General features: G+C 33.6%; 54 protein-coding genes and 2 tRNA genes (2 of these 56 cut by a window edge). 38 read left to right on the forward strand and 18 right to left on the reverse strand.

The window, feature by feature from the left end; all coding sequences use genetic code 11:
* From FN795_RS17485 to FN795_RS17500, 4 genes are all read left to right on the forward strand, one after another.
* Positions 1-486, forward strand: partial view of a RecQ family ATP-dependent DNA helicase gene (locus tag FN795_RS17485; RefSeq protein WP_142451830.1) — the end only. 1,410 nt of this gene lie to the left of the window's left edge; 486 of the gene's 1,896 nt are visible here — the last part of the coding sequence; its start codon lies off the left edge, out of view; the stop codon is at positions 484-486.
* The gene (gene fmt, locus FN795_RS17490; protein ID WP_142451831.1) at positions 486-1,433 is read left to right on the forward strand and encodes a methionyl-tRNA formyltransferase; all 948 of its coding nucleotides are present in this window, start codon (positions 486-488) and stop codon (positions 1,431-1,433) included. Before FN795_RS17485 ends, fmt begins: the two co-directional genes overlap by 1 nt.
* Before the next feature lie 180 nt (positions 1,434-1,613).
* Positions 1,614-1,886, forward strand: coding sequence for an HU family DNA-binding protein (locus tag FN795_RS17495; RefSeq protein ID WP_012022249.1), 273 nt, complete (start codon positions 1,614-1,616; stop codon positions 1,884-1,886).
* Positions 1,887-2,014: 128 nt separating this feature from the next.
* Positions 2,015-2,575, forward strand: a complete 561-nt coding sequence (locus tag FN795_RS17500; RefSeq protein WP_026727618.1) for a YqgE/AlgH family protein — start codon at positions 2,015-2,017, stop codon at positions 2,573-2,575.
* On the opposite strand, the gene FN795_RS17505 is transcribed toward FN795_RS17500, so the two are convergent.
* Together FN795_RS17505 and FN795_RS17510 are read right to left on the reverse strand one after the other, a co-directional pair.
* Complete coding sequence (locus FN795_RS17505; RefSeq protein ID WP_142451832.1) at positions 2,572-3,408, reverse strand: aminotransferase class IV; 837 nt, start codon at positions 3,406-3,408, stop codon at positions 2,572-2,574. The two genes, FN795_RS17500 and FN795_RS17505, sit on opposite strands and share 4 nt — an antisense overlap.
* 54 nt (positions 3,409-3,462) lie before the next feature.
* Positions 3,463-3,855: an START-like domain-containing protein gene (locus FN795_RS17510; RefSeq protein ID WP_026727620.1), complete on the reverse strand. Its 393-nt coding sequence runs from the start codon at positions 3,853-3,855 to the stop codon at positions 3,463-3,465.
* A 153-nt stretch (positions 3,856-4,008) separates the two neighbouring features.
* Here FN795_RS17510 and FN795_RS17515 point away from each other — a divergent pair.
* The 8 genes from FN795_RS17515 (at position 4,009) to FN795_RS17550 (ending at position 11,239) form a co-directional block, all read left to right on the forward strand.
* Positions 4,009-4,082, forward strand: a tRNA-Met gene (locus FN795_RS17515).
* A gap of 115 nt (positions 4,083-4,197) precedes the next feature.
* Entirely contained in the window at positions 4,198-4,455 is a 258-nt protein-coding gene (locus FN795_RS17520; protein ID WP_035649773.1) for a hypothetical protein, read from the forward strand.
* A gap of 229 nt (positions 4,456-4,684) precedes the next feature.
* A complete protein-coding gene (locus tag FN795_RS17525; RefSeq protein WP_244290000.1) occupies positions 4,685-5,782 on the forward strand; it encodes a DUF1214 domain-containing protein in 1,098 nt (365 codons plus the stop codon).
* 262 nt (positions 5,783-6,044) lie between these two features.
* A complete protein-coding gene (locus FN795_RS17530) occupies positions 6,045-6,563 on the forward strand; it encodes an RNA polymerase sigma factor (RefSeq protein WP_142451833.1) in 519 nt (172 codons plus the stop codon).
* 47 nt (positions 6,564-6,610) lie between these two features.
* Entirely contained in the window at positions 6,611-6,820 is a 210-nt protein-coding gene (locus FN795_RS17535; RefSeq protein ID WP_142451834.1) for a hypothetical protein, read from the forward strand.
* 12 nt (positions 6,821-6,832) lie between these two features.
* Complete coding sequence (locus FN795_RS17540; RefSeq protein WP_142451835.1) at positions 6,833-7,675, forward strand: FecR family protein; 843 nt, start codon at positions 6,833-6,835, stop codon at positions 7,673-7,675.
* 101 nt (positions 7,676-7,776) lie between these two features.
* Positions 7,777-10,395, forward strand: a complete 2,619-nt coding sequence (locus FN795_RS17545) for a TonB-dependent receptor (RefSeq protein WP_142451836.1) — start codon at positions 7,777-7,779, stop codon at positions 10,393-10,395.
* A gap of 4 nt (positions 10,396-10,399) precedes the next feature.
* On the forward strand, positions 10,400-11,239 hold the full coding sequence (locus FN795_RS17550; RefSeq protein ID WP_244290001.1) for a DUF4249 domain-containing protein: 840 nt from the start codon (positions 10,400-10,402) through the stop codon (positions 11,237-11,239).
* A 53-nt stretch (positions 11,240-11,292) separates the two neighbouring features.
* On the opposite strand, the gene FN795_RS17555 is transcribed toward FN795_RS17550, so the two are convergent.
* From FN795_RS17555 to FN795_RS17565, 3 genes are all read right to left on the reverse strand, one after another.
* Positions 11,293-11,877, reverse strand: a complete 585-nt coding sequence (locus FN795_RS17555; protein ID WP_142451838.1) for a 5'-methylthioadenosine/S-adenosylhomocysteine nucleosidase family protein — start codon at positions 11,875-11,877, stop codon at positions 11,293-11,295.
* A gap of 66 nt (positions 11,878-11,943) precedes the next feature.
* Positions 11,944-12,573 (reverse strand): MgtC/SapB family protein, encoded by a 630-nt coding sequence (locus tag FN795_RS17560; protein WP_142451839.1) that lies wholly within the window; start codon positions 12,571-12,573, stop codon positions 11,944-11,946.
* Between the two features lie 97 nt (positions 12,574-12,670).
* Positions 12,671-14,479, reverse strand: a complete 1,809-nt coding sequence (locus FN795_RS17565; protein ID WP_142451840.1) for a glycoside hydrolase family 2 protein — start codon at positions 14,477-14,479, stop codon at positions 12,671-12,673.
* 477 nt (positions 14,480-14,956) lie between these two features.
* Here FN795_RS17565 and FN795_RS17570 point away from each other — a divergent pair, with 477 nt between their 5' ends.
* From FN795_RS17570 to FN795_RS17585, 4 genes are all read left to right on the forward strand, one after another.
* Entirely contained in the window at positions 14,957-16,423 is a 1,467-nt protein-coding gene (locus tag FN795_RS17570) for a glycoside hydrolase family 130 protein (protein WP_142451841.1), read from the forward strand.
* A gap of 145 nt (positions 16,424-16,568) precedes the next feature.
* Positions 16,569-17,132 (forward strand): DUF6642 family protein, encoded by a 564-nt coding sequence (locus tag FN795_RS17575; protein WP_142451842.1) that lies wholly within the window; start codon positions 16,569-16,571, stop codon positions 17,130-17,132.
* 2 nt (positions 17,133-17,134) lie between these two features.
* Complete coding sequence (locus FN795_RS17580; protein WP_142451843.1) at positions 17,135-18,055, forward strand: helix-turn-helix domain-containing protein; 921 nt, start codon at positions 17,135-17,137, stop codon at positions 18,053-18,055.
* 71 nt (positions 18,056-18,126) lie between these two features.
* Positions 18,127-18,327, forward strand: a complete 201-nt coding sequence (locus tag FN795_RS17585) for a hypothetical protein (RefSeq protein ID WP_167498094.1) — start codon at positions 18,127-18,129, stop codon at positions 18,325-18,327.
* A gap of 90 nt (positions 18,328-18,417) precedes the next feature.
* On the opposite strand, the gene FN795_RS17590 is transcribed toward FN795_RS17585, so the two are convergent.
* From FN795_RS17590 to FN795_RS17605, 4 genes are all read right to left on the reverse strand, one after another.
* Positions 18,418-19,986, reverse strand: coding sequence for a DUF5123 domain-containing protein (locus FN795_RS17590; RefSeq protein ID WP_142451845.1), 1,569 nt, complete (start codon positions 19,984-19,986; stop codon positions 18,418-18,420).
* Positions 19,987-20,016: 30 nt separating this feature from the next.
* A complete protein-coding gene (locus FN795_RS17595; protein ID WP_142451846.1) occupies positions 20,017-21,807 on the reverse strand; it encodes a RagB/SusD family nutrient uptake outer membrane protein in 1,791 nt (596 codons plus the stop codon).
* 20 nt (positions 21,808-21,827) lie between these two features.
* On the reverse strand, positions 21,828-25,055 hold the full coding sequence (locus tag FN795_RS17600; RefSeq protein WP_142451847.1) for a SusC/RagA family TonB-linked outer membrane protein: 3,228 nt from the start codon (positions 25,053-25,055) through the stop codon (positions 21,828-21,830).
* A gap of 561 nt (positions 25,056-25,616) precedes the next feature.
* The gene (locus FN795_RS17605; protein WP_142451848.1) at positions 25,617-26,783 is read right to left on the reverse strand and encodes an MFS transporter; all 1,167 of its coding nucleotides are present in this window, start codon (positions 26,781-26,783) and stop codon (positions 25,617-25,619) included.
* Positions 26,784-26,886: 103 nt separating this feature from the next.
* Here FN795_RS17605 and FN795_RS17610 point away from each other — a divergent pair, with 103 nt between their 5' ends.
* The 9 genes from FN795_RS17610 to FN795_RS21460 all read left to right on the forward strand — a co-directional run bounded on the left by FN795_RS17610 (position 26,887) and on the right by FN795_RS21460 (position 35,719).
* Positions 26,887-27,720, forward strand: coding sequence for an AraC family transcriptional regulator (locus FN795_RS17610; RefSeq protein WP_142451849.1), 834 nt, complete (start codon positions 26,887-26,889; stop codon positions 27,718-27,720).
* 120 nt (positions 27,721-27,840) lie between these two features.
* Complete coding sequence (locus tag FN795_RS17615) at positions 27,841-28,167, forward strand: hypothetical protein (protein WP_142451850.1); 327 nt, start codon at positions 27,841-27,843, stop codon at positions 28,165-28,167.
* A gap of 109 nt (positions 28,168-28,276) precedes the next feature.
* Positions 28,277-28,807: a DUF3347 domain-containing protein gene (locus FN795_RS17620; RefSeq protein ID WP_142451851.1), complete on the forward strand. Its 531-nt coding sequence runs from the start codon at positions 28,277-28,279 to the stop codon at positions 28,805-28,807.
* Positions 28,808-28,809: 2 nt separating this feature from the next.
* On the forward strand, positions 28,810-29,370 hold the full coding sequence (locus FN795_RS17625; RefSeq protein ID WP_142451852.1) for a helix-turn-helix domain-containing protein: 561 nt from the start codon (positions 28,810-28,812) through the stop codon (positions 29,368-29,370).
* A 229-nt stretch (positions 29,371-29,599) separates the two neighbouring features.
* Positions 29,600-32,134: a heavy metal translocating P-type ATPase gene (locus tag FN795_RS17630; protein ID WP_142451853.1), complete on the forward strand. Its 2,535-nt coding sequence runs from the start codon at positions 29,600-29,602 to the stop codon at positions 32,132-32,134.
* Between the two features lie 2 nt (positions 32,135-32,136).
* The gene (locus tag FN795_RS17635) at positions 32,137-34,377 is read left to right on the forward strand and encodes a multicopper oxidase family protein (protein ID WP_142451854.1); all 2,241 of its coding nucleotides are present in this window, start codon (positions 32,137-32,139) and stop codon (positions 34,375-34,377) included.
* A gap of 35 nt (positions 34,378-34,412) precedes the next feature.
* Complete coding sequence (locus FN795_RS17640; protein WP_142451855.1) at positions 34,413-34,745, forward strand: hypothetical protein; 333 nt, start codon at positions 34,413-34,415, stop codon at positions 34,743-34,745.
* Positions 34,742-35,428: a hypothetical protein gene (locus FN795_RS17645; protein ID WP_142451856.1), complete on the forward strand. Its 687-nt coding sequence runs from the start codon at positions 34,742-34,744 to the stop codon at positions 35,426-35,428. The genes FN795_RS17640 and FN795_RS17645 overlap by 4 nt, the downstream gene beginning before the upstream one ends.
* A 129-nt stretch (positions 35,429-35,557) precedes the next feature.
* Positions 35,558-35,719: a hypothetical protein gene (locus tag FN795_RS21460; RefSeq protein WP_154275325.1), complete on the forward strand. Its 162-nt coding sequence runs from the start codon at positions 35,558-35,560 to the stop codon at positions 35,717-35,719.
* 86 nt (positions 35,720-35,805) lie between these two features.
* On the opposite strand, the gene FN795_RS17650 is transcribed toward FN795_RS21460, so the two are convergent.
* Positions 35,806-36,258, reverse strand: a complete 453-nt coding sequence (locus FN795_RS17650; protein ID WP_142451857.1) for a DUF4442 domain-containing protein — start codon at positions 36,256-36,258, stop codon at positions 35,806-35,808.
* Positions 36,259-36,512: 254 nt separating this feature from the next.
* Here FN795_RS17650 and FN795_RS17655 point away from each other — a divergent pair, with 254 nt between their 5' ends.
* The 5 genes from FN795_RS17655 (at position 36,513) to FN795_RS17675 (ending at position 40,822) form a co-directional block, all read left to right on the forward strand.
* Complete coding sequence (locus FN795_RS17655) at positions 36,513-36,968, forward strand: DUF4870 domain-containing protein (RefSeq protein WP_035650650.1); 456 nt, start codon at positions 36,513-36,515, stop codon at positions 36,966-36,968.
* A 121-nt stretch (positions 36,969-37,089) separates the two neighbouring features.
* On the forward strand, positions 37,090-37,422 hold the full coding sequence (locus FN795_RS17660; RefSeq protein WP_017498072.1) for a PadR family transcriptional regulator: 333 nt from the start codon (positions 37,090-37,092) through the stop codon (positions 37,420-37,422).
* A 3-nt stretch (positions 37,423-37,425) separates the two neighbouring features.
* Positions 37,426-39,156 (forward strand): PspC domain-containing protein, encoded by a 1,731-nt coding sequence (locus FN795_RS17665; protein ID WP_142451858.1) that lies wholly within the window; start codon positions 37,426-37,428, stop codon positions 39,154-39,156.
* Positions 39,157-39,167: 11 nt separating this feature from the next.
* On the forward strand, positions 39,168-39,902 hold the full coding sequence (locus tag FN795_RS17670; RefSeq protein WP_142451859.1) for a head GIN domain-containing protein: 735 nt from the start codon (positions 39,168-39,170) through the stop codon (positions 39,900-39,902).
* An 86-nt stretch (positions 39,903-39,988) separates the two neighbouring features.
* Positions 39,989-40,822, forward strand: coding sequence for a GIN domain-containing protein (locus FN795_RS17675; RefSeq protein WP_244290002.1), 834 nt, complete (start codon positions 39,989-39,991; stop codon positions 40,820-40,822).
* Between the two features lie 176 nt (positions 40,823-40,998).
* Here the strand turns inward: FN795_RS17675 and trxB are convergent, their stop codons facing one another.
* Positions 40,999-41,946 (reverse strand): thioredoxin-disulfide reductase, encoded by a 948-nt coding sequence (gene trxB, locus FN795_RS17680; protein WP_035649832.1) that lies wholly within the window; start codon positions 41,944-41,946, stop codon positions 40,999-41,001.
* Positions 41,947-42,123: 177 nt separating this feature from the next.
* On the opposite strand from trxB, the gene FN795_RS17685 reads away from it, so the two are divergent.
* Positions 42,124-42,198, forward strand: a tRNA-Pro gene (locus tag FN795_RS17685).
* A gap of 417 nt (positions 42,199-42,615) precedes the next feature.
* Here FN795_RS17685 and FN795_RS17690 read toward each other — a convergent pair.
* A complete protein-coding gene (locus FN795_RS17690; protein WP_142451861.1) occupies positions 42,616-44,793 on the reverse strand; it encodes a hypothetical protein in 2,178 nt (725 codons plus the stop codon).
* Between the two features lie 498 nt (positions 44,794-45,291).
* Here FN795_RS17690 and FN795_RS17695 point away from each other — a divergent pair, with 498 nt between their 5' ends.
* The 6 genes from FN795_RS17695 (at position 45,292) to FN795_RS17720 (ending at position 50,598) form a co-directional block, all read left to right on the forward strand.
* A complete protein-coding gene (locus tag FN795_RS17695; protein WP_142451862.1) occupies positions 45,292-46,059 on the forward strand; it encodes a ParA family protein in 768 nt (255 codons plus the stop codon).
* Between the two features lie 5 nt (positions 46,060-46,064).
* The gene (locus FN795_RS17700) at positions 46,065-46,967 is read left to right on the forward strand and encodes a ParB/RepB/Spo0J family partition protein (protein ID WP_035650087.1); all 903 of its coding nucleotides are present in this window, start codon (positions 46,065-46,067) and stop codon (positions 46,965-46,967) included.
* Positions 46,967-47,530: a DUF5683 domain-containing protein gene (locus FN795_RS17705; protein ID WP_142451863.1), complete on the forward strand. Its 564-nt coding sequence runs from the start codon at positions 46,967-46,969 to the stop codon at positions 47,528-47,530. The genes FN795_RS17700 and FN795_RS17705 overlap by 1 nt, the downstream gene beginning before the upstream one ends.
* 37 nt (positions 47,531-47,567) lie before the next feature.
* Complete coding sequence (dapB, locus tag FN795_RS17710; RefSeq protein WP_142451864.1) at positions 47,568-48,269, forward strand: 4-hydroxy-tetrahydrodipicolinate reductase; 702 nt, start codon at positions 47,568-47,570, stop codon at positions 48,267-48,269.
* 66 nt (positions 48,270-48,335) lie between these two features.
* Positions 48,336-49,892: a signal peptidase I gene (gene lepB, locus FN795_RS17715; RefSeq protein ID WP_142451865.1), complete on the forward strand. Its 1,557-nt coding sequence runs from the start codon at positions 48,336-48,338 to the stop codon at positions 49,890-49,892.
* A 91-nt stretch (positions 49,893-49,983) separates the two neighbouring features.
* Positions 49,984-50,598: a WbqC family protein gene (locus tag FN795_RS17720; RefSeq protein ID WP_142451866.1), complete on the forward strand. Its 615-nt coding sequence runs from the start codon at positions 49,984-49,986 to the stop codon at positions 50,596-50,598.
* Here the strand turns inward: FN795_RS17720 and FN795_RS17725 are convergent.
* From FN795_RS17725 to FN795_RS17750, 6 genes are all read right to left on the reverse strand, one after another.
* Positions 50,595-51,647 (reverse strand): endonuclease/exonuclease/phosphatase family protein, encoded by a 1,053-nt coding sequence (locus FN795_RS17725; RefSeq protein WP_167498095.1) that lies wholly within the window; start codon positions 51,645-51,647, stop codon positions 50,595-50,597. The genes FN795_RS17720 and FN795_RS17725 overlap by 4 nt on opposite strands.
* A 17-nt stretch (positions 51,648-51,664) precedes the next feature.
* Positions 51,665-52,528 carry a rhomboid family intramembrane serine protease gene (locus FN795_RS17730; protein ID WP_142451867.1) on the reverse strand — a complete coding sequence of 288 codons (864 nt, stop codon included), beginning with the start codon at positions 52,526-52,528 and terminating at the stop codon, positions 51,665-51,667.
* Between the two features lie 46 nt (positions 52,529-52,574).
* Positions 52,575-53,324, reverse strand: a complete 750-nt coding sequence (locus tag FN795_RS17735) for a rhomboid family intramembrane serine protease (RefSeq protein WP_081909365.1) — start codon at positions 53,322-53,324, stop codon at positions 52,575-52,577.
* Entirely contained in the window at positions 53,321-55,252 is a 1,932-nt protein-coding gene (gene mutL / locus FN795_RS17740; protein WP_142451868.1) for a DNA mismatch repair endonuclease MutL, read from the reverse strand. Before mutL ends, FN795_RS17735 begins: the two co-directional genes overlap by 4 nt.
* Before the next feature lie 210 nt (positions 55,253-55,462).
* A complete protein-coding gene (gene ribH, locus FN795_RS17745) occupies positions 55,463-56,035 on the reverse strand; it encodes a 6,7-dimethyl-8-ribityllumazine synthase (RefSeq protein ID WP_142451869.1) in 573 nt (190 codons plus the stop codon).
* Between the two features lie 96 nt (positions 56,036-56,131).
* On the reverse strand, positions 56,132-56,911 hold the full coding sequence (locus FN795_RS17750; RefSeq protein ID WP_142451870.1) for a tetratricopeptide repeat protein: 780 nt from the start codon (positions 56,909-56,911) through the stop codon (positions 56,132-56,134).
* Positions 56,912-57,153: 242 nt separating this feature from the next.
* Here FN795_RS17750 and recF point away from each other — a divergent pair, with 242 nt between their 5' ends.
* A protein-coding gene (recF, locus tag FN795_RS17755) for a DNA replication/repair protein RecF (RefSeq protein ID WP_142451871.1) crosses the window boundary here: on the forward strand, positions 57,154-57,671 show its start. 562 nt of this gene lie beyond the right edge of the window; 518 of the gene's 1,080 nt are visible here — the first part of the coding sequence; its start codon is at positions 57,154-57,156; its stop codon lies beyond the right edge, outside the window.

Raw genomic sequence — 57,671 nt, forward strand, 5'->3', positions numbered from 1 at the left:
GAAGAACAAGTAACAACACTTTTAGAAAAATTAAAAGAAAAAGATATTATTGAATATAAATCTAAAAACAACGACGCAACTATTTTATTTAATGAAGTACGCGAAGATGATTTGACAATAAACCGAGTTTCAAAATACCTGGAAAAACAAAATAAACTGAAACGCGATCAGCTTTCGTCTGTACTCTATTATATAAAAGAAGACAAAACGTGCAAGAATAGATTGGTTTTGGATTATTTTGGAGAAGAAACAAAATCGAATTGCGGCGTTTGCTCCTATTGCATTACACAAAAAGGAAAAATTACCGAAGCCGATTCTATTGCTGATAAAATTCTGCACTTATTAAAAGCAACTGCCTTAACTTCGCGAGAAATTCAGAGTCAAATAAAACTAGACGCTAAAGATGTGATTTTAGTTCTTCAGGAATTATTAGAAAACAATCATATCGTTATTTTAGCGAACAATAAATACACTTTAAGAACATAATGGAAAAATTACGAATTATATTTATGGGAACTCCGGAGTTTGCCGTTGGCATTTTGGATACCATTATCAAAAACAATTATGATGTTGTTGGCGTTATTACAGCTGCTGATAAACCAGCCGGACGCGGACAAAAAATAAAATATTCAGCCGTTAAAGAATACGCTTTAGAAAACAACCTTACTTTATTACAGCCAACCAATTTAAAAGACGAGAGTTTTTTAGCAGAATTAAAAGCGTTGAATGCCAATTTGCAAATTGTAGTTGCTTTTAGAATGTTACCAAAAGTAGTTTGGGAAATGCCAAGTTTAGGAACTTTCAACCTTCATGCTTCTTTATTACCAAATTATCGCGGTGCGGCACCAATAAACTGGGCTATTATTAATGGAGAAACCAAAACAGGAGTTACAACTTTCTTTATTGATGATAAAATTGATACCGGAGCAATGATTTTAAATTCGGAAATTGCAATTGAGCCAACAGAAAATGCCGGGCAATTGCATGACCGTTTAATGAATTTAGGAAGCACAACTGTAATTGATACTTTGAAAGTTATTGAAAACGGAAATGTTACCACAACAATTCAGGAAGACAATGATAAAATCAAAACAGCATACAAACTAAACAAAGAAAACTGTAAAATCGACTGGACGAAATCTGGCAACGAAATCAATAATTTAATTCGCGGTCTAAGTCCGTATCCTGCGTCTTGGTGTTTTTTGAAAGATAAAAATGAGGAATTAAATATTAAAATTTACGATGCAAAATTAGTTTCAGAAGCTCATTCATACGAATCAGGAAAACTGATTAGCAACAAAAAAGAAATCAAAATTGCAGTAAAAGACGGCTTCATACAGCTTTTAAGCTTACAATTTCCAGGAAAAAAGAGAATGCAGGCGGTAGAAATCTTAAACGGCATCACTTTTTCTGATGACGCCAAGATGTATTAAGCTCAGTAAAACAGGGGTTTCTACCTGATTTTCATCGATGAACAACCTGCTTTATGAACAAAAAAAGCAAGTTATTAACAATTATTACTAAAATTAGAGAAAACACTTGCACGCAACGGATTTCCTACTAAATTTGTGTATTAACAATTTTTTTTAACCAACAATTAATAACTAATTATTATGAACAAATCAGAATTAATCGATGCTATCGCTGCTGATGCAGGAATTACAAAAGCTGCGGCAAAATTAGCTTTAGAGTCATTTTTAGGAAATGTAGGAACTACTTTGAAAAAAGGAGGAAGAATTTCATTAGTAGGTTTCGGATCTTGGTCAGTATCTGCTAGAGCTGCTAGAGACGGTAGAAATCCACAAACTGGAAAAACTATCAAAATTGCTGCTAAAAATGTAGTGAAATTCAAAGCAGGAGCTGAATTAGAAGGTGCAGTGAACTAAGTAAGAAAGTTCTCTAAACTTATAATATAATTGAAACCCTCCTTATGGAGGGTTTTTTTATGCGGTTTAACGATTTTTTTTGGGTATTCTGAAATTTTATGATTAAATTTAATAAAAATTGTAGCCGTATGATTTCAGAAAAATTAAAAAAAGGACACCTGCTTATTGCCGAGCCTTCAATAATTGGAGATTTATCTTTTAACAGATCGGTAATTTTATTAGCAGACCATAACAAGGAAGGATCAATTGGTTTTATCATTAATAAGCCTTTAAAATACACTATTAATGATTTAATACCGGAGATTGATGCGAACTTCAAAATATACAACGGAGGCCCTGTTGAACAGGACAATCTATATTTCATTCACAATATTCCTGAACTGATCCCGAATAGTGTCGAGATTTCTAATGGGATTTATTGGGGTGGTGATTTTGAATCCACGAAAGACTTAATAAACGACGGATCTATCAGTAAAAATAACATTCGTTTTTTCTTGGGCTATACAGGTTGGGATGAGAATCAGCTTGAAAATGAAATGCAGGGAAACTCCTGGATCATTGCCGATAATAATTACAAAAACAAAATTATCGGAAAATCGACCACTCACTTTTGGAAAGAACAAATCATTGAGCTTGGTGGTGATTATCTTATTTGGTCTAACGCACCTGAAAACCCATATCTGAATTAATTTTCAGATATGGATTCATTTAGCTTCTGCACTAATAAATGAGCCAGATTGCTTGTAAAATCTTTTTTTCGATATTTAGTTATCGGTTGTATTCCCGTGATTACATTTGTCAGAAATAATTCGTCGGCTTTTTGAAGATCGAACGGTGAAATTATTTCTTCGGAAATTCCTATGCCTTCTACTTTTTTAGCTATAGCCAAAATTTGTTTACGCATAATTCCATTCAAGCAACCTTCAGAAATTGGAGGAGTGATCAATTTCTTTCCTGTAAGCATGAATAAATTTCCCTGAAGAGCTTCTACTACATTTTTTGTATCATTTACTAAAATGCAGTTAGCCAGACCATTTTCATGAGCAAAAATACTTCCCGTTACATTAATCATCTTATTAGTCGTTTTAATCGACGATAATAATTGTTTAGTTACATAGAAGTCTTTATACAAATCCACTTCATATTCAGCCGTATTTACAACATACAAAGTGTTTTCAAGCGGCGTTGCATGAATTAAAAACGAAACCTCATTTGTTTTTGGCAAATATAAACCGCCATCATTTCTATAAACAGTAATTCTAGCTCTTGCTGAATTCGAAATATTTTTTTCCTGAACAAGTTTTAAAATTTGTTCTTCAAAATACTCCATAGTAAAATTCATTGGAATTTCCATTCGAACCACACGCATCGAAGCCATTAAGCGGAAATAATGATCTTCCAGAAATAAAATTTTATTGTTTAAAATCTTCACTGTTTCAAAAACGCCATCTCCGTATAAAAAGGCACGATTTTGAATTAATATATTTTCTTCCTGCGTTACGTTTCCGTTAAAATTGATCATAAAAAAACCCTGAATTTTGTTCAGGGCAAATATAAGGGATAAAATAGTTTTATACTAAACAGAACCAATAAGATGTTTTAGGTCTGAGATTTGATTCTCCCACAATTGTTTAGCCTCTCCTACTTCTTCTTTTTCAGCAAAATCAACTACCATTAAAGACACATCTTTAGTTAATTCGTCAACTAAAATATGAAGTTCAAAAAAATACTCCGTATCCTTACTACTTTCGTCAACCCATTTAAACTTTACTTTTTCACCCGTTTTTTTAGATGCCAAACGCGCTTTTTCCTGTGAGTCATTCCAAATAAAGGTAAAAAATTCACCTCTTGAATTTACATTGTCTGCAAACCATTCAGACAAACCTGAAGGCGTTGATATATATTGATACAATAATTGCGGCGAAGAATTGATCGGGAACTCGATTTCGTAACGTATTTTTGAATCCATGTGCTGCGTTTAATTTTTTCGAAATATAAGAATATATGTCCAAAAACAATGCGTTTTTAAAAATATTTTTTTTTCTTCATTTTATGCTTGTATGCTTTAATATTATTTTTATCTTTGCACCCGCAATGAGGAAATCATTCCACTTGTAGTCCAGGCGAGGTAGCTCAGTTGGTTAGAGCGCAGGATTCATAACCCTGAGGTCACGGGTTCAACTCCCGTCCTCGCTACAAAAGGCAAAACCCTTAAACAGCAATGTTTAGGGGTTTTTTATTTTAATAAACTCATTATTTTACAAGGAACTTTATTAAATTAGTATCTTGCAATTAAGTAATTTACACACGTATGGATATAGTTAAATTTAAAATCACATCAAAAACAATAAAAGTCGAAGTACGAAATTCGAATAATTATGTTTTTAATTTTAATACTGCTTTAGAAATCGAAAAAGCAGACAGAGATGTTTTATTAAAACTATATAATGCATTAGATCTTCTTTTTAAGAAAGAGGCTACCATCGAAAACAAAAATTACATTTCGCCAAATCAAACGAATATTCTGGATCAGATTTCTGCAGCTGACAGTTTACAGAATGAGGAATAAATACGCTATATCTACAAATAAAAAATAAAGCCCTTAAGCAATATGTTTAAGGGTTTTTTATTTAAACTTGGCTTTCCTCCAATAATCACTTCACGAAAAACAAATTTCCCAGCAACATAAAAACCACTTAACCAAACAATTAAAACATAAAACTTGAAATAATTTCATAACTTAGTAAGCAGTATTTTACAAAAAATACTTTTTTATTTCTCATTAAAACTTAAATCTTATGAAAATCAAACAGAAATTATCATCAGGAATGGTTTTATTAGTTTTATCATTTCTGGCTTTTGCCTGCAAAAAAAATCCGTCAACAGATTCTGAATCAACAAAAAAAGATTCAGTTGTTACAACAACAGATTCTTTATCTTCAAAAAGCGGTGACCCTGTAACTGCCGCTAATTTTAATCGAGCAGAAACCGATTTGTATTTTAGCACTTCTGTTAAACAATCAAATGGTACTGGCACTCTTTTTCATTACAGAACTTTAATGCCCATAGATAATCAAACTGTCATTCGTGCCAATCGCGATGTTTTATATTCGTCTGGTGTTTTCGACCTCGACGCCGGCCCTGTAACAGTTACACTGCCAAATCCAGGCAAACGATTCATGTCGATGCAGACATTCGACCAAGATCAATATTCTGAAACTTATTATGCGCCCGGAACTTTTACTTTTACCAGAGAAAAAGTCGGTACGCGTTACTTAATGTTAGGAATTCGAACCTTCATTAACCCAAATGATCCAAAAGATTTGCCAATTGTAACCGCTTTACAAAATGCAATTAAGATTGACCAAAAAGAAAAAGGAACTTTTGAAATTCCAAATTGGGATAAAGTAAGCCAAAAGAAAGTTAGGGATTCACTAATTGAAGTATCCAAAAAGCTATCGGACACAAAAGGAATGTTTGGTCCAAGAGGAAAAGTAGACGAAACACTTCATTTAATTGGAAGTGCCACCGGATGGGGAGGAAATCCTGAAAAAGATGCTCTTTATCTTTCAGTCAATCCTGCCAAAAATGATGGAAAAACTATTTATAAACTAAAAGTAAAAAATGTACCAGTTGATGGATTTTGGTCTGTGAGTGTTTATAATAAAGAAGGCTATTTTGAAAAAAATGATCTTGACGCTTATACATTGAATAACATTACTGCGAAAAAAGATGCTGACGGATCTGTAACAATACAATTTGGCGGTTGTGACGGAAAAACACCAAATTGTATTCCAACTGTTGCTGGCTGGAATTATTGGGTAAGGCTTTATCGTCCGCATAAGGAAGTATTAAATGGTACCTGGAAATTTCCTGAAGCTCAAATTGTCAAATAATATTATTCACAACATTGTTTCATTGCATTGAATAGAAAAGCCGCTAATTTTTTAACGGCTTTTTTTGTTCTATAGATTATTTCGAAATAAAAAACAATCTATTTTTTGTAACATTTTCCAATATCAGCGTCAAAATATAGAATTTAATTGCGGTTCTTTGTAACTTATTACATTCGCAATTGAAATTGGTCAATTTTTGAATACAATAATATCGAAACCAATGAGTTTAGACTAGTTAAAAACTAGTTGCTATATTTTCGTTATGGACAATAAAAAGTTTATTTCAAGTTTAAAAAAGGGTAATGAAGCCGCCTTCAAAGAGGTGTATTTCAATTACTACGATAAATTGATAAGCATTGCCAGACGATTTAACTCTTCTGTACTTACACCTGAGGATTTTGTTCAGGAAACTTTCATACGATTATACAACAAAAGAGAATTGCTTAACGAAGATGTTTTGTTAGACAAACAATTATTTGTCATCTGCAAGAATATCATTCTCAATCACATTAATAGAGAAAACAAAATAATTCAGCTTGATCCTCAAGTTGACATTTTACAGGAAGAAACTGATTCAACGGTTTTTGATGAGAGAAGTGAAAAACTGCACAGTTTCATCAATCAGCTTCCAGAGCAGCAACAAAAAATATTTACGTTACACAAACTGGAAAACCTTAGCTATAAGGAGATTGCAGAAATTACGGATCTTTCTGAAAAGACCATTGCCAATCATATTTATCTTGCCAGTAAATTTATTCGAAAAAAAATCGAAAACCATTAGGAACTTTTTTGTTCTCGTTTGTTATATATAAAAAACAAGAACAGAAAATGCATATTGAAGCATATAAAACTAATGTCAAAACAAAAAAAGACGCAAGTTTACTTGTCGCTCTTTTACAATTCGTCATTTCAGATTGTATCATAAATTTCGATAAAAAAGGTCAGGAAACCATCCTGAAAATCGAAACCAATCGTGATATTAAAGAAATGGTTTATCGTGTTTTCAGTAAACAAGGTTTTCATTGTCAAATCATTTAATACCCCAAAATCATGGATAAGGAAAACTTTGACGAAGAATTTAAAAAATTATGGGACGAAAATCCTGTTTCAAATTCTGAAAGCGAAAAAGAAGCTTCCTGGGAGCAATTTCATTCAAAAACTTTTGCTGAGAAGAAAAAGAAAATCAAACCTTGGCGCTATTATGCAGCCGCGGCCGTTTTGCTTTTTGTTTTGATTGGAAGTGGAATTTTCTTTAACAACAAACCTCAACAAGAAAATATAATTCTTGCTGAAAACGTAATTGAAAATACATCTTCAAAAATAAAATTTATTGTCTTGCCAGATGATTCAAAAGTTGAATTGAGTCCGAATTCTAAAATTACTTACGGTAATAATTTTGCTTTGAATCGAAAAATTGAAGTTGATGGTCTTGTCTATTTCAAAGTAAAAAAAGACAAACAACATCCGTTTCAGGTTTTTTGTAATGAAACGACAACTACCGTATTAGGAACTTCTTTTACAGTAAATGAAACTGAAGATGAAAAAGTAACCGTTGAACTTTATGAAGGAAGCGTTCAGATGAATGTAAAAGGCCAAAATCAAAAATGGATTTTGAAACCAGGAGAAAAATTCACTTATGGAAATCAAACTGCTTCGGTAACTGAATTTAGCCGATTCATTGACTTTGACAATCAAAAACTTTCTGAAGTAAGCCAATATATTGAAGAAAATTATGGCTATAAAGTAATTCTTCCGAAGGAAAATTTAGATCAGAAAATCACAATCCGAATCAATAAAAAAGAAGATTTAAAAACAATTGTACAATTAATATCAGAAATGTATAACCTAAACTTTGAAATAAATGAAGATTTAAAACAGATTACTTTTCAGTAGAAAAGAAAAAAGGATGCAAGCCGCGAAACTACACATCCTCCTTATAATCAGGATAACACGAGGTTATTCCATTTAATAATAATCCAAAAATACAAAATTTCATGAAGCATATAATTTCAGCATGCTTTTTTTTAATCAGTTTATTGGCGTCTGCTCAAAAGGTGACTGTAACTGTAGATAAAAACGTAACCTTAAAAGAATTCTTTAAGCAGATTGAAAATCAAACCGATTTTAAATTTGCTTTTACAGATCAAATCGACACCGATAAAAAATATTTTACCAAGAAAAACACATACAAGCAAATCGAAGTTGAGAAACTGATTTCAGAATTAAACAAAACGGCAACGGTACAATTTTCTATTGTTGGCAATAATATTTTTGTGAAGCAGAAATCTCAATCTCAAAAACAAGCTAAAAAAAAAAGCAAGCTGAAAGGCCAGATTATTGATGATGAAAAACAACCCGTTATTGGTGCCAATGTTTTTATTAAAGAATTGGAAACCGGCACCGTAACGGATTATAATGGAAAATTCAGCATCGAAGTCCCAAATGGCACTTATACTTTTGTAATTAGTTATGTGGGGTTTAAGAATCAGGAAAAACAAATTACGATTTCAGATGATGCTAATATCAATTTCAACATCGAATCTGATAGTCAGCAATTAGGAGAAGTTATTGTTACGACCAACAAAGCCACTGACATCAAAAACACGCAAATGAGCGTCAATAAACTTTCGATGCAGGAAATAAAACGAATTCCTGTTGCAATGGGCGAACCCGATCCTCTAAAATCGATTTTGACTTTGCCGGGAGTTACCAATGCCGGAGAAGCTTCATCAGGATTTAATGTCCGCGGAGGTGCTGCTGATCAGAATTTGATTCTTTTAGACGGTGCTCCTGTTTATGCAGATTCACATATGTTTGGATTTTTCTCGATTTTTAATGCCGATGCAATCAGTAGTTTAGAATTATACAAAGGCGGAATTCCTTCAAAATACGGAGGACGCGTTTCTTCTGTTTTGGATGTTACGCAACAAACCGGAGATTTTCAAAATTATAAAGTAAATGGTGGAGTTGGGATAATTTCTAGCCGCCTTTTGGTTCAAGGTCCGATACAGAAAGACAAAGGCTCTTTTATTGTTTCTGGCCGAACTTCGTATGCGCATTTATTTTTAAAATTGGCCGACAATAAAAATTCGGCTATGTTTTATGATTTGAATGCTAAATTTAATTATCGCTTTAATGCTAATAATACAATCGCATTTTCTGGTTATTTCGGAAATGACGTTTTTGATATCAACGATCGTTTTTCCAGTAAATACGGAAATACAATGGGAATTTTAAGCTGGAAACATAAATTCTCAGATCGTTTAAATACGAATCTTTCTGCTTTTTATAGCGATTATAAATTCAATTTGGGACTTTCTTCAGAAAATTTTGAATGGGACAGCAACATCAAAAGTTACGGCTTGAAATACAATTGGTTTTATCAGCAATCAGAAAAATTCAAAATCAACTACGGAATTGATGGTTTGTATTATAATTTTAATCCTGGAGTTGTACAGCCAACAAGTATTGATTCGCAGTTTAATTATCAGCAATTGGACAAAAAATATGCTTTAGAAGCTTCAGCCTTTATTGATTTTGAAAATCAAATTACAGAAAAATTAAATTTCAGATACGGACTACGCTATAGCATGTTTTATCGTTTAGGTTCAGAGGAAATTAGTACTTATGAAAATGGTCAGGCTGTCGTTTTTAACCCGCTTTATAATATTTATCAGGAAGGAACTCCAACGGGCACAATTTCTTATGGAAAAGGAAAAAAGATAAGCAGTTTCAACAATTTGGAACCTAGAGCCGCTTTGTCTTATGCTTTTAATGACAATACTTCGATTAAAGCAAGCTACAACAGAATGGCGCAATACATTCATATTTTATCAAATACGCAATCTCCGCTACCAATGAGTATTTGGACACCGAGCGGGCCTTTTACAAAACCGCAAATGCTGGATCAATATGCAATGGGTTATTTTAAAAATTTCAAAGACGGCGATTATTCTTTTGAAGGCGAACTATTTTATAAAAATGTTCAAAACCGAATTGATTATATTGATGGAGCCGATGTTTTGGCCAACAACAATATTGAACAGGTTATCCTGAACGGAAAAGCCAGATCTTACGGAATGGAATTGTTACTTAGAAAAAACACAGGCAATTTTACCGGATGGATTTCTTATACTTTATCACGCGCCGAACAAAAAACACCGGGAAGAACTCCTGAAGAACCGGGAATTGCAAACGGCGACTGGTATTTATCTGGATATGACAAATTGCATAATCTAAGCGTTGTTGGTAGTTATGAATTCAGTCCAAAATGGTCTTTTAATGGTAATTTCACTTTGCAATCAGGTCAGCCGGTAACGTATGCAAATGGTTATTATGAATTTGGCGGTATTCATGTTCCCAATTATTCTTTGAGAAACGAAAATAGGCTTCCTCTTTTCCATCACCTCGATGTTGCCGCAACTTATACGCCAAAACCAGAAAAAAAGAAAGGCTGGCAAAGCTATTGGGTATTTAGTATTTATAATATCTACAACCGAAAAAATGCGGCTTCAATGAATTTTACAACAAACGATGATACTGGACTTAATGAAACTCGAAGACTATCCATCTTCGGAATTGTTCCTGGAGTTTCTTATAATTTTAAATTTTAATGCTATGAATAAATTAAAAAAATATAACGTCATGAATAGAGCATTGGCATTTACAAGTCTGATTTTGGTTCTGTTTTTCAGTTCTTGCGAAGATGTTGTAAATCTGGATTTAGAAACCGGTGAGACCCAAATTGTAATCGATGCTGAAATTGTCTGGAAAAAAGGAACTGCAGGAAATGAGCAAACGATAAAAATCAGCAAAACAGCTCCTTATTACAACGGTTCAACGCCAAAAGTATCAGGTGCGCAAGTAAGAGTTGAAAACGGTAACGGCGATGTTTTCACTTTTACAGAAACCGCAGCTGGAGTTTACAAATGCACTAATTTTGTTCCGGTCATCAACATGGATTATAAATTATTTGTTCAGGCTGAGGGACAAAGTTTTACTGCTGTAGAAAAACTAACTTCAGCAACACCAATCGATAAAGTGGAACAGAAAATCGTTCCTGATTTTGGCGGAAAAGATGTAATTGAAGTTACTTTTTATTACAAAGACCCCGCAGATCAAGTCAATTTTTATTTAACCGATTACCAAAGCGAGTTTCTAATATTTCCAGAATACGAAATAACAAATGATGATTTTTACAATGGAAATGAAATCAGTACAAGATATTCGCATGAAGATATGAAGCCTGGAAATACTTTAAACATTTTACATCGCGGTATTTCTAAAAACTTTTTTAATTATATGAAGTTAATTTTAGACGCTTCAAACTCAAATCCGTTTCAGGTTCCGCCGGGAAATATTAGAGGAAATATTGTCAATACAAACAATGCTAATAACTACGCATTAGGTTATTTTAGACTTTGCGAAGCCGATGCTGTTTCTTATGTTGTGAAATAGATTATTTTACAAAAAAACAAAACCCTTAACTTTCATGTTAAGGGTTTTTATATTTAAATCAATCCTAAAATTTTTCCGTAAGCTATTGCTGCTTTATGAACCTGAATCGTCCAATCTTCTGCTGCATTATCATCGGCTCCGTCAGAAATATATTTAAGGCATAAAAACGGAATATCTTCTTTCATTGCAATCATCGCCAAAGCATAAGCTTCCATATCTACAACATTATAGGCATCGGAAGAATGTTCCATTTCGAAATTATCGCCAGTTCCACAAATTCCTTCCTGAAGATTGTCCATTAGCAAACCATATTCTAAAACCGGAGGTAAACCCGATAATGGTGTTTCATATAATGCAAAACCCAAGCCTCGAACGTCCATGTCTCGTTGTACAAATTTGGTACAACAAATTACTTCTCCTTTTTGAAAGCTACTACTTCCTGCCGATCCTAAATTTATAATTATTGAAGGTCTTTTATTTTGAATTGCTTTTGATAATTCATAAGCCGCATTCACTTTTCCGATTCCAGTAAATACAACATTATTTTCTTTAAAAACTTCTGCTGCTTCAGATTCTAGAGCGAAACAGAATAATATATCTTCAACGGCAAAAGATTCCGTTTGGTTAATTTTTATCATGAGAGATTTTAATTTCAGGTCGCAAAAATACGCTTAAAATTGTTTTTACAAGAAGAATTATTTATGTCACAAAATCAATTCTTCAAAAATTGGATCCTGCAAAAGTGCTGCCGAAAGCGATTCCATTGAATGTTTGGAAGCATGTACTTGCCATTCTAAAGTTATATGATCCAGATTACGACGCTGAATAACAAGCTTTGATTGCACCTTAAAATCTGAAAATAATTCTTTACATCTTTTGTAACCATCATCTGTACGCTTAAATGTAATACGGAGCACTTTATGTTCATTGCTGATATCAATTTTATCCTGAAGAAATGTAAGAAGCGTTAAAATCAAAAGAATCATCAATGCAGCACAGGCCGAAGCAAAATAATAACCCGCTCCTACTCCCATGCTCACAGCAGCAACTGACCAAATTGTTGCCGCAGTTGTAATCCCGCTAACATGACTATCTGACCTGAAAATTACTCCAGCACATAAAAATCCTAAACCAGTTACTATGTTTGAAGCAATTCTGTCTGCGTTTCCAGGTCCGCCAATCCATTGAGACATAAATGTAAAGAAACAAGCGCCCACAGAAATCATTATCGTGGTTCGAAGACCTGCCGCTTTTCCTCTATATTCCCTTTCAGCGCCAATTAAAGCTCCCCAAAATGCTGCTAAAAGCAATCTTATGACAATTTCTACTTCCATTTAAGTCTTTTATTTTTCAAGTTAAAATTACGCAAAAAACACAAAACCTTCAAAATCAAAATGACTTTGAAGGTTTTTAACTTTTTAGAAAATGTTCTTAATTATTCTTGTATTCTTTTTCCTTTTGGGCATACCAATCTTTCATGACATAAAAAGCTTTCTTTTTTATTCCGTTGCTTGAAATTAAACCTTTTCGATTAAAGAAATCCTGAATGTTTGGCAATTGTCTTCTTGGTGATCTGAAATCAACTAAAATCCAAGGCGATACTCCTGCTAAACCTTCAATACGATTGAACATTTGCGTATTCTGAATATATAATTCTTCCTGATATTCTTCGTTCCAACGCTCTTTCTTGTCACCATGCAAACCTTGCAAAGCTTCACCTCCAAATTCACTCACAATAACGGGTTTGTTATACGGAATTACCCATTGCATGTCTTTGCAGGATTCATTTGTTCCTCGGTACCAGCCTAAATATTGGTTGAAACTTACAATATCAACATATTCGTTCATATTATCCTGAAGTGTATTGATATTGTTTGGACTTTTGGTTACTTCCATCGCCATACTGATTAATCGGGAATTGTCTTGTGTACGCGCATACTTTGCCAATTTACTTAAAAAAACATCTCTGTCATCGCCATGAGGAGTTTCGTTTGCGATAGACCAAATTACGATTCCGCAACGATTTTTATCTCTGTAAATCATATCATGCAATTGATGTTCGGCATTTGCATAAGTAGCTGGATTTGTCCATGAAATCGTCCAGTAAACCGGAACTTCTGACCAAATCATCAATCCCATTTTTTCGGCTTCTTTTACCATATTTTCATTGTGCGGATAATGTGCCAAACGAACATAATTGCAACCTAATTCTTTTGCCCATGTCAACAAAGTATGAGCATCTTCTGTAGACCAGGCCCTTCCAGACCTAAACGGCGCTTCTTCATGAATACTGATTCCTCGCAAAAAGACTTTTTTACCGTTTAACAAAATTTCTTTTCCTTTTGTTTCAATAGTTCTAAAGCCAATTTTATCCGCAATATTTTCATCCGCTTTGCTGATAGTTACATCATATAATTTTGGATTTTCAGGAGTCCATAAAACCGGATTTGCTTTTAATTCAAAATAAGCTATTCCTTTGGCATCAGTTTTCACCTCTTTTTTGATTTTCAATTCAGGAATAGAAATAACAGCAGATTGATTTGCAGTTTCGCTATTCAACTTTACCCAACCCGAAATTTTTCCTTTTTCTTTTTTATCTAACTGGATCAAATAATCTTCGATATAAGTATTTGGAACTAGGGCTAAATTCACGTCTCTTGTAATTCCGCCATAATTCCACCAATCCATATTTACTGTTGGAACATTATCTTTATGACGTTTATTATCGACTTTAACAACAACGAAATTATTTCCGTCAACCAATAAATTTGTCACATCAAAATTAAAAGGCGTATAACCGCCAATGTGTGTTCCGGCCAATTTTCCGTTTACATAAACTTTCGCATCATAGTTAACCGCTCCAAAGTGAAGAATTCCTTTTGTCTGTGAAGTCTTTTTATAATTAAAGTCTTTTTGAAACCAAACCGTTCCTTCATAAAAAAATAATCGTTCGTCTTTCGAATTCCAGTCTGACGGAATATCCATAACTGCGGAAGTTGCAAAATTATATTCTGACAATTCTGAAGTATTGAACTTTTTGTTTTCAAAAAATCCATTGTCTTTTAAAGGCATCAAACGATAATCATAATATCCATTTTCAAGCGGATCTACGATGTAATGCCATTTTCCGTTTAAATTAATATTATTTCTTGCCGAAATATTAGACAACAATGGTACTTCCTGCGCTATTGTTTTTCCAATAAACAAAAAAGCAAAACACAGCATTATAATTTTTCTCATAAGTAAAAACATTTATTTTTTTCGAAATTCTTAACTGCTAAAGTTAAATTTTTATCACAAAAATTAGGGTTACAAAAGTTCAGATTTTTTTCAAAACACCCCATCAAATACTTATCAATTATACGCTAAAAACTGCCTTTTAATGCATTTTGAGCTCGATATTATTAATTTTCATAAAAAACTAATGATTCTAAAAGTTTGCTTTTCCTTATAAAACTGAAATTTTACTTTTTATCTTTTTTTTAAAGCACCTTTTCTATATTATTTACCCTAAATGTTTAAACGCAAATGCAAAATTTTTAATAATAAAGTTTTTTTTCGTTTGCAAAATCACTAACTTGTTTATGCTTAAGAACATGACACAATAAATTTCTTGTTTACGCGCTTGTATTCTATATTTCTAATAGCAAATTAAAATTTCCCCCAAATAATTTTACTGAAGGCACTTATTTTATTGTAATTAAAAAAAATAAAACTATGCGAGTATCCGTTGTCCGAAAAAACATAAAATTTACCCCAGATTCTAGAAGAGTTGTTGCCCGATATTTTATGAACGGCGACGAGCGAACCCAGCAGATGGTAATTCGGATAATGACACTTGACGAAAAACAAGTTTATGAAACACTCGAGCAGACGCTTCGTGAATTTGCGAGAAGGCACCGAAATATTTCGGCCATATTTTTTAGACACTGCGAACTAATAAAACCGCAGATTGAAGCCATGCAAATTGACTACGAAGCATTGTCACTCAACAGAAAAATGCTCATAGGATCATATTGCACTATGGAATATGCAATCGAATCTGCTGCCATTTTCAATCCTTCAATTATAGAAGATTTTGATCAGTCTGGACTTGAAATTGGCGAAAAACGAGTTATTATTTCGTTTAGAGCAACAGGAGAAGGACATATTTCTTCTATTGTTTTTAGAAGAGGAATTCTTGACAAAGACAATAATTTACAGATAATGAAAATTGGCAATCAAATTGATAAAGCCGAAATTGAACATAAAACGTTATTGAATAAAGAACGATTTCTGACAAAATTGTCTGAAATGCATACTTCAAACAAATACATCGACCAAATTATGCAGGATTTGCCAGATGCATTTGAGTTTGTTATTTTAAAAAACATGGTTAATACCGCTTTAAGTGATCCTTCGATTCGTCAGGAAAGAAGAACTGCATTAGAGGAAATAATCTGGCTTGCCAATTCTTTTTATGACGTTCAATTTAGTCACGATTCAGATATTACAGAACGTGTTATTTTTCCAATTTCTGATTCTGAAAGCCGAGGCATAGAAGATGCGCGTTTTGTACGTTTCACAGATGATGATGGTTCTTCTCGTGTTATGGCAACATATACCGCATACAACGGACATGCGATTTTGCCAAAACTGATTTTGACTGAAGACTTTTATAGTTTTAGGGTATTGCCTTTACATGGCGACGGCGCGCAGAATAAAAATCTGGCACTATTTCCTAAAAAAATAAAAGGCAAATATGCGATGCTTGCCCGAATTGACGGCGTCAACAATTACCTCATGTACTCCGAAAGAGCAACGCAATGGAACAATCCGATCCTTTTGCAGGAACCAAAATACACTTGGGAATTTACACAAATTGGAAACTGCGGATCACCACTATGGACCGAAGAAGGCTGGCTTGTAATTACGCATGGCGTTGGAACAATGAGACGTTATTGTATCGGAGCTTCACTTTTTGATTTAGATGATCCTTCAAAAGAAATTGGAAGACTCCGGGAACCATTACTTGCGCCATTGGAAGATGAACGAGAAGGCTATGTTCCAAATGTAGTTTATTCCTGTGGTTCTATTATTCATAACAACAGTCTCATTTTGCCATATGCCGTTTCTGATTATTCTTCAACTTATGCAGTAGTTGATTTAACGGAATTGCTCGGGGCTTTGAAATATGGTCAATAAATAGCTAAACATTAAGTTTCCTAAACTTTAATCAAATCAAAAATCCACGTTAAAATCTCAATGTAATAACAGTTTTTCCGTCTAAAAAAATACTTTTGTCAAAAACCACATTTCTATTTTTAAAAGAAGCAAAAAAGACATTAGTATGGAAAACGAAAAATTTATTTTTTGCCTCGAAGGAGTTCCTGATGTCGATGAGACTACAACTACCGACGTGGTTAAAAATCTGGAAGAAATTGCTATTGACCAAGGTATTTCCAGTATTCATAAAACCTGTGATACTATTGAAGGTTTAGAGGAAAGTTTGAATACACTTTTGTATGACGATCATAATTTTAAGGATTATGAAATCATTTATTTGGTTATGCCTGGGCAGGAAAATAACATTTGCCTTCATGATTATTATTACAGCATCGAAGAAATAGCCGAACTTTTTGAAGGAAAAATGAAAGGGAAAATTATTCATTTTGCCAATAAAAAGCGATTAGACCTCAACGACGATGAAGCACAATATTTTCTTGACATTACCGGAGCACGCGCTATTTCAGGCTACGGATCTTCTTATAATAAAATAGCCAGTTACAGTACAATCGATAAAGCTTTTTTCAGTCTATATCAAGAAAATGATGACCTTACTGAAGTTGTCGAAGAATTGTACCAAAAACATTATGCACTTTGCAAATTGCTTGATTTTAGATTGTATTATTAAAAATGAAATCAAGGTCAATTGAAAAAATAAAAACGTATGAAGCAAAAGGATTTCGGGAAAAATTTCTCGGAGAAGACAATCCGATGCATTTGCTTTTCAAATCCAATTCGGATCACTTTTTTTGTTTAAAAACAGAAGAAATGATGCGATTACAATATCCTGTTCCGCCTTCAAAACACAGTTGTCACACTTTGATTTTTGTAGAATCTGGAAGCCATAAAATGCGAGTGGGATATGAAGATTATGAAACCATAGCAAATGAGATCATCGTAGTTCCCGCCGAACAAATTTTTTCGATACGAAATATTGACAACACACATCATGGTTTTATCTGTCAATTTCATCCCGATATTTTGATTGGAAAATTTGGAAGTCGGGAAATGCTCAATGATTTTGACTTTTTAAAAATCTCAGGAAATCCAAAAACAAAATTATCTTCTGAAGATATTCCTTTAATTACAACCATTTTTAATCGGCTACAAAAAGAATATACCGATACGAAATATGCGGATTTGAATATTGTTCAAACCTATTTGATTGCCTTGTTTTATGAAATGAATAAAAACTCGGTTAAATCTTCTAAACCTATTTCGGCTGCAGAAATCATCACTAATAAATTCAAAGAATTAATTCATCTTCATATAAAAACACAGCATCAGGTCAATCATTATGCTTCATTGCTTAACGTTACTCCCAATCATTTGAACAAATGCGTAAAAACAGTAACCGGAAAATCTGCAGTGAAATGGATTGATGAGAACATATTACTGGAAGCCAAATATTTACTCTTTCAAACTACACTTTCTATTAACGAAATTGCAGCACAGGTTGGTCATGAAGATCAGTCATATTTTAGCCGATTTTTCAAAAAACACGAAGGAATTTCTCCAATTCAATATCGAAAAATGATTGATAAGTCCTAATTATTGATTATACAATCCTAGCAATTACTAAGACATTTTTCAGAAATTTGCCCGTTCAAAAAATGCAAATTATGATCTATGTATTTAAAACTTCCGTTGACAGTCCGTCAAAATTAGAATCGGCTTCGGCCTTGCTTCACGAATTATTGCCAGAAACTTTATGGAATTTTGACCTTGAAGACTGTGATAATATTTTACGCATTGACAGTGAACATGAAATAGTCGATTTAATATTAAACAATGGCATTTTTGATTGTATTGAATTAGAATAATTCGACAATTTCAATAAATTTCATTTTCTATAAAACAAAAAAGGGATGCAGTTTAATTCTGCATCCCTTTTGAAACTAACTATAAAATATTTATTTAAGCCAACGCGGGTCTCCGATTTTATTATCAATCAAGGTTTGATTTTGCACTTTAAAGTTTCCAGTAGCAGCACTTACAAACTGTGGATCTGCAGTAGTTGCTGAAGAGTCAATTTTATTATTTGCAATTGTAGCATCAATAAAACTTGGTGCCAGATTATAGTAATTTTTACTAAAAGTTGGCAATATTGTCAGTGCTTGATTTGTATAAATTGCGCTTGTTGAAGTGATCAAAGTATTCTTAACTGTTGAAGAATTTGATCCAAAGCGAACGTATAAAATTCTTTTTGGCGCTGCTGTATCTGATGTTTTGTACAAAGTACAGCTATCAATTAATACGTTAGTTGTCAAGCCTGTTCCAGAAAAACCATTAGCAGGAGCTACAGCATCAGCTCTCACAAAATCGCGTCCAACTGAACAAGAATCAAATGTGCTATTTTTCACAGTAATATTTGCAACATATGTATTTCTAAAATCAATAAAATCTGCCTGTGCATTCGTATTCACACTTTTAACAATACTATTATCTACAGTAAATGAAGTTACTTTTGCTGCACTAGCATTACCATAAACTAGAGCACGCAAATAATCATGAACGTAAGATCCACTAATCAAAATATCTCCATAAGAAGTACTAGCACCATTGATTGTAATAAAATTGCTATCACCAACTGTAGTACCTTCTACATCTAAATCAATTAACGAAAGATTTGTTACACCTGCATTTAATGTAAATCTAACATGTAATTTTGGCCTATCACCAGAACGCAATCCTCTTATAGTAACTGATTTAGTTAAAATGATTTCCCCAGTAAATACTTTGTAATCACCTGGCATCAATACTAATACAGAACCAGCAGGTGCCGCAGTAATTTTTGCATTTAAATCATCTGTTTCTTTAACCAAAATTCCAGTTCCAATATCGATTCCGGTTTTAAAAGTTGCTGTACCACGTTTTTTTGTTCCGTTTAATAAAGTAGCTGTATAAGCTGTTTCTCCCGTAAGACCAGTTACAAGAGCCACTCCAGCCGTTTTTTCAGCTGCTGTAATGGTATGAGTAATGTTTCCTGGTTGTACTGTGATTTGTGTTGCGTTCGTATTTGCAGGCCATCTCAAAGTAACTTGAGTTGCTTCGACATCAGCATCCTGAACGGCATAAAAAAGTTGTTCTGATAAAGTTGTAGCTGTAGTAACCGACCATTTAGAATCCTCTAAACCAGTTGAACTTACTGCTTTTACTCTAATTGAATAAACTGTTTCTCCTTCAAGCTGTACCTTTACAGGTAATTCGTCTGGAGCAACATTTACTGTTTTATAAATGGTTTTAAATTCAGTATCATCTGCACTAAATTGTACTACATAATGATCTGCATCTGGCTTTACAGTCCAATTCAATTCAACTGAAGTCTCATTTCTAACTGTCGCTTTTAGTTCAATTGGAGAAAACGCTCTGTTTACATCCAAACTGTCAATTACTTCTTCTTGAAAAGTGTCACAAGAAGAAAAAGTCAACATGAGAACTAATGCGGTAAATACTCCTTTTAATATATATATTGTTTTCATAATTATACTTTATTAATTTTCAGAAACTTATTAATACCCGTAATCATTAGTCAATTTTCCGTTGCTTCCCTCAAGGAAAACTTGCCATATTGGCCAGAATTGTCTATTGTCAGGATTAACTCCTGGTTTGTACAAAGTATTGATCTTAGTATCGGCTGCCGCACCTGTCCATGTCCATGCAATGCTTGTATAACCAGCTCCCGGATTAGTAGTTTCTCCTTTGTTCAAACCATAAATATCAAGGCTTACGTTATCTGCTTTAAACTTATAGTATAATGTTGTTGGAACAGTTGCATAATTTCCTGTATGATCTGCTAAACTTTTCATATTCACTTTAGCTTCGTCTAATTTTGCTTTAAGCAAATTCCAACGAATAAGATTTTGTTTACGCTCCATTTCACCTGTAAATTCATATTTGTTTTCATCAACAAGTGCTTTAAACATTGCATCTTTTGTTGACTTACTATTTACATAATCTTCAACTTTTGTTGCCTGATCAGCTGTTGCAAATGCTCTTCTTCTAACTTCTTTTAAATATGGAGCTGCAGCTGCAGGGCCTTCTAATTCATTTGCAGCTTCTGCAGCAATTAATAAGACTTCAGCATAACGCATGTAGATTTTATTCACACCATCATCATTTGTTGAAGTAACAAAACGTGTCATCCACTCATAACGATATTTCCCGAAATACCATGTGTTTAATGTTCCTAATTCTTGTTTTGCAATATTATTTACAGCTGTTCCATATTTGTAAGGAACACAAGTTACATCTCTTCGTGTATCTTTCACGTCGTAATCATAGAATACAGTTGGAAGCGGTCCTGCAGTTCCTCCGCGGTTTGCTCCATTGGCATGGAATTGATCGTTCGTAGTGTGGCGAACAGCAAAAGTAAACAACATACGACCTCTACCATCTGAGAAAGGAAGTTCCCATAATGATTCTCCTCCTGCAACTAAATATTCTTGATTGTATTTTTTCCAAAATGTTTCAAATGAAGATTCTAAATGTGCAGATCCACTTGCGATAACCGAACGAGATTCAGCCAAAGCCAATGCATACATACTAGCAACTGACAAAGCAGGATCATTACTTCTTCTGATACCGTCAGGATATTGCTGATAACCACTTGCAACCATTGCTAAACGAGCACGTAATCCTTTTACGAAAGCTTTATTGATTCTCTCTACACTAGTAGTTTCTTTAATTTCACCTGGCCAAGGAACCAATGTCGCTGCTTCACCTAAATCAGCTAGAAGCTGTTTATAAATTTCATCTCTGCTTGTTTTTCCAACGTAAATAGTTGCATTGTTTAGTGGCTCAAATCTTCCTGGCACATCTCCCCAAGCTTTTACCAAATCAGCATAATAAATTGCTCTTAAAGTCAGCGCCTCTCCTAATAAATATCCTAATTGAGATCCCGGAGTTGGATTACCATAAGCGCGTAAACCACGAATACAAATGTTAGCACGTTCAATACCTGAATACATCATTGCCCAAGCATTATTGGTAGTGTTCATCTGTGAGTTATTCGGTTTTGCATCATAAGTACATAAATCCGAAGCATCACTTACGGTTTGCGAAGAATTGTACCATTCTGTATCTGTGTTCAATCCGTAAAAAGGAAGAAAACGTCCTCTATATGAGTTGGTTTCTGCAAACGGAATCTTAATACCGTCAATTGCGGCTTCGGCTAATCCTGGACTAGAAAAAATAACAGATTCATCTAATGTCGATTGTGCCGGAGCATCTAAATAATCGTCTGAGCAAGAAGCAAAAAGGCTTGCAACAAACATTCCTGCTATTAATATTTTATGTTTCATCTTGTGAAAATTTTACTGAATTAAAAATTAAGGTTTAGACCAAAAATCAACTGTTTGCTTCGCGGATAAGCTGAATAATCAACTCCCGGTGTGTAAGGCGTATTTCTTCTAGTTGAAGATTCAGGATCTGGACCTGAATAATTAGTCCAAACAAAAACATTACTAGCTGTAAAATAAAATCTTAGTTTAGAAACTCCTAAAGCAGAAATTAAATTGTTTGGCGCAGTATAACCTAAACTTAAAGTATTAAGCCTCAAAAAAGAACCATCCTCAACAGCCCAGTCACTAAAAACATAACGAGGCATGTAAGGTGACCACATTGTAGTATTAGCATTTAAAGTAGTCAATGCAGCAGGATCTGTTACTAATTGTCCAGTTGAAGGATCAAGATTTGTCCATCTTTGTCCGTCTGCCATCTCAGCATTTAAATTTCTATATTGTCCATTTGGAATTGAAGTTGCAAATTCAACTTTGTTTGCATTATAAACATCGTTTCCGATACTCCAGTTAAAAGCAGCAGAAAGATCAAATCCGTAAGCATTTGCATTCAACACCATACCACCAGTACTTTTTGGATTTGCATTTCCAATAACAGTTAAATCATTTGCATTTACTTTTCCATCACCATCAATATCTTTTAATTTCATAGCACCTGGTTGCATTTTGCCCACTACTGTACTACCATCTGGTACTCCGGCTTTTAAAGTATAAGCTCCGGCTGCATAATCAAAGTCAGCTACTTCATAACGTCCATCACTCTTATATCCATACATGATACCTAATGGTTGACCAACGTTTACTAAGTAATCTCCCGTAATTGACGAAGAAGCCCATCCTGATGATGCAGTAAAGTTATTCATTACACCAAGCGAGTTAATTTTGTTGGTATTAAAAGCAGCGTTAAAAGATAAACTTACTCCGTACTTTTCTCTTTCAATAAGATTAAGGTTCAATGTGGCTTCAACCCCGCTGTTTTGAATTTCTCCCATGTTTCTGTATTGATTATCATAACCTCCAGAAATTGGGAAAAGCATTAATAAATCTTTTGTCTTATTTTTATATACTTCGACAGATCCTGTTACTTTATTTTTGAACAAGTCAAAATCTAAACCGATATTTTGAGTAACAGTTGTTTCCCATTTTAAATCTGGATTAGCCATTGTTTTAGAAGCTGCCCAGAAATTATCAACACCATTGATCCAAGTAGATGTAGAAGATATAAAACTTTGAACCATTTGTCCGGTTGGAATATTATTGTTTCCAGCCTCACCATAACTCACTCTTAATTTAAGCAAATTGATCCAAGAAGCATCTTTTAAAAATTCTTCTCCTGATATTTTCCAAGCTGCCGCTGCCGCTGGGAAAAATCCCCATTTATTATCTCCTAAAAATTTACTAGATCCATCGGCACGATAAGTCGCTGTAAAAAGATATTTGTCTTTATAATCATAATTAGCACGCCCGAAGAAAGAAAGCAATTTGTCATCTGGAGAATAGAAATTATCAACTGAAACTGGCGTTCCTTGAGTAGTCAATTTTTTAGCCTGATCTAATTCGAAAGATAATGGATACCCCTGAATTGTACTTGTAAGGTCATTTCTCTTATATTCTATAGATTCTTCTCCAAAAAGTAATTTCAAATTATGATTTTCTCCAACTAATTTTTTTAAATCATAATTAAGTGTATTCGCATTTCTAAAACGAGTATCTTTTCTGTCTGCCATTATCATAGCTGGCATTCCTTGTCTTTCTGCTGCAGGATTATTTTTCACATAATACGTTGTACGTCCGTAAAAACGATAATCTTGGAAGTTATAATTATCTAAACCTAATTCTGTTTTAAAAATCAAATCCTGAGTCAGTTTCCATGAAAAACTTCCTAAAGTGTTGAAGTTTTTTCTAAACTGCTGACGGTTATTATCTACAATTGCCACAAAAGGGTGCGTTAAATTGTTTGCTACAGCTTCATCTGTGTCATCTGTAGTCAAACCCGGAACTGGGATTGGAGCATATCCAACAATATTTTTTAAACGAGAATCTGCTGACGAAACCTCATTTTGCTCATTCATACCTGCACCATTAATTTCAGTATCTGAATAACGCACTGTAAAAGACAAATCTACTTTATCAGAAGCTTTGCTGTTTAAGGCAAGAGACAAGTTGTTTCTATTAAAATCTGATCCCATCATAATTGCTTTTTCATCATAATGAGCGTAGTTGAAATTATAGTTTATTTTATCAGATCCTCCACGAATAGACAAGTCACGGCTTTGAACTTCGCCTGTACGTCCAAAAACTTGTTTTTGCCAGTCGTTTCCTTTCATGCCTTTGTACTGGTCATAATCTTGCCAGTTTCCAAAATATTTTGTGTAAGAACTCGGGTTGCTTAAAATAGTTTTATCTGTTTGATCTAGCAATGCATATTCATACTGCCATTTCACATAATCTTCAGGAGATGAAACATCGATAGTATTAGCCATCTGTTTCATTCCGTAGAACATATTAAAGTTTACTGCTATTTTACCATCTTTACCTTTTTTCGTCGTAACAATAATAACTCCATAAGCCCCTCTAGAACCATAAATTGCAGTTGATGATGCGTCTTTCAACACAGTCATTGTTTCAATATCAGAAGAAGAAATATCATTGATATTGTTTACCGGAAATCCGTCTACAATATATAATGGAGATGCATCCTGACTTAAAGATCCGTTTCCACGAATTCTGATTTGAACATTTGAGTCTGGCGAACCTTCAGAAGAAGTTACCGATACTCCGGCAATACGTCCTGTTAAAGCTTCTGCAACGTTAGGAACTGGAATCTTGCGCACTTCATTTCCTGAGAATGTAGCAACTGCTCCAGTTAAATCAGATTTCTTAGATGTTCCATATCCAATTACAACAACCTCATTCAAGTTATTAGAATCTTCTGCTAAAACTACATCTACTTTAGTCTTTCCCGCAACAGGAATTTCTTTGGTTCCGAATCCGATAAAAGAAAAAGTCAAAACAGCTTTAGGGTTCGTTAATTTGATTTTATAACGTCCGTCAAAATCAGAAGAAACCCCATTTTTTGTTCCTTTTTCAAGTACATTAACTCCCGGCAAAGTAAGTCCGGCAGCATCCTTAACGGTTCCCTCTATAGTTGTAGTCTGTGCATTTACCTGACTACTCATAAGCAAGCACAATAAGAAAACAAGTGCAGAGCAATAATTTGCTCCTTTGTTTAAAAATTCTTTAAAGTTCATGGTTTATTGTTTAAGTTATTAATTGGTTAATGGTAATTTATGTGGTTTTGAAATTCTAAATTTTTATAATTATGTGGTTTTGATTTTATAAAAACCTAAGCAACTGCAAGGTTTTTCAATCGATTTCGTTTTAAAAAAACAATTTGAAATAAATAAAAATCAAATCATGTAATCGATTACACAAACATAGATATTTTTTTTATATAAAAAATTTATTTTCATAAAAATTTGCTAAAAAAAATTACATATCAAAAATAAAAGCACTTTTTTATACCACATATGTAATTTATATTATGAATAAATAGTAATTATATTATTGCCATATATTAAATTCTTTCGTTTTTATCAAAAAAACAATCGATTACATGAAAAAAATATCGTTTGCACAAGACAGAAAAAAATCTGGCCTCATAAACAATACAAAACCTGAGATATTAATAAAAAACCAAGCAATTCCTACAACTGTAGCAATACAACACTTTCATAAATCTTAAAATAAAGCATAAAAAAAGTCCTTAAACAACTAAGTTTAAGGACTTTTGAAAATTATATTAGTAATTTTTATGCTCTTTGAAGCTGCAAATTTGCTTTGTGTTTTTGCATTAAAGTAAATGTTATGATCATTCCTGTTACAGCCATAACTACCCCTATAAGATTTGGAGAAGCAAAATCATAACCTGCCGCCAGCGGAAGTCCTCCCAAAAATGCTCCTAAAGCATTTCCAATATTAAAACTCCCCTGAAGCGCTGCCGATGCAATCATCTCAGCATCTTTGGCCGTTTTAATCATAAGCATTTGTATAGGTGCAATTACTGAAAAAGAAATCGCTCCAGTTAAAAATGTCAGGAATAATGACACATATTGATTAAAAGAGAAAAAGTAAACCATCAATAAATCAAGTACCATTATAAATAGTAAAGCCAAAACGGTTGGTGCCGGCAAATATTTATCGGCTAATTTACCACCTGCAAAATTCCCTACAACCATTCCAAGACCAGCTAATATCAATATATAAGAGACATCTTCAGGCGAAAATTTAGAAATGTTTATTAATAAAGGTGCAATATAACTGATCCATGCAAACAGTCCTCCAAAACCAATAGCCGTAATTCCGATAATTAACCAAGCTTCTGTTTTTTTGAAAAACTGCAATTGTGTTCTCATATTAACATCGCCATTTTTCTCGAGATTTGGCATCCATAAAGAAATAAACAGAAGCGTCAATAAACCAACAAAGGCAATTAATATAAAGGTATAACGCCAAATAAAATGGTGTCCTATATAAGTACCAATTGGCACACCAATTAAATTTGCCAAAGTAAGTCCGGCAAACATAATAGAAATAGCTTGAGCCTCTTTTCCTTTATCAGCCAAACGGCTTGCCACTACTGCTCCAACACCAAAAAAGGCTCCATGTGGCAATCCCGAAAGAAATCTCGAAGCAAATAGAAAATTATAATTTGGTGCAATTATCGAAAGTGAATTAAAAACCGTTAACATCAACGCTAAGATAATAAGCATTTTTTTTGGCGGAAAATTGCGTCCTAAGATTACTAATAAAGGTGCACCAATAACAACACCCAAAGCATATGATGAAATTAAATATCCGGCAACCGGAATTGAAACTTTCATGTCTGAAGCAATATCAGGTAATAAACCCATCATTACAAATTCAGTTATTCCAATAGTTAAGCCCCCAAGCGAGAGCGCAATAAGACTTTTTTTCATTTGTTTTACACAAGAAAGTATTAGACTTTCTATGATGCAAATTTAACACCGTTAAGCGCAAAATAAGTTGTACATTTACGACATAAAATTGTAAATTTAAGTCATGCCTAAATTAAATCAGTTTGAAACTTTAGTGATTCATGAGTTTGAAGATGAGAAATTTCATCTTCCACCGCATACACATACTTATTACGAAATTATCTATATTAAAAAAGGAAGCGGTATTCATCATTTGAATAAAAACCTTCTTCCTTATAAAGCGGGTGATTTGTTTGTGATTTCTCCCGAAGATGAACATTATTTCGACATCAGGAAAAAGACGCGTTTTGTTTACATTAAGTTCACCGATAATTATTTCAATTCGAAACAAAATTTAACTTGCGACGAATTTCTGGTAAACACTCCCGAAAGTTTCATGCGCGATAAAATTCTGAAAGAAACTGTCCTGAAATTTGACGAACCATGCAAAACTATCTTAGAAAATACAGTCGCCAATATTATAGCTTACGATCAATATATTGATGTCACTTCTTCGCCAATCGTATTTTATCAGATTCTCTCCATTTTTGGACTGATTAAAGAAACCATACGCGGAATGAATCTTCAGTTGAAATCGACACATATTGATAATGAACAAATTGCAAATTACATCCATCAGAATATTTATCAACCAAAACAGGTTCAGATTAAAATAATTGCAGAGCATTTCAATATTGCGCCAACTTATTTCAGTGCCTACTTTAAGAGGACTTTCTCGATAAGTTATCGCGATTACATCAATAATCTCCGAACTACTTTGATTGAAAAACGAATTCACAACAATCAGTTGCCTATCAAACAAATTGCATATGAATTTGGTTTTACCGATGAAAGTCATTTGTCTAATTATTTTAAGAAAAGAAAAAACATGAAGCCAACAGATTTCAAGAAGCTTTAGTTATTGAAATCTTAAAACACATTTGAGCTAAAGATTTTTATCTAAATTTGTATCACCAATATATTTCCTTTGACAAAAAAAGCGCACATATTATTTCTCGTTTTAACTTTTGGCTTCTTTATGATGTCGAATGCGAGTTATGCTTGTGGAAAATCGGCTGAGAAAAATTCATGCGAAAAGAAAATGAATCCAACTAAAGATTCTTGTCAAAAAGAGTGTTGCAAAGAAGCTCATAATTCAAAAAAAGACAAGGACGGATGCAGTGGAAAATGCAATCATTCTGGATGCACTACTTCAGGCTTACAGTTTAGTTTAATAACTGAAAATCAATTCGACATCAACAGCGAATTATTTCATTTTTCTTTTAAAAGACCAATCATGTACTATAAAAACAGTAGTATTTCGGATGGTTTTACTTCAATTTGGGCCCCGCCAAAAATAAAATAATTGTATTTGTAACAGCCATAATTGGCTCTAAACCAAACACAATTTGGATTAATCATTTCAAAAATAAAAACTAATTAAGGAAATCGAATTCCTTCTAAATCTATATAAAATGAAAAAGTCAATATCAATTATAACAGCAATAATCGCATTTGTTTTCACTTCAAATACTATTCAGGCGAATGCAATAAAATCAGAATCAAGAACAACAGAAATTATTGAAGCTAGTCAGTTACAATCTGTTTATGATGCTTATTTCAATGTAAAAGATGCGCTTATTAAAAGTGACAGCAAATTAACTTCAGCAAAAGCCACAGCTTTATTGACTGCAATTACAGCTGTAAAAATGGACAAACTGAAAAGCAACGAACATACAGTTTGGATGAAAGTGGTAAAGAAATTAACTGCTGACGCGAAAAACATTTCTGCAACAACAGACCTTAAAAAACAACGTGAGACTTTTAAATCTTTATCTAAAAGTACTTACGATTTAATAAAAGTTTCAAGTCCAGACCAGCCAATCTACAAACAATATTGCCCAATGGCAGATGCTGATTGGTTAAGCAAAGAAAAAGCAGTTAAGAATCCGTATTACGGTTCATCAATGCTAACTTGCGGAAACGTGGTAGAAACGATCAAATAAATATGAAGCTCTACATCAAAAACATGGTGTGTGCCCGATGTAAAATGGTTGTGGAGTCTGAGTTTGAAAAACTCGGACTTCCTACTATTTCTGTAGAACTTGGTGAAGTTGAACTTGAACGAGAAATCAGCGATTTTCAAAAAGAAGTTTTGCTTAAAAACCTGCAATCGTTAGGTTTTGATTTATTGGATGACAAAAAAACCAAAACAATAGAGAAGATAAAAAATCTAATTGTCGATTTGGTTCATCATAAAAACAATGATTTAAAGATCAATTTATCAGAATATCTGGCAGAAAACTTAAATCAAGATTATAATTCACTAAGCAATTTATTTTCTGAAATTGAAAATACCACAATCGAAAAGTATTTCATTAGCCAGAAAATCGAAAAAGTCAAAGAATTATTGATTTACAATGAGCTTTCTCTTAGCGAAATCGCCGATATTTTAAATTATAGCAATGTAGCTCACTTGAGCAATCAATTCAAGAAAATTACTGGCTTTACTCCTACTTCGTTTAAGCAATCAAAAGATAAAATGCGTATTCAGATAGAGAATTTGTAATTTTTTTAACCGCAAAGAACGCAAAGATTTACGCAAGGTTCGCAAAGTTATTTTTAAGATAAAGCTTTGCGAACTTTGCGTTTTTTATAAAACCCAGCATATCAAAAATCCTTGCGCCCTTTGCGGTTAAATAAAATTTAGTAAATCTTACAAATCATTCCCAAAATTCTACAAACCGAACTCAGAGATACTTCGGAAATTTGCATTGTAATACTTAAAAACCAATACAATGACTCATCAATATATAATTTCAGGAATGTCTTGCAACGGATGCCGAACCAAAGTCGAAAAAACTTTAAATGAAGTTGAAGGCGTTCAGGCAGAAGTGACTTTGAATCCGCCAACGGCTACGATAACAATGGACAAACATGTTCCGACAGAAAAATTTCAAGAAGTTTTATCTGCAGCGGGAAATTATACTATTGAAATGGATTCTCCGAAAAATCATTCTGAAACAGTTGAAAAATCTTGCCGTTCCGGTCACAAAAAAGAGCATCATAATCATAATAAAATAGAAACTAAAAAAGTGCACCAGCACAGTGCAAATGGTGTTTATTATTGCCCAATGCATTGCGAAGGTGACAAAACATACAACAAACCCGGAGACTGCCCAGTCTGCGGAATGGACTTAGTGCCACAAGTTGCCATAACTGCAACACAATTTACTTGTCCGATGCATCCTGAAATCGTTTCAAATGAACCGGGCGACTGTCCGATTTGCGGAATGGATTTAGTTCCGATGCAAGCTTCAGAAAGCGAAGAAAACAAAACCTATTCTGATTTATTGAAGAAAATGAAAATCGCGATTTTGTTTACGCTTCCTATTTTCATTATTTCAATGTCAGAAATGATTCCTAATAATCCACTTTACAATATAATGTCTATTCAAAAATGGAATTGGGTTCAGTTTTTATTTTCAATTCCAGTTTTGTTTTATGCAGGATGGATGTTTTTTGTTCGTGCTTACAAATCAATTGTGACTTGGAATTTAAACATGTTTACTTTAATTGGAATCGGGACAAGTGTTGCTTTCCTTTTTAGTATTGTCGGAATGTTTTTTCCTGATATTTTCCCTGCCGAATTCAAATCGCATCACGGAACTATTCATTTGTATTTTGAAGCTGTAACAGTAATTATCACTTTAGTTTTATTAGGGCAATTAATGGAAGCCAAAGCTCACGGACAAACTAATGGGGCAATAAAAGAATTATTGAAATTAGCACCAACCGAAGCGACTTTGGTTGAAAATGGAAATGACAAAGTAATCTCGATTCACAATATCAAAAAAGGAAATTTACTTCGCGTTAAACCTGGAGAAAAAATTCCAGTTGACGGAAAAATAACTTCTGGAGAAAGCAATATCGACGAATCGATGATTACGGGAGAACCAATTCCGGTTGACAAAAAAACAGGCGATATCGTGATTTCTGGAACTATAAACGGAACAAAATCTTTCGTAATGATTGCTGAAAAAGTTGGTTCAGAAACGATGCTTTCACAAATTATCCAAATGGTGAATGACGCCAGCAGATCTCGCGCTCCAATTCAGAAATTAGCCGATCGCGTTTCTAAATACTTTGTTCCGACTGTTGTAATTATTTCGGTTTTAACATTCTTTCTTTGGGCAAAATTTGGTCCAGAACCTGCTTACGTTTACGGATTAATTAATGCAATTGCTGTTTTAATTATCGCCTGTCCTTGTGCGCTTGGATTGGCAACTCCGATGTCTGTTATGGTTGGAGTTGGGAAAGGAGCACAAAATGGAATTTTAATCAAAAATGCTGAAGCGCTGGAAAATATGAATAAAATTGATGTTTTAATAACCGATAAAACCGGAACAATTACCGAAGGAAAACCATCAGTCGAAAAAATATATGCCGTAGATAATGACGAAGATTTTCTGCTTAAAAACATTGCTTCGTTAAATCAGCACAGCGAACATCCTTTGGCGCAGGCCGTAGTTAATTTCGCGAAAGCTAAAAATAGTTCATTCAAAGAAGTTCAAGGTTTTGAAACTATTGCAGGAAAAGGTGTTTTAGGAACTATCGAAGGCAAAAAAGTAGCATTAGGAAATAAAAAATTAATGGAAGAAATCGGTGCTTCTATTTCTGAAAACTTAGAAAAACAAGTAACTACTGAACAAAATCTTGGAAAAACTATTTCGTATATTTCTATTGAAAAAGAAGTTTTAGGTTTCGTAGCCATTACAGATGCCATCAAAGAAAACAGCGCAAAAGCCATTAAAGAATTAATCGCTCAAGGCGTTGAAGTTATCATGATGACGGGCGATAATCATAATACGGCAAAAGCCGTTGCCGAACATTTGCATTTAACTTCTTTTAAAGCCGATTGTCTCCCAGAAGATAAATTAAAAGAAATTGAACGTCTTCAAGCACAAGGAAAAGTAGTAGCAATGGCGGGAGATGGAATTAACGATGCGCCTGCTTTGGCTCAATCTAATATTGGAATCGCAATGGGAACAGGAACAGATGTTGCAATCGAAAGCGCTAAAATTACTTTAGTAAAAGGCGATTTAAACGGAATCGTAAAAGCCAAAAACCTCAGCCATGCTGTAATGTCAAATATTAAACAGAATTTATTTTTTGCTTTTATCTACAATACATTGGGCGTGCCAATTGCAGCAGGGATTTTATATCCGTTTTTAGGAATATTGCTTTCGCCGATGTTGGCTGCGGTGGCAATGAGTTTGAGTTCTGTATCCGTAATCGTAAATGCTTTGCGATTGAGAAATTTAAAATTATAATCATGAAATTCAAATATATCCTTATACTTTTCTTAATTGCTTTTCAATTAAAGGCCCAAAAAGTAGTACGTTACGATTTACATGTTCGTGATACGGTTGTGAATTTTTCGGGTAAAGAAAAACGTGCGATTGCTGTAAACGGGCAAATTCCAATGCCGACTCTGACTTTTACCGAAGGTGATATTGCCGAAATTTATGTTCATAACGAATTAAAAAAAGAAACCACTTCAATGCACTGGCATGGATTGTTTCTGCCAAATAAAGAAGACGGAGTTCCATATCTGACGCAAATGCCTATTGAGCCTGGAACAACTCATAAATATACCTTTCCAATCATTCAAAACGGAACCTATTGGTATCACAGTCATTCTGGTCTTCAGGAACAAATTGGTTTATATGGACTTTTTATCATCAATAAGAAAAAAGATGATTCAACGATTAGAAAAGGAATTGACGATTTGCCAACGATTCCAGTAATTTTAAGTGAATGGTCAGATTTAAAACCAGAGAATATTCAGCGAATGCTTCATAATGCCAATGATTGGTTTGCCATCAAAAAAGGAACAACACAAAGTTATGCCGAAGCTATAAAACAAGGACATTTTTCGACCAAAGTGACCAATGAATGGAAACGTATGAACGCGATGGATGTCAGCGATGTTTACTACGAAAAGTTTCTAATTAATGGAAAAAATGAACAACAGTTTTCAGATCTGAAGCCAGGTTCGAAAGTCCGTTTGCGAATTGCCAACGGAGGCGCTTCTAGTTATTTCTGGCTGACTTACGGTGGCGGAAAAATCACAGTTGTAGCTAGCGACGGAAATGATGTTGAACCCATAGAAGTCGATCGTTTGATTATCGCCGTTTCTGAAACGTATGATGTTGTAGTTACGATTCCCGAAGATCATAAATCTTTTCCATTTTTGGCTACAGCAGAAGACAGAACAGGATCTGCATCTTTGTTTTTAGGAAATGGAGAAAAACAGCCCGTTCATCATCTTTCGAAATTAAAATATTTTGAAGGAATGAAAATGATGAACGACATGATGAAAATGAATGGCGAAATGAACGATATGGGCATGAATATGTCTTTAAACAAAATGGATATGAATGCTGTTATGTATCCAGAAATTTCAGGTGAAGATGAAAATTCAAAACCTGCGATGGATCATTCGAATCATAATATGGAAAACATGAAAATGGAAAGTGACAGCACCGAAACCTCCAAAATTGTGACTTTGAATTATGGAATGCTGAAATCTCCTTTCAAAACCAATCTTCCAAAAGATGCTCCTGTTAAAGAATTGCGTTTCACTTTATCTGGAAATATGAATCGCTATGTATGGAGTTTGGATAATAAAGTAGTTTCTGAAACGGATAAAATATTAATTAAAAAAGGAGAAAACGTTCGTATTGTTTTATACAATGGTTCGATGATGCGCCACCCGATGCATTTGCACGGACATGATTTTAGAATTCTGAACGAACATGGAGATTATTCTCCGCTGAAAAATGTAATTGATATTATGCCAATGGAAACTGACACCATCGAATTTCAGGCAAATACAGACGGTGACTGGTTTTTTCACTGTCATATCTTATATCATATGATGGCGGGAATGGGAAGAATTTTCACTTATGAAAATTCTGCGCCAAATCCGTTGATACATCATCCGGAAATGGCTTTCAAGATGTTGAAAATGGATGACCGAATGTTTCATTTTATGGCTGAAAATGATTTTGCTACAAATGGAAATGACGGTGAAGCAATGTTCAGCAATACCAGATGGAGCATCGGAACGGAATGGAGATTGGGTTATAATGACGGGCACGGTTACGAAACCGAAACGCATATTGGAAGATATATCGGAAAAAATCAATGGCTGATGCCTTTTATCGGTTTTGATTGGCGTTATAGGAAAATGGGCATGGACGAACAGGAACAAAATCTTTTTGGACAGAAAAACACTAAAGACAATCGCTCGGTTTTCAGCATCGGAGCTGAATATACTTTGCCAATGCTTATAAAAGCGCAAGTTGAGGTTTATACGGATGGAAATGTGAGAGTTCAATTTGAACGAAAAGATATTCCGCTTTCACAACGACTTCGAATGAATTTAATGTGGAATACGGATAAAGAATATATGGCGGGATTGAAATATATTGTTGCCAGAAACTTTGGAATTACGACGCATTATGACAGTGATATGGGAATTGGGTTTGGGGTTAATTTGAATTATTAATATTATATTAGCATAGAAATTTATTCGATTACTATATGTTTGGTGAACCTCATTTTATTGCGCTATTACAATACAAAAGTACCGAAGAAGGCGGCCGAAAAACTGCCGCAAGCTCTGGATACAGACCACACATAAAGTTTTCATTTGATGAATATATGACTTCTGGAATTCAGACTTTTCTTGGTACAGAAATTGTGCTTCCAGGCGAATCTATTTCTGCAATAATCCGCATTTTATCTGCTGAATATTTTGAAGGCAAACTTTATGAGAATTTAGAGTTTGATTTTCGAGAAGGCACACACATTGTCGGAACAGGAAAAATAACTAAAATTTTAGACTCAAAACTAGACCGCAATTTTCAAAAATGAAAAAAATATTTTTCTTGTGTATAATACTTTCGCAAATAAATGCCTTTGCTCAATTTGCAGTAATAAAAGATAATGATGGATATGCAAACATTAGAAATGAAGCTTCAAAAGGAAATAACATTTCAGACCGATTAAATAACGGTTTTGTGGTGTATTGTTTCGAACCAAAAAACAATTGGATCAACATTGATTATTCCAAAAACAATAAAGACAGAAATGGTTATTTGTACAAAGATAGAGTTCAATATTTATCTGAATTTACAGTTATTCCATTAGTCCAAGAAACTAAAAATCAGGTTATTTTCAAGAAAAATGGTCTTGATATCACTATTGAAAGCAAAATTTTTGAATCAAATTCAGCAAAATTAACTTTTCTTGAAAAAGACAAATCTATACTTAAAAAAATTAATGGAAAAGATTTTTGGGGAACTGATGGAGGGATTCCAAAAAAGACTTATAAAAGCATAACTGTAGTGATTGACAACAAGACTATTGAACTTCCTAAAAATTCTTTTGATGATTTGTTCGAACCTAGTCTTTATAACACTAAAATTAATTACGACAAAAAGAACGATATCTTATATATCACATCCAGTAATAGTGACGGAGCTGGAGGTTATGAAATTGTTTGGATTATAGAAAAAGGAAAATATAAAGAACGAAAAATTACTTTTGGTTTTTAAGTTCTCTAACTTTTTAAGTCTGATTTTTTTTACAAAAACATTAACTAAATTGTAAGAATCAACCTTAAGAAATGTTCCTATATTTGATTCACCAATTACAATCCTCTAACAAAAATAAATTAAATCAAAATGACAAAAGTTATTACAATCGTTACTGTTGCTTTATTTACAATTGGCGTGAATGCTCAAGATACTGCACCTGCTAAAAAAGAAAAAGCAAAAAAAGAATCATGCTGTAAAAAAACTTCAACAGATAAGAAAGACAAAAAATCTTGTTGCGTTAAAAAATAATTGAAACTTGATTTCAACAAAAAAGACCTCAAGAATATTGAGGTCTTTTTTTTATATAAAAATTCGTGAATTCGTGGCCATATCACCTATTTCAATCGAACACTCCATTCAAAATCCATTTCAGAAACCTGAATTCCTTCTTCATTTGTTCCGATAGATTTCATCCAAAATGTCTGTCCTTCTCCAGTTTCAATAGTTCTTTGAATCGCTTCAGCAATTAAATGTCCGTCGTTGCAGACAAAAGTGATTCTTCCCGTTGCTTTTTTAGTAAAGTTTCCTTTATTGTTGGCAACCAACATGGAGATTTTTCGGCCACTTTCCTGAATTTGAGAAATAACCAAAGCCCCTGTTGTCAACTCTGCCGCCATTGCCTGAACAGCAAAATACATAGAATTAAAAGGATTTTGATTAATCCATCGATGTTTGACACTTACAATACAACTGTCTTTATCGATAGCTTTTACACGTACCCCGCAAAAGTATGCTGATGGTAATTTGAACAATACAAATTTGTTGAGTTTGGAAACTGAAACTGCCATGTGATATATTTTTTTAGTAAAAATACAAAAAAACTATGCACGCACAATAAATTTACTATACTTTCCTAAAACCTCAATAAAACAAGGCATTACAAATGGTTTTCAATGAATAAAACTACAAATTCAAATCTTAAACTTGTTAAAATTTTGTTAATATTTGGTACTATGCAAAACAAGATACTGTTTTTTAGACATATATTTGCATAAGAAAATACTATATACTTTTAATCATGGAAACAACAACACCACTCATCATGGAAACAACATCAGAAAGAAACACATCAGCGTTTACACATTTAAGTACATTAAGTCAGTACATTATTCCTTTTGGGAATTATATTTTCCCAATCATCATTTGGTCGAGCTACAAAGACAAATCAGAATTTGTAAATCACCACGGAAAACAGACGTTGAATTTTCAATTGAGTTTATTGCTTTATACTTTGGTTTTAGCCTTAATCGCAATTCCGATTTTCGTATCAGTAGTTTTGCAAAACATTCCGATGGAAGCTGTTTTTAACGACGAAGATTTCGTAATCAGAAATTTCAATTTTCAAGGAAACATTGCCTTATTAAGTATCGGCGCGACAGCTGTTTTACTTTTTGGATTGCTAAAATTTGTTGAATTCTTTTTAGTGATTTATGCTTCGATAAAAGCTTCAAACGGAGAATTATACAATTATCCGCTTACGATTCCTTTTATAAAGTAACACTTCGACTTCGCTCAGTGTGACACAAAAAAATTAAAAGATTATAGACACAATCAATCATCAATCAATCATCATCAATCAAAAAACGAATTGTTCAATCTAAAAAAAACAAAATGAAATTATGAACATTGAAAACACAAAAGCACAGATGCGCAAAGGTGTTCTTGAGTTTTGCATCTTATCAGTATTAAAAGAGAAAGACGCATATACATCTGAAATATTAGACACTTTAAAAAACGCAAAATTACTAGTTGTAGAAGGAACCGTTTATCCGTTGTTAACTAGATTGAAAAATGACGGTTTACTAAATTATCGCTGGGAAGAATCGACCTCAGGGCCGCCACGAAAATATTATGGATTAACCGAGATAGGACAAACTTTTTTAAACGAACTTAGCGGCACTTGGACAGAATTATCTGACGCCGTAAAACTAATCACCAATCAAAATCAATAAGTCATGAACAAAACAGTAAATATTAACTTAGGCGGTATGTTTTTTCACATCGATGAAGATGCATATTTAAAATTGACACGCTATTTTGACGCTATAAAACGATCATTGAACAATTCGTCTGGACAAGATGAAATTATTAAAGACATCGAAATGCGCGTTTCTGAATTATTAACAGAAAAACAAAAAAGCGAAAAACATGTTGTTGGTTTAAAAGACGTTGACGAAGTGATTGCGGTGATGGGCCAACCTGAAGATTACCGAATTGAAGATGAAGAAAGCCAAAATCAATCTTTCAATAATTACGGTGGAAGACAGCATAAAAAATTATACCGTGACAAAGAAAAAGGTATGATTGGCGGTGTTGCAACTGGTTTAGGACATTATTTTGGAATTGATGCCGTTTGGATCAAAATCATATTCTTAATCTTTGTTTTTGCAGGTTTTGGAACTGGAATCTTAGCTTACTTCGTACTTTGGATCGTAACTCCTGAAGCGGTAACAACTTCAGAAAAACTGGAAATGACTGGAGAACCAGTTACGATTTCAAACATCGAAAAAAAAGTACGTGAAGAAATTGATTCATTATCTGAAAAATTCAAAAATGCAGATTATGACAAAATGGGAAACCAGGTAAAGTCGGGAGCTGAGAGAATAAGTAGTTCATTTGGAGACTTTGTCATGACGGTTTTTAAAATCTTTGCTAAATTTTTAGGTGTAATTCTAATCATGGCGGGAATCACTACTCTAATCCTTTTATTAATTGGAGTATTTACTTTAGGAACAAATGTTTTTATTGATTTCCCTTGGCAAAACTTTATTGAAGCAGGAAACTTTACAGAATATCCTATTTGGTCTTTTGGTTTATTGATGCTTTTTGCAGTTGGAATTCCATTTTTCTTCTTGACATTGTTAGGGTTTAAATTGTTATCTCCAAATTTGAAATCAATCGGAAATATTACAAAATATACTTTGCTTGCCATCTGGATTATTGCTGTTGCAATTGCAATCAGCATCGGAATTAAACAAGCGACTGAAATATCTTATGATAACAAAACAGTTGAGAAGAAATCATTGAACATTACATCAAAAGATACTCTTTATGTAAAATTCAGATACAACGATTATTATGCTAAGGATTTAAATCATCATCATGAATTTACATTCGTACAAGATTCTGCAAACAACAACTTGATTTATTCTAATGATGTTCGTTTACATGTTTTATACACTGACAATGCTTCTCCTTACTTACAAATTGAAAAAAGTGCAAGAGGGAATTCATTTTCAAGTGCAAAGAAAAGAGCTGAAAAAATCAATTACGGTATTCAGATTAATGGAAATCATTTAATTTTGGATAATTATTTTCTGACAGATGTAAAAAATAAGTTCAGAGGACAAGAAGTTGATGTATATTTGTACTTGCCAGAAGGGCAATTATTTAAGCCAGATTCTTCAGTACAAGATTACGACGATTCTGAAAATGATTTCTTCAACCTGCACTTTAGCGGAGATTACAATTACAAAGTTGAAGGTTCAAAAATAAAATGTTTAAACTGCCCTGCAGAAGAGAACGAATATAATGATGGAGATTATGATAGTGACGAAAACACTATTGAGAATGACACTGTAAAGGAAGTTTCGATTAAAATTAACGGAAAAGAAGTTTTAAACGGAAAAAAAACCAAAGGAAAATTAACCACTGATAAAAACGGAGTTATAATTAAAATCAACTAATAACTAAGGCCATGATCAAAATAATCATTCATATTACAAAATTTATTATTGCAACTGTTACCGCATTATTGTTTGCTTCTTGCAACTTTAATTTGAATACAGTTGAAGGAAGCGGACATGTAACAACTGAAAAAAGAATTGTTCAGGGAGATTTCAAAAAAGTATCTGTAAGCAATGCGATTGATTTAGTAATCGTACAGTCTGATTCAACTGAAATTGTTGTTGAAGCTGATGATAATTTACAAAAAGAAATCATTACAAAAGTTGAAAACGGAACATTAGTAATTAGCTGTAAATTCAGTTCATTCAGAAATGTTACGACTAAAAAAGTTACAGTAAAAATGCCGGTTATTGATAAGCTTGAAGCTTCGAGCGCTGCAACGGTACAAAGCAAAAATGTAATTCAGTCACAGGATATCGATTTAGAAACTTCAAGCGCAGCAACTATGACTGTTAATGTAGAATCTGACAATATTTCGGCAGAATCTGGAAGCGGGAGTTCTATTTCGGTTGAAGGAAAAGCATTAAAAATCAAAACTTCAGCATCTAGCGGTTCTAATATTAATGCAGAAAAATTATTAGCAAACGAAGTTCATGCAGAAGCTTCAAGCGGAGGAAGTGTAAATGTGCATCCGATTGTAAGTCTTAAAGCAGAAGCATCAAGCGGAGGAAGCATCAATTACGACTCAACTCCTAAGACTGTTGAAAAAAGTTCAAATTCTGGCGGAAGCATCAGTCAGGGATAGTCAATATTTATGTGTTAAATATAAAAGAAATCATTCATCAAAAGTGGATGATTTTTTTATATTTGTCAAAATCAAATCTAGAATTAATGAAAAAAAATACTGCCCTGGTTCTGTTACTATTAGTTACAACATTAACTTTTGCACAAAGAAGAGAAAAAATAAAAGGAACTAAAATCGTTACAACATCAATAAAAGAAGTTGGAAGTTTTGACGGCCTTGAAGTAGATGACAATCTGGAAGTTTATTTGGAACGCGGAGAAAAAAATGAAATCAAAATTGAAGCCGACGATAATCTTCATGATATTGTTGCGATGGATTTAAGAGATAAAACCCTGCGTTTATATACTTCAAAAGAAAGTACAATTTTCAAAAAACTTTCTGTACGTGTTACTTACACTGGAACATTAAATAAAGTAATTGCAAAGAACGAGGCAATTATTTACGCCATTCAGGAACTTAAATTAGATGATATTACTTTTAACAGCGTAGATTATTCGAAGTTATTTTTAAATGTAAATGCAAAAAAATTCGGCTTAGTTGCAGATGACAAATCCAGATCTGAAATAAATCTGAAAGCAGAAGAAGCTACTATTCAATTAAGCAAAAATGCGGGATTGAAATCTTTAGTTTCTGCAATCAAATTTAAATGTGATTTATACCAAAAATCAAATGCTGCAATTGAAGGAATTGCTGAAAAAGCAACTATTCGTTTGGATAATAATTCGGTTTTCACTGGAACAAAGTTTACTATGAAAGATGCTAATATTACAGCTGAAAGTTATTCTACCGGAAGTATTTTAGCCGAAACTACTATTTCAATCGCAGTTGGAGACAAAGCTGAACTTTCTTTATTTGGAAACCCAACTATACAATTGACACGCTTTTCTGAAGAAGCAAAATTGATTAAGAAGCTTAAATAATTTTGTTTCATGTTTCATGTTTCAAGTTTCAAGTTTCAAGTTTGAAATAAAAATGTCAATATTAAAACTAAAAAATCCCAATCTAACTTTAGATTGGGATTTTTTTATGGTAAAGTTTTAAGCCTTCCAATAACTTGAAACCTGAAACTTGAAACTTTTAACTTTTAACTTTCAACTTATTCCTTAGAAGCCAAATATCTTTCAGCATCCAAAGCAGCCATACATCCTGTACCTGCAGCAGTAATAGCTTGGCGGTATACATGATCGGCAGCATCTCCAGCTACAAAAACACCTGCAACATTTGTATTAGATGTTCCTGGAGTGTTTATAATATAACCTGTTTCATCAAGAGTGATGTAATCTTTAAAAATGTCTGTATTTGGTTTGTGTCCAATTGCTACGAAGAAACCAGTTGCAGGAATTTCGATAACTTCTCCAGTAGTTTTATTTAATGCTTTAATAGCATGAACTACTTGATTATCACCAACAACTTCAACGGTATCGTGATTCATTAAGATTTCGATATTCTCTGTTTTGCGAACACGTTCTTCCATGATTTTTGAAGCTCTGAATTTTTCGCTTCTTACTAACATTGTCACTTTTTTACAAAGTTTAGATAGATAATGTGCTTCTTCACAAGCAGAATCTCCAGCTCCAACAATTACAACTTCTTGATTTCTATAGAAGAATCCGTCACAAACAGCACAAGCAGAAACTCCTCCACCCATATTCAAATAATGCTGCTCTGATGGTAATCCTAAATATTTCGCTGAAGCTCCTGTCGAAATAATAACAGTTTCACAGTGTAACTCGATTGAATCATTGATCCAAACTTTATGAATATCTCCTGAAAAATCAACTTTTGTAGCCCAGCCATCACGAATATCAGCGCCAAAACGTTTTGCTTGTTCTTGTAACTGAATCATCATTTCTGGTCCGGTAACACCATCAACATAACCTGGGAAATTTTCTACCTCATTAGTTGTAGTTAATTGACCTCCTGGCTGCATTCCTTGATATAATACTGGATTCATGTTAGCTCTGGCTGCATAAATAGCTGCAGTATAACCTGCGGGGCCAGAACCTATAATAAGGCATTTAATTTTTTCGATTGTATCTGACATAATGTGAATAGTTTTTTTGTGATGCAAATGTAAACTTTATTATAAAAAATATGGGCGAAAATAAATCCGAAATAACTATGTTCAAATAAGTTTTATTTATTTTCATTTTTTTCTTTTGTAAACAAAATTTATTTATATCTTTGCATCCGCTTTCGGGCAGTACAACAAATACATCTTCGGGGTGTAGCGTAGCCCGGTTATCGCGCCTGCTTTGGGAGCAGGAGGCCGCAGGTTCGAATCCTGCCACCCCGACAAAAGTCTTTTCATTTACTTGGAAAGACTTTTTTTTGCAATAAACTGAACTATAAAATTATAGCATAGAATGGTTATCTCGTTCCGATTGAGATCAGGAAGCCCGCAGGTTCTCCCGAAAGCTTTCGGGACTGCCACCCCGACAAAAGTCTTTTCATTTACTTGGAAAGACTTTTTTTTTTGCAATAAACTGAACTATAAAATTATAGCATAGAATGGTTATCTCGTCCCGATTGAGATCAGGAAGCCCGCAGGTTCTCCCGAAAGCTTTCGGGACTGCCACCTCGACAAAAGTCTTTTCATTTACTTGAAAAGACTTTTTTTGCAATAAACTGAAAACCAAATATCATTGTTCAATTGTAAAAAAAAAGCCCACAGTTGAAACCGCAGGCTATACTAAAAAATATTATATTTTATTTATTTCTCCATTTTAATATAAGCAGGATACGATTCATTACTTGGTAAAACAAATTCTTCATCAAAAGGCTGCGTTCCTGATCCATTATTGTATAATACTACACGCTTAACACCTGTTGCTGTAGTCCCTCCTTCGCTATTAATAACATTTTGAATATTTCCTGAACCTGCAAAACGAGTGGTACACATTTTTTCGAGTTTCACATTTGAGCTGTTCGGAATTTCAAAACCATTTTTCTTGTTTACATTTCCATCGGTTCCTGTCATAACAGCATAAGATCCCATTCCTATACTATGATGTTCTTTAACAGTATTAGCGACTTTGAATGCTGCATAACCATCAACTTTTCCGTTTTGACTACTCCAGTTTGCTTGATTTGGCGCATCGTATGGTGGTTCGTTTTGAAAGAAATAAGTTCTTCCTCGTTCACCCAACCATAACACTTCATATTCCTGAAAATGCTCAACAAATAATCCATAAAGCGTAACATCGTTACCGGTAACAATAAGTCCGTTTTTACATCTGTCTCTTGTCCATCTTGCAGCACCGCCTTTTTGCGAACCATGATCAGCACGCCAAAGCCAAAAGTGATCTCCAACAACATTGTTGCTATTTATTTGCATCGAAGCTTGTATCTGAATATTTTTCGATTGAACTCCACCTACTCTACATGTAATATCAGTTAGCAGAATTGAATCTGCAGAATGATCAACCTTTGCTCCTTCATTGCCAATTCTAATTTGATAAGTTGTGCTATTGAAAGAATCCATAAGAAGACCAGCAATGATAATTCCATCTTTGTCATCAGCATAAATACATCCCCAAGTATTTTTTTCAGTAGGCTCCAATGTTACTGAAGCTATACCAGCACCTAAAAGTATTGCATCTTTTCTATTTACCTGAATTGGAGCATTCAGCGAATAATGTCCTGGCGTGAAAAATATATTTTTACCAGCTTTCAAAGCATTATTAATATCTACATCAGTATCACCTTCTTTAGTAACATACCATTCCGTAACCAAATCCTGGATTTTACCTTTACCTATATCTGCTGATGACCATGAAACTCCCACTCTATCTTTTTGCCAATCCGGAACAAACACTTTGTACTCGCCATCTTTATCTATAAAAAGAAAAGGTTTTTCTCTAATAATAGGTGTCGTAGGAACTGGCGAGTTCTTCTCATCTGCCTGTGGAGGATTTACACACCCTTGCCAAACCATATTATACGACCCTCCCATAGCGCCAGAGCCAGAAGGAAAAACAGTATTTCTCGTATACCATTGTTGCTGTCCTGCCCAATTTGGCCTTGTCGTTGTATAATGTGTATCAGCAATAAAACCACCACTGCCCCAAAAATTAGTATTTCCAATATCTGAAATATATTTTGAGGTACTTTCAATTAGCATTCTTCGTGCGCTCGTTGACTGAGAAACGGTCCAGGAAAAATCGCGCATTACTTCAACATTTTCAACAGACCGCCAAAAAGTACAAGTAGCGTTTGCGCCACCTGAAAGATGAGGTCTTGTAAATATAGCACCCAATTTCACATCTGACGGAACTCTTCCTAAACCTCCAATATGAGAATAAAAACCTAATTCAATTGCATTAGCTTCAGCCGATGACGCAGAACCTGATCCTCCAACATCATAGGTCTGACCATTAACATTCGCTTTAAAATAATAAGCCTGACGTTTTGTTGTCCACTCACCATTTGCACCACCTAAACCAATAGTAGCAAATTGCGAATTAATTTCGTTTCGTGCTGTTTCTGCTTTTTCGTGTTTTCTGTCGTAGAAATACATGTTGTCACCAAAAATCTGATTCTCTAATGAAATTATTATCGTTATTTCGTTACGCGTAACTTTGTAATAATTTTCATATTTATCTTGGTTTGGCTTATTATCTGTGAATGTCAATTTAGAAGTCGAGCCAACCGAAACAAAATCCGACGCCAGGCGACTTCCTCCTCTGGTAATGATATAATTCCCGGAAGTCCCAAAAGCTGTCCACGACAATGTGATGTTGTGTTTCTTTTTATTATACTCAATTTTGTGCTCTATTTTCTGCTCGCTTTTCCCATCAACTGAAAAGGGCGAAACGAAACTGCATAAAATCAGTATAAATATGAATCCTGCAAATACTGAAATCGCTTTTTTACTCTTAAGAATGTTCATTTTTGTGGTTTAATAGTTTGTAATAATAGTAGTTTTTAAAGAATCCAAAATAGCGATAATCTTTAACCTGAAAGTCCATTTTTACTCTCATTTTTCTTATCAAAAACTATACAAAGTCAACGTTTCTTGGCACAAATAAACCCTTTACAATATTTTCATTCGTTTCCGAAGGATTTTGTTAGCCAACAAAAATTAGAAAATGAATAATCTAAATGATGAATGCTTCATATAATAGAAAAACCACTTTCAATTTATGTCAACATTTAAATTTTAAAATGAGATCGTTTCTCGAAGGCAAAATTAGATTCCTAACTTTTTAAAGCAATAGTATCAACTAAATTGATCAAAATTAAATTGACAATTCTATTTATAACTAAAAATAATTTGTTCCGAAGACCTATGAAACCACGAATAAACAACGTTTCTTAAATGTTAACAAAATAGATTTTCAAAAACCATAAATAATTGTATTTTTACGGTTCAAAATTCAGAAAATAAATGGGCAAAATCATTGCTATTGCTAATCAAAAAGGAGGCGTTGGAAAGACTACTACATCAGTAAATCTTGCTGCCTCATTAGGTGTTTTAGAGAAAAAAGTATTATTGATCGACGCTGATCCTCAGGCCAATGCAACATCTGGCCTTGGAATTGACGTAGAAACAGTTGAAGTTGGAACATACCAAATTCTTGAACATACTGTAACGCCAAAAGAAGCCATTTTAAAATGTACAGCTCCAAATGTTGACGTGATACCTGCTCACATCGACCTTGTTGCTATCGAAATTGAATTGGTTGACAAAGAAAACCGTGAGTATATGCTTAAAAAAGCATTAGAAGAAGCAAAACAAGAATATGATTATATCATTATTGATTGCGCACCTTCTCTAGGTTTGTTAACCTTAAATGCTTTAACAGCTGCAGATTCTGTGGTTATTCCTATTCAGTGTGAGTATTTTGCACTTGAAGGATTAGGAAAACTATTGAATACTATTAAAAGTATTCAAAAAATACACAACCCAGATCTTGATATTGAAGGATTATTGCTAACCATGTATGATTCTAGATTACGTTTATCAAATCAGGTTGTTGAAGAGGTTCAAAAGCACTTTAACGATATGGTTTTTGAAACTGTTATTCAACGAAATGTAAAATTAAGCGAGGCACCAAGTTTTGGAGAAAGCATCATTAATTATGACGCAACAAGCAAAGGTGCAGTGAATTATATTCACTTAGCTCAAGAAATAATAAAGAAAAACAGCAAATAGTTTTTATGACAAAAGCAATTAAAAAACAAGCCTTAGGTAGAGGATTATCAGCATTATTAAAAGATCCGGAAAACGACATTAAATCAGTAGACGATAAAAATGCTGATAAAGTTGTTGGAAATATCATTGAGCTTGAAATAAGTGCTATCGAAATAAATCCGTTTCAGCCTAGAAGCAATTTTAACGAAGAATCATTACGCGAATTAGCCACTTCTATTAAAGAACTTGGTGTAATTCAACCTATTACTGTTCGAAAATTAGAATTCAACAAATATCAGCTAATTTCCGGAGAGCGCCGTTTGCGTGCTTCAACATTAGTGGGATTAACTCATGTTCCTGCATATATTCGTATTGCTAATGACAATGAATCATTAGTAATGGCGTTAGTAGAAAATATTCAGCGTCATGATTTAGATCCAATTGAGATTGCGCTTTCATATCAGCGTTTGATTGACGAAATTCAATTGACACAAGAGCAAATGAGTGAGCGCGTTGGAAAAAAACGTTCTACAATTGCCAACTATTTACGCCTTTTAAAATTAGATCCGATTATCCAAACTGGAATTCGTGACGGTTTTATTAGTATGGGACATGGTCGTGCAATCATCAATATTGAAGATTTAGATGTTCAGACTGATATTTATCAAAAAATTGTAAGCCAAAATTTATCTGTACGCGAAACTGAGGCTTTAGTTAAAAATTATCACGAAGGCCAACAGCCAAAAGCAGAAGGAAAGCCAAAAGCGGAATCTTCTTTTGTGGTTAGAGAAACTCAAAAAAACACCTTCAACGATTATTTTGGCTCAAAAGTTGATATTAAAGTGGCTGGCAATGGAAAAGGAAAAATTACAATTCCATTTAATTCTGAAGCCGACTTTAACAGGATTATAAAATTAATTAATGGATAGTGAATAAGATTGTCCCCATAAGTTTATTGTTCTTTCTCATAGGAACCGCTTCTATTTTTGCCCAAGCAAAATCAGATGCGGTTTTAGTCGCTAAAGACACTACTAAACTTCAAGAAATAGACCCACTTACACCAGCAAAAGCTGCATTTTACTCTGCAATTTTACCCGGATTAGGTCAAGCATACAACAAAAAATACTGGAAAATTCCCCTCGTTTACGGAGCAATTGGAACCAGCCTTTATTTCTACATTGACAACAACAAAAAATACCATGATTATCGTGATGCCTACAAGCGCAGACTAGAAGGCTACAACGATGATAACTATCAGTTTTTAGATGACAGCCGACTTATTGCCGGCCAGAAATTCTATCAAAGAAACAGAGATTTATCCGCATTGTTTGTTGTTGGCTTTTATGTTCTAAACATAATAGATGCAAATGTAGATGCAGCTTTGATTCAATTTAATGTAAACGAAAGATTATCAATGCGTCCAGAAATTTATCCCAACGATGTAACATTCAGACCAAACGTTGGACTAACTTTTAATTACACTTTTAAATAGTGAAAACACTGTTTAAAATTCAAAAAACACACACAAAATGAAAATTGCGCTTTTAGGATATGGCAAAATGGGTAAAGTAATCGAAAGAATTGCTTTAGAAAGAGGCCACGAAATTGTTTTAAAGAAAGACGAATTTAACACATACGAAGGACTTTCAACTGCTGATGTCGCTATTGATTTCAGTGTTCCAACCGCTGCTGTTGATAATATCTCAAATTGCTTTCATGCTAATGTTCCTGTAGTTTCCGGAACAACGGGATGGTTAGAACATTATGACGAAATGATTGCGCTTTGCAATGAGAAAAAAGGAGGTTTCATATCTAGCTCAAATTTTAGTCTTGGAGTAAATATTTTCTTTGGATTGAATGAATACTTAGCGAAAATCATGAACCAATTTGATTCTTATAAAGTTTCAATGGAAGAAATTCACCATATTCATAAACTTGATGCCCCAAGCGGAACTGCAATTTCTCTAGCTAAAGGCGTTATTGAAAACAGCAATTATTCTGAGTGGACTTTAGACGACGCTAAAAACAATCAAATTCACATCGAAGCTAAAAGAATTGGCGAAGTTCCTGGTACTCATATCGTAAATTACGATTCAGCTATTGATAGCATTGAAATCAAACATACCGCTCACAATCGTGAAGGTTTTGCTCTTGGAGCCGTTATTGCTGCTGAATGGTTAGCAGGAAAAACAGGTATCTATACCATGAAAGACGTATTAAATCTAAACTAAAATTGATTTAAAGTTTAAGATTTCAAATTCGACAATCTTAAACTTCAAACTTTAAACAAAAATATTATGACACTATATCTTTGGTTTGTATTTTTCCTTGCTGTTCAGGTTATTCATTTTATCGGAACATGGAAATTGTATCAGGCAGCTGGAAGAAAAAGCTGGGAAGCTGCAATTCCGGTTTACAACTCAATTGTTTTAATGAAAATAATAAGCCGTCCAACGTGGTGGACCTTGTTGCTTTTTATTCCAATCATCAACCTAATTATGTTTCCGGTTGTATGGGTTGAAACCTTGAGAACTTTTGGAAAAAGATCAACTTTAGATACTATTTTGGGAATTTTTACATTAGGTTTTTATATCTATTACGTTAACTACACTCAAAAACTAGAATACCGTGCAGACCGCGATTTAACTCCAAAAACTAAAACTGCAGACACTGTAAGTTCATTGCTTTTTGCCATAATCGTAGCAACATTAGTGCACACTTATGTAGTACAGCCGTACACAATTCCCACATCATCTCTTGAAAAATCATTATTGATTGGAGACTTTTTATTTGTCAGTAAATTAAATTATGGACCAAGAGTTCCTATGACAACAGTTGCTTTACCGATGGTTCATGATTCGATTCCATTAACAAAAAGCAAATCATATCTAAAATGGCCACAATTGCCATATTACAGATTACCAGCATTTGAAAAAATAAAACGAACCGATATTGTCGTTTTCAACTGGCCTGCTGATACTGTACATTATTTTTATGAGCGAAAAGGTCAGCCAGGCGTTATAAAACCTATCGATAAAAGATCAAATTACGTAAAAAGATGTGTTGGTATTCCCGGAGACAGTTTATCAATTAAAGATGGCTATGTATTCATCAATGGCAAGAAATTAATTCTTCCTGAAAGAGCTAAACCACAATATTCTTATACAATAGCATTTGACGGAAAAACTCCTGTTGATTTACAATCTTTAGTAAAAGAATTAGACATCACTGATGGTGGTTATTTTAAAAATGAAGAAAAAAGAGATACTCTTGTTTTAGGCGCATTAACAGAAGCTGGCGCTGAAAGATTTAGAAATACTCCCGGCGTTACTGCAGTAATCAGAAAAATTGACAAAGGAAACGATAATGCTATTTATCCGCATATTAATAAAGGAAGCCAAGATAATATGGGGCCAATTTATATTCCTGAAGCTGGAAAAACAGTAGCCTTGACAAATGAATCTTTGCCATATTACAAAGATATTATCACCAATTACGAAGGGAATACATTAGAATTAAGAGATTCAAAGTTTTTCATCAATGGAAAACCAACAACTACTTATACCTTCAAACAAAACTACTATTGGATGATGGGAGACAACCGTCACAATTCTGAAGATAGCCGTTATTGGGGATATGTTCCGGAAAACCACATTGTTGGAAAACCTGTTTTCATCTGGTTAAGCTGGGATACAAACGGAAAAGGCATCAACAAAATTCGTTGGAGCCGCGTTTTCACAACTGTTGATGGTGAAGGACAGCCTCAATCCTATTTCAAATATTTCTTAATTCTTCTTGCTCTTTACTTCGTTGGAGAATTCTTTTGGAGAAAGAAAAAAGAAAACAAAGCATAAATTAAAATAAGTTATTTTTGTTTCAGGTTTCAAGTTTCAGGTTCAAACAAACTTGAAACCTGAAACCTGAAACTTTTAAAGAAAATACAAAATGAATTCCTTATTACTTCCTACTTATTTCCCTTCCATCAGTCACTTTGCTGTAATGGCTCAATCTGAGACGATTACTTTTGAAATGGAAGATAATTTTCAGAAGCAGACTAATAGAAACAGAACTTATATTTATAGTCCAAACGGGATTCAGTTATTAAATATTCCTGTAAAACATTCAAAATCGGCTCACCAAAAAACAAAAGATGTGTTGATAGAAAATGAATTTGACTGGCAAAAACAGCATTTCAAATCTTTAGAAGCTGCTTACAGAAGCTCTCCGTTTTTTGAATTTTTTGAAGATGACATTACTCCTATTTTCGAAAAAAAGCACACTTTTTTAATGGATCTAAATTTAGAAGTTTTAGATATCGTTACAAAATGCCTCAGAATGAAACTAGAATTTGGAAAAACTTCCGAATACTTTCATGAAGTGGAAAATATTTCGGATTTCAGATATTTGGCAAACGGCAAAAAAGATGCTAATTCATTCGAAAAATACACTCAGGTTTTTGATGATAAACATGGATTTATCAATAATTTAAGCGTGTTGGATTTGCTTTTTAATGAAGGTAAGTTTGCGATGGAGTATTTAAAAACTCAAAAAATAATCTAAAACTGATCTATCGAAAGCCTGGCCATTATTGGATAATGATCTGAATTTTCAAAATCAGAAAAACTTTCGAACTGTTTTACTTTCATTTTAGTATCGGTAAAAATATAGTCAATTCGTGCAGGATAATATTTAAACTTATATGTTGCTCCAAAGCCTTCTCCGGCCTCTTCAAAAGTATCTTTAAGTTTTCCTTTAATATTTCGGTAAACGTATGAAAACGGACTATTATTCATGTCGCCGCAAATAATAATTGGGTATTTACACTTTTTTATGTGCTCCTTAAAGATTTCAGCTTGTTCTTGCTGCTGCGTAAATCCTTTACTGATTCTAGCATAAATGCGCTGTGATTTCTTCTGATTTACATTGTCAATATTATCCGAGATATCACTTACGTCTGGAGATATTTTAATAGACTGCAAGTGCATATTATAAACACGGATAATGTCTTTTCCGCGTTTAATATCTGCATAAACCACATTATTATCAGATTTAGGAAAAACAATATTCCCTTCATCAATAATTGGAAACTTTGAAAAAATAGCTTGACCTGTTTTGATCTGATTTCCATCGATAAAAATATAACGATGCGGATATACTTTTAAATCCAAATGTGCTGAATTAGAATATTCCTGAATACACAAAATATCAGGATCTTTATCATCTATAAAAGTTTTAATATTCTCAGGTATATCGTCACGATCGAGCCATTTAAAAACATTAAATAAACGGACATTATAACTCATAACCGAAAAATCTCTTTCATCTTTTACATATTCTTTTGCCGAAAATTTATAGAATTTACTAATGAATGTAATTCCCATCAACAAAACCAAACCAGACAAAATAAGGCGCTTTTTAAACTGAATTGCCCAATAAACAAAGAAAAGTCCATTGGCAACAAAAAAAGCTGGCATAAACAGCGTTAGCACCGATAAAAGCGGAAAGCTCTTAGGTGCTAAAAATGGTAAAACATAGACGCTAAATGTAAGAACAGTCAGCACTATATTCAGAAAGAACATTATTTTGTTAAACCACGAAAGGTTTTTCATATTATTTGCTAAAAGGATTATTTTCCAGCTCTAAATAGAAACTCTTTTTCTTCTTTTGTAAGACAGTCATAACCAGATTGGCTAATCTTATCCAAAATTTCATCAATTTGTTGCTGCGTTTTGTCTTTCGTAACAATTCTTGACGAAGTTTTTTCCGTAGGTTTTTTGTAATTTTTATGAACTTTTGTAAATGGGGTCGTTGGGGATTTTCTAAAAAGATTAGCAAAAAAGTCTAAAACTTTAGAAACAATGATACTCAAATCGGTACCATTTTGAAGCAATTTTATAAATATAAATCCAAAAAAAGCTCCGGCTAAATGCGAAATATGGCCGCCCATATTCTCTAAACGAAACTGCATTAAATCTAAAAGCAAAATAACGCCAGTAATATGCCAAAGCTTAACATTACCAAATATAAGCAGTCGAACATCCATTAAAGGCCGATATGTTGTTGCTGCAACCAAAATTGCCATAATTGCCGCCGATGCACCAACAATTGAAGCTGAATTTCCTAAAAAATAATAACTTAAAGCAAATACAATTCCTGAAAATATAGCACCTAAAATATACAGCCCTAAATATTGTTTTTGAGAAAAAAAGGTCAAAAATAAATTACTTGCAAAGTTTAAAACCAACATATTAAACAACAAATGCATGAATCCAAAATGAAAAAATGCATAAGTTAAAAATGTCCATGGTTTAAACATGAAAACTTGCGGATCTGAAGACAATGCCAACCAATTAGGAAAATCAAACTGACCAATAGAAAACTGATAGAAAAAAATCAAAGAAATAAGAAAACAAGCAATATTCCAATAAATGACACGCATTGCGATGCCTCCCAATCTGTATTGCAGTTTTAAATCATCAAGAATATTCATAAAGTCTTCGTTTCGTTTTTTAAAGTTAATAAATTAAAGTTAAAAATTAATTCCAACGATTGTTATTAAACTGATTTTTTTTCCAGTATAACATCATCAAGAAACCGGCAACAGCACCTCCAAGATGTGCAAAATGCGCAATTCCTGTTCCGCCGCTTCCAAAAAGAGAACTTCCTTTTAGACCTAAAAATAAATCAACTAATAAAAGTCCTGGCACAAAATATTTCGCCTTAATTGGAATCGGGATAAACATCAAAGCTAATTCTGCATTTGGAAACATAAATGCAAAAGCTGTCAACAAACCATAAATAGCCCCAGAAGCACCTAGAACTGCACTTCCATAAGCAGTTGTAAAATTCTCAAATTGAGTAACTGTTAATATTTCTTTCCACTTAACTGCTATTTGATTTTCACTCAAAAGTTGCAAAACATATGATTTTGAGTATCCGTTCGCAATCAAAATATTTAAGCCTTCCTGAAAAGAATAATAGTTTACTGCAAAATTCAATAAAGCAGCACCTAAACCACATGAAATGTAAAAAAACAAGAATTTTTTACCGCCCCAAAAATGCTCAAGCATAGATCCAAATGAATATAATGCAAACATATTGAATGCGATATGCAACAGATTTGCATGCATAAACATATGCGTAATTATCTGCCAGATTTTAAAATCTGGATTTTCAGGAAAATACATAATCAGATAATCATATGATACTGGCACCAACTGAGAACCAATAAAAAAGATAATATTAATTATAAGCAGTTGTTTGACAACTGGAGTGATATTCATCATAAGGCAAACTTTTTATCTATATCTTCTACACGCATGGTGATGAAGGTAGGTTTTTGAAAAGGTGAAATATTTGGATCTTTACAGGCAAATAACCCATTTACTAAATTATCTTGTTCTTTTTCGGTTAAATATGATCCGGTTTTAACCGCTAAACTTTTCGCCATCGATTTGGCAATTGTATCATTCTGACTGTAACTATTTGCCGGAATTCCGTCCTGCAAATCACTCAACAACTGATCGATAACTATTGAAACTTCACTTTCAGTAATATTTACAGGAATTCCTGAAATTACAATATGATCCGTTTTGGCATCTTCAAAAATAAATCCTGTCGTTTCCAGCGAAGGTTTCAATTCCTCAATCAATTTCATTTCGACAGTCGAATAAAACAAATCTAACGGAAAAAGCAATTGCTGACTTGAAGCCTGATTAACGGTCATATTCAACAAAAATTGCTCGTATAAAATACGCTGATGTGCACGCTGCTGATCCACAATAATCATTCCTGATTTTATTGGCGAAACAATATATTTTTTATGAATTTGATAGGTTTTCTGACTTGCCTGCTCTACTTCATCATCATTAAATAAAGAAGAAGTCACTTCTTCATTTTCGAATGTGAAAGGCGAACTTTCAATCGTTTCCGGATTTTCTAAATCTAAACCAACATATAAACTTTCCCAGCTCGCTGTTGGTTCGACTCTTTTTGAATAACCAGAATATGATGATCCGGAATAGGAAGAGCCTGATGAAGAAGACGAACCCGAGCTATAGCCAGATCCTGAACTCCCTTTTGCATAATGCGGATTCGTTTTATCATCCGTAAAAGGATTAAAAGTTCCATCTACCTGAATTGTTGGCGTTTCAGCTTCTAAATCTTTGTAGTGATATGGCGTATCTAAATTAGAATCTCTTTCAAAATCCAAAACAGGTGCTACATTGAATTGTCCCAAACTGTGTTTAATAGACGCCCTTAAAATAGCATATAAAGCTTGTTCATCATCAAACTTAATTTCCGTTTTTGTGGGATGAATATTAATATCAATCGTATTTGGCGGAACCTGCAGATATAAAAAATAACTTGGTTGTGAACCATCTTTCAACAAACCGTCATAAGCAGCCATAACAGCATGATGTAGATAACCGCTTTTTATAAAACGATCATTTACAAAAAAGAATTGCTCTCCTCTGCTTTTTTTAGCAAATTCAGGTTTACAGACAAATCCCTGGATATTTATAATTTCGGTGTCTTCATTTACAGGAACTAATTTTTCATTGGTTTTGCCAGACATAATTCCGACAATTCTCTGGCGATATCCTGAAGACGGAAGATTATATAATTCACTTCCGTTATGATAAAAACTAAAATGAATATTTGGATGCGCCAAAGCCACACGTTGAAATTCATCCATAACATGACGAAACTCAACTGTGTCTGATTTTAAGAAATTGCGTCGGGCGGGAATATTGAAAAAAAGATTTTTAACCGCAAATGATGTTCCTTTTGGCAAAACTGCTACTTCCTGTGAAACAAATTTACTTCCTTCAATTACAATATGTGTTCCAAGTTCGTCCTGATCTTGTTTGGTTTTCATTTCCATGTGCGCAATCGCTGCAATCGAAGCCAGAGCTTCTCCACGAAAACCTTTTGTACCAAGTGAAAATAAATCTTCAGCCTGACGAATTTTTGAAGTCGCATGACGTGCAAAACACAAACGCGCATCTGTAACTGTCATTCCAACTCCGTTATCAATAACCTGAACTAACGATTTTCCGGCATCTTTTATAATCAATTTAATATCAGTTGCCTTAGCATCAACGGCATTTTCTAACAATTCTTTTACAACTGAAGCTGGTCTTTGAACCACTTCTCCAGCAGCAATTTGGTTAGCAACGTGATCTGGAAGCAATTGAATAATACTCGACATTAAAAAATTTGGGTTAAAGGTTTCTCTTCGACTTTATTTACTAAAAATCTTAGATTGATAATGTTAGTTCTCTTTGATTTTAAAAAACCAAGGTGTACAAATTTAATGAATTTTGATTGTGATTCAGAACATCTATACTCATAAAAAAAACAAAAAACCTATACTATTTTTACACAGTATAGGTTTTAGTATTTTTAAAACAATTGTGTTTTATTCGTTCTCGATTTTTCTAGGTTTATCTTCAATTTGAAGCGCACCTGTAGACAATAATGGCTGATGAAAAGGATGTGACATTGAAGCCTGTTGGCGAATATATGCCATTTTAATTGCCGCTATTGCTGCCTCAGTTCCTTTGTTTCCGTGAATTCCTCCACTTCTGTCAATTGACTGCTGCATTGTATTATCAGTCAAAACGCAGAAAATAACCGGAATATCCGTTTGAACATTCAGATCTTTAATTCCTTGTGTTACGCCTTCACATACAAAATCAAAATGTTTTGTTTCTCCCTGGATTACACATCCAATTACAATTACTGCATCAACATTTTGAGTCTGAAGCATTTTTTTAGCGCCATAAATAAGCTCAAAACTTCCTGGAACATTCCAGCGAATAATTTGATTTAATGGAACATCACAATCAACAAGCGCATCATATGCACCATTGTAAAGTCCTTCAGTTATAGTGTCGTTCCACTCAGAAACAACAATCCCAAATCGAAAGTCTTTCGCATTTGGGATTGTGTTTTTATCGTATTCTGATAAATTTTTATTTTCGGTAGCCATTTTTAATATTTAAGATTTAATTCCAATACTTCGGAATTTGATTTCAGATTGTAAAAATACAAATCTAAAAACTAAATCTGAACTCTAAAAATTAAATTATTGTGCTAATCCAATTAATACATCAACAGAAGCAGCTTCTGGAGTTGCATCAAAATTATCTTTGATATCGTTTAGATATTTTAAAGCATCTTCTTTTTGACCTAAAGCAATAGCAGTTTTAGCCGCTTTTAATAAGAAACGAGGTGTAGTAAAATCATTTTTATTAACACCTGCAGCTTTAACATAATAGCTCAAAGCTTCTTTTTGATTGTTTTTTTGAGAGTAAGCATCACCGATAGCTCCAGTTGCCAAAGCACCTAAAATAGCATCCTCTGATTTAAATTCTCCTAAATATTTGATAGCATCATCAAATTTACCAGTATTCAAGTAAGCCATACCAGCATAGTAGTTTGCTAAGTTTCCAGCATCAGTTCCAGAATATTCGTCAGCAATTTTAACAAATCCGAATTTACCTTCTGAACCGTTTAATGCTAATTTGTACAATGAATCACTTGCAACACCGTTTACAGCTTTATCAAAGTTCTGTTGTGCAACGAACATTTCGTTTGCAGCTTCATCTTGCTTAGGAGTTTCAACAAATTTTTGGTAAGCCAAATAACCAATAGTAGCCACTGCAATACCTGCAACTAAACCAATAATGATTTTTTGATTTTTAGCCACCCAATCCTCAGTTCTTGAAGCAGTCTCATCTAATTTAGAAAAAACACCAGCTGTTGTGCTGTCTTTTTCGTCAATAACTACCTGTTGTTCTTCAGTAACTTCTTTAACTTCCTTCTCTTTTGGTGTCTTATATCCTCTTTTATTGTAAGTTGCCATTTAAAAATAATTTAGTGAACGGCAAAAATAAAATTTTTCTTGAAACTGAGGCAAAAAAAATCAATTTTATCACTATTTTAAAAAAAATAATTTTCTTATTCACTTGCACTTTCGCGGAAGCGGTAAAATAAATCGGTTCAAGACTGCCGTAAAGCCAATTATATCGATAATTTTCGGTAATTTGCACCCTCAAATTTTCACCGTCCAAAAACGGTAAATTTTACAACTGGAGTACCTTAAAAATGCATTTAAACAAAATCTCATTATTCAATTATAAAAACTTTTCTGAAGCAAGTTTTGATTTCGACGTCAAGATCAACTGTTTCGTGGGAAAAAATGGCATTGGAAAAACCAATGTACTCGATGCAATTTATCATTTGGCTTACGGAAAAAGCTATTTTAATCCGCTTGCGGTTCAAAATATAAAACATGGCGAAGAGTTTTTTGTAATTGATGCCGAAATAGACAAAAATGACAGAACAGAACAAATTGTCTGCAGTTTAAAAAAAGGGCAAAAAAAGGTTTTAAAAAGAAACGGAAAAGCGTACGACAAATTCTCAGATCATATTGGATTTATTCCACTTGTGATTATTTCGCCTGCCGATCGGGATTTGATTGTTGAAGGAAGCGAAACGCGTCGTAAATTTATGGATAGCGTAATTTCGCAACTCGATTCAACCTATTTGCATGAATTGATAAATTATCAAAAAGTGATTACGCAGCGAAATGCGCTCTTGAAATATTTTGCCCTCAATCATAC

This window comes from Flavobacterium resistens, from assembly GCF_900182645.1.
GTDB classification, from domain to species: domain Bacteria; phylum Bacteroidota; class Bacteroidia; order Flavobacteriales; family Flavobacteriaceae; genus Flavobacterium; species Flavobacterium resistens.

What these genes read in the sequence shown, in the direction of transcription:
- fmt (WP_142451831.1), top strand. Translation starts at nt 486, where the DNA reads ATGGAAAAATTACGAATTATATTTATGGGAACTCCGGAGTTTGCCGTT.
- FN795_RS17495 (WP_012022249.1), top strand. Translation starts at nt 1,614, where the DNA reads ATGAACAAATCAGAATTAATCGATGCTATCGCTGCTGATGCAGGAATT.
- FN795_RS17500 (WP_026727618.1), top strand. Translation starts at nt 2,015, where the DNA reads ATGATTTCAGAAAAATTAAAAAAAGGACACCTGCTTATTGCCGAGCCT.
- FN795_RS17505 (WP_142451832.1), bottom strand. Translation starts at nt 3,408, where the DNA reads ATGATCAATTTTAACGGAAACGTAACGCAGGAAGAAAATATATTAATT.
- FN795_RS17510 (WP_026727620.1), bottom strand. Translation starts at nt 3,855, where the DNA reads ATGGATTCAAAAATACGTTACGAAATCGAGTTCCCGATCAATTCTTCG.
- FN795_RS17520 (WP_035649773.1), top strand. Translation starts at nt 4,198, where the DNA reads ATGGATATAGTTAAATTTAAAATCACATCAAAAACAATAAAAGTCGAA.
- FN795_RS17525 (WP_244290000.1), top strand. Translation starts at nt 4,685, where the DNA reads ATGAAAATCAAACAGAAATTATCATCAGGAATGGTTTTATTAGTTTTA.
- FN795_RS17530 (WP_142451833.1), top strand. Translation starts at nt 6,045, where the DNA reads ATGGACAATAAAAAGTTTATTTCAAGTTTAAAAAAGGGTAATGAAGCC.
- FN795_RS17535 (WP_142451834.1), top strand. Translation starts at nt 6,611, where the DNA reads ATGCATATTGAAGCATATAAAACTAATGTCAAAACAAAAAAAGACGCA.
- FN795_RS17540 (WP_142451835.1), top strand. Translation starts at nt 6,833, where the DNA reads ATGGATAAGGAAAACTTTGACGAAGAATTTAAAAAATTATGGGACGAA.
- FN795_RS17545 (WP_142451836.1), top strand. Translation starts at nt 7,777, where the DNA reads ATGAAGCATATAATTTCAGCATGCTTTTTTTTAATCAGTTTATTGGCG.
- FN795_RS17550 (WP_244290001.1), top strand. Translation starts at nt 10,400, where the DNA reads ATGAATAAATTAAAAAAATATAACGTCATGAATAGAGCATTGGCATTT.
- FN795_RS17555 (WP_142451838.1), bottom strand. Translation starts at nt 11,877, where the DNA reads ATGATAAAAATTAACCAAACGGAATCTTTTGCCGTTGAAGATATATTA.
- FN795_RS17560 (WP_142451839.1), bottom strand. Translation starts at nt 12,573, where the DNA reads ATGGAAGTAGAAATTGTCATAAGATTGCTTTTAGCAGCATTTTGGGGA.
- FN795_RS17565 (WP_142451840.1), bottom strand. Translation starts at nt 14,479, where the DNA reads ATGAGAAAAATTATAATGCTGTGTTTTGCTTTTTTGTTTATTGGAAAA.
- FN795_RS17570 (WP_142451841.1), top strand. Translation starts at nt 14,957, where the DNA reads ATGCGAGTATCCGTTGTCCGAAAAAACATAAAATTTACCCCAGATTCT.
- FN795_RS17575 (WP_142451842.1), top strand. Translation starts at nt 16,569, where the DNA reads ATGGAAAACGAAAAATTTATTTTTTGCCTCGAAGGAGTTCCTGATGTC.
- FN795_RS17580 (WP_142451843.1), top strand. Translation starts at nt 17,135, where the DNA reads ATGAAATCAAGGTCAATTGAAAAAATAAAAACGTATGAAGCAAAAGGA.
- FN795_RS17585 (WP_167498094.1), top strand. Translation starts at nt 18,127, where the DNA reads ATGATCTATGTATTTAAAACTTCCGTTGACAGTCCGTCAAAATTAGAA.
- FN795_RS17590 (WP_142451845.1), bottom strand. Translation starts at nt 19,986, where the DNA reads ATGAAAACAATATATATATTAAAAGGAGTATTTACCGCATTAGTTCTC.
- FN795_RS17595 (WP_142451846.1), bottom strand. Translation starts at nt 21,807, where the DNA reads ATGAAACATAAAATATTAATAGCAGGAATGTTTGTTGCAAGCCTTTTT.
- FN795_RS17600 (WP_142451847.1), bottom strand. Translation starts at nt 25,055, where the DNA reads ATGAACTTTAAAGAATTTTTAAACAAAGGAGCAAATTATTGCTCTGCA.
- FN795_RS17605 (WP_142451848.1), bottom strand. Translation starts at nt 26,783, where the DNA reads ATGAAAAAAAGTCTTATTGCGCTCTCGCTTGGGGGCTTAACTATTGGA.
- FN795_RS17610 (WP_142451849.1), top strand. Translation starts at nt 26,887, where the DNA reads ATGCCTAAATTAAATCAGTTTGAAACTTTAGTGATTCATGAGTTTGAA.
- FN795_RS17615 (WP_142451850.1), top strand. Translation starts at nt 27,841, where the DNA reads ATGATGTCGAATGCGAGTTATGCTTGTGGAAAATCGGCTGAGAAAAAT.
- FN795_RS17620 (WP_142451851.1), top strand. Translation starts at nt 28,277, where the DNA reads ATGAAAAAGTCAATATCAATTATAACAGCAATAATCGCATTTGTTTTC.
- FN795_RS17625 (WP_142451852.1), top strand. Translation starts at nt 28,810, where the DNA reads ATGAAGCTCTACATCAAAAACATGGTGTGTGCCCGATGTAAAATGGTT.
- FN795_RS17630 (WP_142451853.1), top strand. Translation starts at nt 29,600, where the DNA reads ATGACTCATCAATATATAATTTCAGGAATGTCTTGCAACGGATGCCGA.
- FN795_RS17635 (WP_142451854.1), top strand. Translation starts at nt 32,137, where the DNA reads ATGAAATTCAAATATATCCTTATACTTTTCTTAATTGCTTTTCAATTA.
- FN795_RS17640 (WP_142451855.1), top strand. Translation starts at nt 34,413, where the DNA reads ATGTTTGGTGAACCTCATTTTATTGCGCTATTACAATACAAAAGTACC.
- FN795_RS17645 (WP_142451856.1), top strand. Translation starts at nt 34,742, where the DNA reads ATGAAAAAAATATTTTTCTTGTGTATAATACTTTCGCAAATAAATGCC.
- FN795_RS21460 (WP_154275325.1), top strand. Translation starts at nt 35,558, where the DNA reads ATGACAAAAGTTATTACAATCGTTACTGTTGCTTTATTTACAATTGGC.
- FN795_RS17650 (WP_142451857.1), bottom strand. Translation starts at nt 36,258, where the DNA reads ATGGCAGTTTCAGTTTCCAAACTCAACAAATTTGTATTGTTCAAATTA.
- FN795_RS17655 (WP_035650650.1), top strand. Translation starts at nt 36,513, where the DNA reads ATGGAAACAACATCAGAAAGAAACACATCAGCGTTTACACATTTAAGT.
- FN795_RS17660 (WP_017498072.1), top strand. Translation starts at nt 37,090, where the DNA reads ATGAACATTGAAAACACAAAAGCACAGATGCGCAAAGGTGTTCTTGAG.
- FN795_RS17665 (WP_142451858.1), top strand. Translation starts at nt 37,426, where the DNA reads ATGAACAAAACAGTAAATATTAACTTAGGCGGTATGTTTTTTCACATC.
- FN795_RS17670 (WP_142451859.1), top strand. Translation starts at nt 39,168, where the DNA reads ATGATCAAAATAATCATTCATATTACAAAATTTATTATTGCAACTGTT.
- FN795_RS17675 (WP_244290002.1), top strand. Translation starts at nt 39,989, where the DNA reads ATGAAAAAAAATACTGCCCTGGTTCTGTTACTATTAGTTACAACATTA.
- trxB (WP_035649832.1), bottom strand. Translation starts at nt 41,946, where the DNA reads ATGTCAGATACAATCGAAAAAATTAAATGCCTTATTATAGGTTCTGGC.
- FN795_RS17690 (WP_142451861.1), bottom strand. Translation starts at nt 44,793, where the DNA reads ATGAACATTCTTAAGAGTAAAAAAGCGATTTCAGTATTTGCAGGATTC.
- FN795_RS17695 (WP_142451862.1), top strand. Translation starts at nt 45,292, where the DNA reads ATGGGCAAAATCATTGCTATTGCTAATCAAAAAGGAGGCGTTGGAAAG.
- FN795_RS17700 (WP_035650087.1), top strand. Translation starts at nt 46,065, where the DNA reads ATGACAAAAGCAATTAAAAAACAAGCCTTAGGTAGAGGATTATCAGCA.
- dapB (WP_142451864.1), top strand. Translation starts at nt 47,568, where the DNA reads ATGAAAATTGCGCTTTTAGGATATGGCAAAATGGGTAAAGTAATCGAA.
- lepB (WP_142451865.1), top strand. Translation starts at nt 48,336, where the DNA reads ATGACACTATATCTTTGGTTTGTATTTTTCCTTGCTGTTCAGGTTATT.
- FN795_RS17720 (WP_142451866.1), top strand. Translation starts at nt 49,984, where the DNA reads ATGAATTCCTTATTACTTCCTACTTATTTCCCTTCCATCAGTCACTTT.
- FN795_RS17725 (WP_167498095.1), bottom strand. Translation starts at nt 51,647, where the DNA reads ATGAAAAACCTTTCGTGGTTTAACAAAATAATGTTCTTTCTGAATATA.
- FN795_RS17730 (WP_142451867.1), bottom strand. Translation starts at nt 52,528, where the DNA reads ATGAATATTCTTGATGATTTAAAACTGCAATACAGATTGGGAGGCATC.
- FN795_RS17735 (WP_081909365.1), bottom strand. Translation starts at nt 53,324, where the DNA reads ATGATGAATATCACTCCAGTTGTCAAACAACTGCTTATAATTAATATT.
- mutL (WP_142451868.1), bottom strand. Translation starts at nt 55,252, where the DNA reads ATGTCGAGTATTATTCAATTGCTTCCAGATCACGTTGCTAACCAAATT.
- ribH (WP_142451869.1), bottom strand. Translation starts at nt 56,035, where the DNA reads ATGGCTACCGAAAATAAAAATTTATCAGAATACGATAAAAACACAATC.
- FN795_RS17750 (WP_142451870.1), bottom strand. Translation starts at nt 56,911, where the DNA reads ATGGCAACTTACAATAAAAGAGGATATAAGACACCAAAAGAGAAGGAA.